General features: G+C 69.7%; 50 protein-coding genes (1 of these 50 running past the window's edge). 31 read left to right on the top strand and 19 right to left on the bottom strand.

Features of this window, described 5'->3' with window-relative positions:
* The 4 genes from ABZY89_RS16105 to ABZY89_RS16120 form a co-directional block, all read left to right on the top strand.
* Window positions 1-144, top strand: the 3' end of a protein-coding gene (locus tag ABZY89_RS16105; RefSeq protein ID WP_355228734.1) for a hypothetical protein. It extends 675 nt beyond the left edge of the window; the window shows 144 of its 819 coding nt (coding positions 676-819); the start codon falls outside the window, past its left edge; the stop codon is at window positions 142-144.
* 287 nt (window positions 145-431) lie between these two features.
* A complete protein-coding gene (locus ABZY89_RS16110; RefSeq protein WP_355228736.1) occupies window positions 432-866 on the top strand; it encodes a hypothetical protein in 435 nt (144 codons plus the stop codon).
* Entirely contained in the window at window positions 866-2,464 is a 1,599-nt protein-coding gene (locus tag ABZY89_RS16115; RefSeq protein ID WP_355228738.1) for a hypothetical protein, read from the top strand. The genes ABZY89_RS16110 and ABZY89_RS16115 overlap by 1 nt, the downstream gene beginning before the upstream one ends.
* Window positions 2,465-2,580: 116 nt before the next feature.
* Window positions 2,581-2,949 (top strand): hypothetical protein, encoded by a 369-nt coding sequence (locus ABZY89_RS16120; protein ID WP_355228740.1) that lies wholly within the window; start codon window positions 2,581-2,583, stop codon window positions 2,947-2,949.
* Window positions 2,950-3,158: 209 nt separating this feature from the next.
* Here the strand turns inward: ABZY89_RS16120 and ABZY89_RS16125 are convergent, their stop codons facing one another.
* From ABZY89_RS16125 to ABZY89_RS16145, 5 genes are all read right to left on the bottom strand, one after another.
* Window positions 3,159-3,503 carry a hypothetical protein gene (locus ABZY89_RS16125; RefSeq protein ID WP_355228742.1) on the bottom strand — a complete coding sequence of 115 codons (345 nt, stop codon included), beginning with the start codon at window positions 3,501-3,503 and terminating at the stop codon, window positions 3,159-3,161.
* 42 nt (window positions 3,504-3,545) lie between these two features.
* Window positions 3,546-4,112, bottom strand: coding sequence for a DUF4333 domain-containing protein (locus tag ABZY89_RS16130; protein ID WP_355228744.1), 567 nt, complete (start codon window positions 4,110-4,112; stop codon window positions 3,546-3,548).
* 58 nt (window positions 4,113-4,170) lie between these two features.
* Window positions 4,171-4,929, bottom strand: a complete 759-nt coding sequence (locus ABZY89_RS16135) for an endo alpha-1,4 polygalactosaminidase (protein ID WP_355228746.1) — start codon at window positions 4,927-4,929, stop codon at window positions 4,171-4,173.
* Between the two features lie 77 nt (window positions 4,930-5,006).
* Window positions 5,007-6,608 carry a DHA2 family efflux MFS transporter permease subunit gene (locus ABZY89_RS16140; protein ID WP_355228748.1) on the bottom strand — a complete coding sequence of 534 codons (1,602 nt, stop codon included), beginning with the start codon at window positions 6,606-6,608 and terminating at the stop codon, window positions 5,007-5,009.
* A gap of 55 nt (window positions 6,609-6,663) precedes the next feature.
* A complete protein-coding gene (locus tag ABZY89_RS16145; RefSeq protein WP_355228750.1) occupies window positions 6,664-7,374 on the bottom strand; it encodes a molybdopterin-dependent oxidoreductase in 711 nt (236 codons plus the stop codon).
* A 108-nt stretch (window positions 7,375-7,482) separates the two neighbouring features.
* Here ABZY89_RS16145 and ABZY89_RS16150 point away from each other — a divergent pair, with 108 nt between their 5' ends.
* From ABZY89_RS16150 to ABZY89_RS16160, 3 genes are read left to right on the top strand one after another with little or no spacing between them, the layout of a single operon-like run.
* Window positions 7,483-10,182 carry a DEAD/DEAH box helicase gene (locus ABZY89_RS16150; RefSeq protein WP_355228752.1) on the top strand — a complete coding sequence of 900 codons (2,700 nt, stop codon included), beginning with the start codon at window positions 7,483-7,485 and terminating at the stop codon, window positions 10,180-10,182.
* Window positions 10,179-10,865 carry a hypothetical protein gene (locus ABZY89_RS16155; protein WP_355228753.1) on the top strand — a complete coding sequence of 229 codons (687 nt, stop codon included), beginning with the start codon at window positions 10,179-10,181 and terminating at the stop codon, window positions 10,863-10,865. The genes ABZY89_RS16150 and ABZY89_RS16155 overlap by 4 nt, the downstream gene beginning before the upstream one ends.
* 34 nt (window positions 10,866-10,899) lie before the next feature.
* On the top strand, window positions 10,900-11,460 hold the full coding sequence (locus ABZY89_RS16160; protein ID WP_355228755.1) for a TetR/AcrR family transcriptional regulator: 561 nt from the start codon (window positions 10,900-10,902) through the stop codon (window positions 11,458-11,460).
* Between the two features lie 8 nt (window positions 11,461-11,468).
* Here the strand turns inward: ABZY89_RS16160 and ABZY89_RS16165 are convergent, their stop codons facing one another.
* Window positions 11,469-12,350: a LysR family transcriptional regulator gene (locus tag ABZY89_RS16165; protein ID WP_355228756.1), complete on the bottom strand. Its 882-nt coding sequence runs from the start codon at window positions 12,348-12,350 to the stop codon at window positions 11,469-11,471.
* 63 nt (window positions 12,351-12,413) lie between these two features.
* Here ABZY89_RS16165 and ABZY89_RS16170 point away from each other — a divergent pair, with 63 nt between their 5' ends.
* The 10 genes from ABZY89_RS16170 (at window position 12,414) to ABZY89_RS16215 (ending at window position 30,058) form a co-directional block, all read left to right on the top strand.
* On the top strand, window positions 12,414-13,115 hold the full coding sequence (locus ABZY89_RS16170) for a hemerythrin domain-containing protein (RefSeq protein WP_355228758.1): 702 nt from the start codon (window positions 12,414-12,416) through the stop codon (window positions 13,113-13,115).
* A 131-nt stretch (window positions 13,116-13,246) separates the two neighbouring features.
* Window positions 13,247-15,784 (top strand): S8 family serine peptidase, encoded by a 2,538-nt coding sequence (locus ABZY89_RS16175; protein ID WP_355228760.1) that lies wholly within the window; start codon window positions 13,247-13,249, stop codon window positions 15,782-15,784.
* Window positions 15,784-18,723, top strand: a complete 2,940-nt coding sequence (locus ABZY89_RS16180; protein WP_355228761.1) for a VCBS repeat-containing protein — start codon at window positions 15,784-15,786, stop codon at window positions 18,721-18,723. The genes ABZY89_RS16175 and ABZY89_RS16180 overlap by 1 nt, the downstream gene beginning before the upstream one ends.
* An 80-nt stretch (window positions 18,724-18,803) precedes the next feature.
* Entirely contained in the window at window positions 18,804-22,145 is a 3,342-nt protein-coding gene (locus ABZY89_RS16185) for an AAA family ATPase (protein ID WP_355228763.1), read from the top strand.
* A gap of 20 nt (window positions 22,146-22,165) precedes the next feature.
* Window positions 22,166-23,692 carry a carboxyl transferase domain-containing protein gene (locus tag ABZY89_RS16190; protein WP_355228765.1) on the top strand — a complete coding sequence of 509 codons (1,527 nt, stop codon included), beginning with the start codon at window positions 22,166-22,168 and terminating at the stop codon, window positions 23,690-23,692.
* 20 nt (window positions 23,693-23,712) lie between these two features.
* Window positions 23,713-25,587, top strand: a complete 1,875-nt coding sequence (locus ABZY89_RS16195; protein WP_355228767.1) for a biotin carboxylase N-terminal domain-containing protein — start codon at window positions 23,713-23,715, stop codon at window positions 25,585-25,587.
* Window positions 25,580-26,518, top strand: a complete 939-nt coding sequence (locus tag ABZY89_RS16200; protein WP_355228769.1) for a hydroxymethylglutaryl-CoA lyase — start codon at window positions 25,580-25,582, stop codon at window positions 26,516-26,518. Before ABZY89_RS16195 ends, ABZY89_RS16200 begins: the two co-directional genes overlap by 8 nt.
* Before the next feature lie 100 nt (window positions 26,519-26,618).
* Window positions 26,619-27,728, top strand: coding sequence for a hypothetical protein (locus ABZY89_RS16205; RefSeq protein ID WP_355228770.1), 1,110 nt, complete (start codon window positions 26,619-26,621; stop codon window positions 27,726-27,728).
* Window positions 27,728-28,849: a hypothetical protein gene (locus tag ABZY89_RS16210; protein ID WP_355228772.1), complete on the top strand. Its 1,122-nt coding sequence runs from the start codon at window positions 27,728-27,730 to the stop codon at window positions 28,847-28,849. Before ABZY89_RS16205 ends, ABZY89_RS16210 begins: the two co-directional genes overlap by 1 nt.
* Before the next feature lie 30 nt (window positions 28,850-28,879).
* Window positions 28,880-30,058 (top strand): hypothetical protein, encoded by a 1,179-nt coding sequence (locus ABZY89_RS16215; protein ID WP_355228774.1) that lies wholly within the window; start codon window positions 28,880-28,882, stop codon window positions 30,056-30,058.
* Here ABZY89_RS16215 and ABZY89_RS16220 read toward each other — a convergent pair.
* Both ABZY89_RS16220 and ABZY89_RS16225 read right to left on the bottom strand, forming a co-directional pair.
* A complete protein-coding gene (locus ABZY89_RS16220) occupies window positions 30,055-30,657 on the bottom strand; it encodes an AAA family ATPase (RefSeq protein WP_355228776.1) in 603 nt (200 codons plus the stop codon). The genes ABZY89_RS16215 and ABZY89_RS16220 overlap by 4 nt on opposite strands.
* 90 nt (window positions 30,658-30,747) lie before the next feature.
* Entirely contained in the window at window positions 30,748-31,434 is a 687-nt protein-coding gene (locus ABZY89_RS16225; protein WP_355228777.1) for an EcsC family protein, read from the bottom strand.
* Window positions 31,435-31,502: 68 nt separating this feature from the next.
* On the opposite strand from ABZY89_RS16225, the gene aat reads away from it, so the two are divergent.
* Entirely contained in the window at window positions 31,503-32,225 is a 723-nt protein-coding gene (gene aat / locus ABZY89_RS16230) for a leucyl/phenylalanyl-tRNA--protein transferase (RefSeq protein WP_355228778.1), read from the top strand.
* Window positions 32,226-32,233: 8 nt separating this feature from the next.
* Here the strand turns inward: aat and ABZY89_RS16235 are convergent, their stop codons facing one another.
* The gene (locus ABZY89_RS16235) at window positions 32,234-32,560 is read right to left on the bottom strand and encodes a rhodanese-like domain-containing protein (RefSeq protein ID WP_355228780.1); all 327 of its coding nucleotides are present in this window, start codon (window positions 32,558-32,560) and stop codon (window positions 32,234-32,236) included.
* A 9-nt stretch (window positions 32,561-32,569) separates the two neighbouring features.
* Entirely contained in the window at window positions 32,570-33,433 is an 864-nt protein-coding gene (locus ABZY89_RS16240; protein ID WP_355228781.1) for a DNA-formamidopyrimidine glycosylase family protein, read from the bottom strand.
* Window positions 33,434-33,637: 204 nt separating this feature from the next.
* Here ABZY89_RS16240 and ABZY89_RS16245 point away from each other — a divergent pair, with 204 nt between their 5' ends.
* The 6 genes from ABZY89_RS16245 (at window position 33,638) to poxB (ending at window position 41,777) form a co-directional block, all read left to right on the top strand.
* Window positions 33,638-34,834: an ATP-binding protein gene (locus tag ABZY89_RS16245; protein WP_355228782.1), complete on the top strand. Its 1,197-nt coding sequence runs from the start codon at window positions 33,638-33,640 to the stop codon at window positions 34,832-34,834.
* A 155-nt stretch (window positions 34,835-34,989) separates the two neighbouring features.
* Window positions 34,990-37,281, top strand: coding sequence for a choice-of-anchor J domain-containing protein (locus tag ABZY89_RS16250; protein ID WP_355228783.1), 2,292 nt, complete (start codon window positions 34,990-34,992; stop codon window positions 37,279-37,281).
* Between the two features lie 173 nt (window positions 37,282-37,454).
* Window positions 37,455-38,849, top strand: a complete 1,395-nt coding sequence (locus ABZY89_RS16255; protein WP_355228784.1) for an MBL fold metallo-hydrolase — start codon at window positions 37,455-37,457, stop codon at window positions 38,847-38,849.
* Between the two features lie 46 nt (window positions 38,850-38,895).
* Window positions 38,896-39,240, top strand: coding sequence for a VOC family protein (locus tag ABZY89_RS16260; protein WP_355228786.1), 345 nt, complete (start codon window positions 38,896-38,898; stop codon window positions 39,238-39,240).
* Window positions 39,233-39,982, top strand: a complete 750-nt coding sequence (locus tag ABZY89_RS16265; protein WP_355228788.1) for a hypothetical protein — start codon at window positions 39,233-39,235, stop codon at window positions 39,980-39,982. The genes ABZY89_RS16260 and ABZY89_RS16265 overlap by 8 nt, the downstream gene beginning before the upstream one ends.
* A 70-nt stretch (window positions 39,983-40,052) precedes the next feature.
* Window positions 40,053-41,777, top strand: a complete 1,725-nt coding sequence (gene poxB / locus ABZY89_RS16270; protein ID WP_355228790.1) for a ubiquinone-dependent pyruvate dehydrogenase — start codon at window positions 40,053-40,055, stop codon at window positions 41,775-41,777.
* On the opposite strand, the gene ABZY89_RS16275 is transcribed toward poxB, so the two are convergent.
* Window positions 41,774-43,228: an NAD(P)/FAD-dependent oxidoreductase gene (locus ABZY89_RS16275; RefSeq protein ID WP_355228791.1), complete on the bottom strand. Its 1,455-nt coding sequence runs from the start codon at window positions 43,226-43,228 to the stop codon at window positions 41,774-41,776. The genes poxB and ABZY89_RS16275 overlap by 4 nt on opposite strands.
* Window position 43,229: 1 nt before the next feature.
* A complete protein-coding gene (locus ABZY89_RS16280) occupies window positions 43,230-43,802 on the bottom strand; it encodes a hypothetical protein (protein ID WP_355228792.1) in 573 nt (190 codons plus the stop codon).
* 154 nt (window positions 43,803-43,956) lie between these two features.
* Here ABZY89_RS16280 and ABZY89_RS16285 point away from each other — a divergent pair, with 154 nt between their 5' ends.
* Entirely contained in the window at window positions 43,957-44,532 is a 576-nt protein-coding gene (locus tag ABZY89_RS16285) for a helix-turn-helix domain-containing protein (protein WP_355228794.1), read from the top strand.
* Here ABZY89_RS16285 and ABZY89_RS16290 read toward each other — a convergent pair.
* The 6 genes from ABZY89_RS16290 to ABZY89_RS16315 all read right to left on the bottom strand — a co-directional run bounded on the left by ABZY89_RS16290 (window position 44,525) and on the right by ABZY89_RS16315 (window position 49,516).
* Window positions 44,525-45,451 (bottom strand): ABC transporter substrate-binding protein, encoded by a 927-nt coding sequence (locus ABZY89_RS16290; RefSeq protein WP_355228796.1) that lies wholly within the window; start codon window positions 45,449-45,451, stop codon window positions 44,525-44,527. The genes ABZY89_RS16285 and ABZY89_RS16290 overlap by 8 nt on opposite strands.
* A 28-nt stretch (window positions 45,452-45,479) precedes the next feature.
* Entirely contained in the window at window positions 45,480-46,181 is a 702-nt protein-coding gene (locus tag ABZY89_RS16295; RefSeq protein ID WP_355228798.1) for an ABC transporter permease, read from the bottom strand.
* Entirely contained in the window at window positions 46,178-46,834 is a 657-nt protein-coding gene (locus tag ABZY89_RS16300) for an ABC transporter permease (protein ID WP_355228799.1), read from the bottom strand. Before ABZY89_RS16300 ends, ABZY89_RS16295 begins: the two co-directional genes overlap by 4 nt.
* Entirely contained in the window at window positions 46,831-47,892 is a 1,062-nt protein-coding gene (locus ABZY89_RS16305; RefSeq protein ID WP_355228801.1) for an ATP-binding cassette domain-containing protein, read from the bottom strand. Before ABZY89_RS16305 ends, ABZY89_RS16300 begins: the two co-directional genes overlap by 4 nt.
* A gap of 203 nt (window positions 47,893-48,095) precedes the next feature.
* Window positions 48,096-48,629 (bottom strand): cysteine dioxygenase family protein, encoded by a 534-nt coding sequence (locus tag ABZY89_RS16310; RefSeq protein WP_355228803.1) that lies wholly within the window; start codon window positions 48,627-48,629, stop codon window positions 48,096-48,098.
* A complete protein-coding gene (locus ABZY89_RS16315; RefSeq protein WP_355228805.1) occupies window positions 48,626-49,516 on the bottom strand; it encodes an amidohydrolase in 891 nt (296 codons plus the stop codon). The genes ABZY89_RS16310 and ABZY89_RS16315 overlap by 4 nt, the downstream gene beginning before the upstream one ends.
* 65 nt (window positions 49,517-49,581) lie before the next feature.
* Between ABZY89_RS16315 and ABZY89_RS16320 the strand changes: the two genes are divergently transcribed.
* Window positions 49,582-50,598, top strand: a complete 1,017-nt coding sequence (locus tag ABZY89_RS16320; protein WP_355228807.1) for an NADP-dependent oxidoreductase — start codon at window positions 49,582-49,584, stop codon at window positions 50,596-50,598.
* 6 nt (window positions 50,599-50,604) lie between these two features.
* Here ABZY89_RS16320 and ABZY89_RS16325 read toward each other — a convergent pair whose 3' ends face one another.
* Window positions 50,605-51,966 carry a lytic transglycosylase domain-containing protein gene (locus ABZY89_RS16325; protein ID WP_355228808.1) on the bottom strand — a complete coding sequence of 454 codons (1,362 nt, stop codon included), beginning with the start codon at window positions 51,964-51,966 and terminating at the stop codon, window positions 50,605-50,607.
* 193 nt (window positions 51,967-52,159) lie between these two features.
* On the opposite strand from ABZY89_RS16325, the gene ABZY89_RS16330 reads away from it, so the two are divergent.
* From ABZY89_RS16330 to ABZY89_RS16350, 5 genes are all read left to right on the top strand, one after another.
* Window positions 52,160-52,930 (top strand): hypothetical protein, encoded by a 771-nt coding sequence (locus tag ABZY89_RS16330; RefSeq protein ID WP_355228810.1) that lies wholly within the window; start codon window positions 52,160-52,162, stop codon window positions 52,928-52,930.
* On the top strand, window positions 52,927-53,643 hold the full coding sequence (locus tag ABZY89_RS16335) for an SDR family oxidoreductase (protein WP_355228812.1): 717 nt from the start codon (window positions 52,927-52,929) through the stop codon (window positions 53,641-53,643). Before ABZY89_RS16330 ends, ABZY89_RS16335 begins: the two co-directional genes overlap by 4 nt.
* Before the next feature lie 36 nt (window positions 53,644-53,679).
* On the top strand, window positions 53,680-54,060 hold the full coding sequence (locus ABZY89_RS16340; protein WP_355228814.1) for a DoxX family protein: 381 nt from the start codon (window positions 53,680-53,682) through the stop codon (window positions 54,058-54,060).
* 81 nt (window positions 54,061-54,141) lie between these two features.
* Window positions 54,142-54,912: a glycerophosphodiester phosphodiesterase family protein gene (locus ABZY89_RS16345; protein WP_355228816.1), complete on the top strand. Its 771-nt coding sequence runs from the start codon at window positions 54,142-54,144 to the stop codon at window positions 54,910-54,912.
* A 44-nt stretch (window positions 54,913-54,956) separates the two neighbouring features.
* Window positions 54,957-55,895 carry a DUF5926 family protein gene (locus ABZY89_RS16350; protein ID WP_355018709.1) on the top strand — a complete coding sequence of 313 codons (939 nt, stop codon included), beginning with the start codon at window positions 54,957-54,959 and terminating at the stop codon, window positions 55,893-55,895.
* Window positions 55,896-55,939 lie beyond the last annotated feature (44 nt).

Consider the following 55,939-nt stretch of genomic DNA (forward strand, 5'->3'; position numbering starts at 1 on the left):
AAGAGGGACGACAAGGCGAACGGCCAGGACCAAGACTGGCAGGCCGACTACACCGACGACTGGACCGACCCCAACTACAACGCCTCCCCGACCGTCATCGGTGACGAGTGGAAGCAACGCAAGTCGCAGCAAGACGCCGAGTAGCGCATCACAACCAACGGCTCTGATACGACGATCGAACTACGGACAGGGCCGTTGGCACGGCCTGCTGAGGCTGCCCCTCGCAGCGTCAGCAGCGGCTTATCGAGCGCCTTCGTGGAGCACGTGGTTCCCATAGCCTGGAGGCGGGCTGGCCAACCTCAATCCCCTTGCGGGCTCTGGACGCGCGCGACTGAGCAGGGCCTGCCTTGTGATGCGGCGCAGTACGACTTGGACTAACATCCAATGTTGGTAAAGAAGATATGCATCCACGTGGCACTCGGGGGTACGCCATGACGATCGATGTACGTCCAAGAGACCTGCGCAGGGCCGCTGCAGCCATGGAAGCGGCCAACGAGCAGGTCGAGAACGCCAATCCCAGTGATCGCATGGCCGAGATCTCTTCTGGCCTTCCAGGCGGAGCGAGCGCCAGTCAGGTGGCGCCTCTGATCAGTGCCCTCGATGCCCGGTTCGGGGATTGGTGCGACGGCGCAACCCAGCAGAGCGACGGTTATCGGGGCGCGGCTCGCGATTACGAGGCGACCGATCATGACGCCGGCAGCGAAGGCCGTCGGCAGCAGACAACGGTAAGCGTTGTCGGTGACCATTGGACGGGTGGTCCGACGCCGGGAAGTGGGTTCAATCGCGGGCCTGCGATCGTCCGTCCTGGCGATACCGTCAGAGGGAATCTGGCTCGAATCGCCGGGCGGATGGACGGCGACCACTGATGGTGACCATAGCCGAGTTGCTGGACTGGCAGCCGAAGGTGATCGACAGCCTTGCTGAGTATCTGATGGACAAGCGCACGATCCTGCTGCGACTTCAGGATGAGATCCATGATTCCCGCCCCCCGGAGTCTTGGAAGGCTCCTGCGGCCGCTAGCGCCTGGAAGTATTACGACCAGAAGCGGATCCGCCTCAACGACCTCGCTGCGCAGGTCGCAGACCTGGCGGTCACGGCCAAGGAAACCGGCACGGAGGTGAAGGGCGCCCAAGATGACCTTCATGGTGCCCTTGATCTGGCCGCAGGCGAGGGCTACACGGTGAACCACCACACCGGTGAGGTCACCCCTCCCACGGTGAAGCTGCCACCTGATCCGCGCATACTGGACCCAGTTTCACGGAAGGCAGATCTCGAAGCTCGAGTAGCCGAAGTGGAGCGGGAACAGGCGGTTCGCGCGGAGGACCTGGCCCAACTCATCGACCAGGCTCTCAAGCGCGCCGAGTGGGCAGATGTCGGCCTGGCCGACTCGATGACGAAGACGACCAGCGGGGAGACCCGTGGCGGAAGCGGGACTATCGGCGACGCGGTCGCTTCTCAGCTTCCGCCGTCCCTCGATGAACTCAGCCCGGAGGAGATCGTCGAGTTGTTGGGGAACGAGATTGCCGTCGAGACAGTCATGGCCTACCTCGAGGGACACATCCCGGTCTACCAGTCTTTCACTGCTGACTTCGGTGGAGCAGCCACCTACAAGGTCATGCAGAACGGACAGGTGAGGATGTCGCTGCATATCGACACCGGCGTCGGCCTCAGGGGCAAAGGCGAAGGGGTCGAGGGCGGCGTAGGCGTAGGCGGGTTCACCGACTTCGAGATCACGTTCGACTCCAAGGACGAGGCCGACCGGTTCCTCGCCGGGCTCGATGATGCCGCCAAGGACGTCAGCATGGTCGGTGGGCGACCGGTACCGATCGGTCTCGGCGCGTACATCCAGAAGGAGAACATCACGAGTAGCAGGGTCGGCCTCTACGGCGAGGGCGACTTTGGGTTCAAAACTCCGTATGCCAGTGGGGGCGTCGATGGTCGGACCGAGGGCTGGTATGACGAAAAGAACAACGAGTACGGGGTCAAGGTTGAGGCATCCGTCAGCGGCATGGCCGGTCACCCCGATACGGGCGTGAAGAGCGGTGGCTCCGCCGACTTCGCCGGTGAGGTCAAAGTCCGCGACAACGGTTCCCCCAGGGAAGTCACTCTTTCTGGGGCACTCACCGGTGCGGCTGCCAACGACAAGCTTGGCCTCAACATCCCGGGCATAGGCTCGGGAGGCGGCGCTGACGTCGAGCTCAAGATGGACGACTCCAACGCGATGTGGGGCGAGATGCGGGAAGCCCTCGACAGTGGGGATATGTCACGCGCAGCAGAGATCGCTATGGATCACGGGCAGGTCGTTGCGCGCGCCACCACGGTCACCACAAGCGATCAAGAGATCGGCGTGGTAGAGGCGGGGAGCAAGTCGACTTCGTCTCAGCAGACTTGGGTGCGGCCGGCGAACACCCAGGACTTCGTCGCCATCGATCCGCACACCAGACCGCAGCCAGGGGCCCGGTGATGCCCTGCGACGATGTACGCGGTGACCGGGCGGCGCAGGCAACCGACGTGGATTCTGACCGTGAACTAACATCTGCGATGACACCAAGCCTCCGGCTGATCGAATAGGAGAAGCGTGTGCTCAAATGGATCCTGGCCGGCGTCGGCTTTCTTGCCGCGATGGTCGCCATCTTCGTCGGAGTCGTGATGTTCGTCTTCAACCGCGAAGCCCCGGACACTAGCAATCTCACCGAGCTTCATAGCGCTCAGGTCCTTGACCTGACCGACATCGGGAGCAGCTACCGGGTCGTTTACGAGTATGAAATCGACGATCAGACCTTCTACGGGAAAGAGACGATCAGTTCCAAGAGTATGAGCGAAGGCAGCACCTTCTTCATCTGCCTGGACCCATCGGAACCCGCGCAGCACTCACTCACCTACTCCGACTGCGGTCCCGACGGCCCGGTTAGCCCCCGAGAGGGGCTCAAGGAGAAGCCGAGCCTTTGAGGGCGATAGAGACTCTTCCCGCATTGCAACGCACATGGCGCGTGGACCCGACGGCGTCTGGAGTTGCGAGGTCTTGATGGCAATTCCTCGGCCAGATGTCAGTGAGCGAAATCCTTCCTAGAAAACCCTTGTGGTTCCAGCCGTGAGACTGGAGCCAGCCGAAGAGCGGGTCCTTGATCCGACTGGTCTCGAAGGAGTAGGCCACTGGATCAATGCCCGTCTGGGATCGTCGCCGCCGATTGAGGAGCGGTTAAGGCCGCCGCACTGGAAGCTCCAGGACTTCTCGACGCGCTTGCCGGAGTGCCACTCCATCTCGCGCCGAGATTGAAGCCGTCGTCGGTGAAGCCCGTCTCCCACTCGGTGGACGTGCGGACCTCGTTGTAGTCGAAGGTCCCGTCCCGCTCGTTGAGAGTGACGGTCAAGCGGTAGGACTCGTCAGCGTGGGTCGCCTGTGTTGGATAGAGGCTGGTCACCTTGGCGATGTCCCACCAGCCAATGATCTGGTTCCCTTGGGCGAAGAAGCTGAAGGGCTGGTCCGGCACGTTGAGCGTCACGATCTGCGGAAGCAGTTCCGGGATTGGCGTGGGCAGACGTGCTCAGCTTTCGTCGACTTCGACGTCGAAGTTCATCGAGGTTCCCTCGACTTCGGTGACGGTGACCGTGAGGCCGATCTCGTCGGTCCCGGCGCTGAGCGTGCACCTCATCGTCTCGCCCACCTTTCCGGCCAGATCGCCGGGACAGTCGATCCTGTCGGGGCGTTGGCCGACCTCCTCCTCCAAGATGCTGGAGACCCGTTCCTCGAGCATGATCTCTTCGGCGGTGACCTCCGGCGTGCTTCCGTCCTTCGTGGTCGAGGCGACCTTGTAGTCGAAGCGAACGTCGAGGCCGTCGACCTTCGTGACGGTCAGCTTGACGGCGTACTCAGCGCTGTCGTCGATCAGCGTGCACTCCATGGTGGTGTCCAGCTCGCCCTCGAGGTCGCCCGGGCACTCGATCTTGTCTGGCTTCGTTCCGGTCTCCTTCTCGAGCGCCTGGGCGAGCGTCTGCTCGACGTCGGCTCTGTCCAAGGAGGGTCCAGCGTTGAAGGAGATGGAGCATGCAGCTGTCGCCGCCAAGAGCGCCGCGCCCGCGAATGCGCCCGAGACGGCGCGTTTTACTGTCATGCAGTCATGTAATCATGTTCGAATCTCTTTGAGATCGTTTGCTTGCAATTGTCTCTGATCAACACACCTCAAAGACGTACGTCGCGTCGTCCTGCTCCACGAGGTCGCGGTCGCGGAGGATGGTGAGCGGGGCGCGGGCGGGATCGGCGCAGACGTCGGCGAAGGAGAGGTCGGCTTCGGTTAGCGAGTCGGGGTACTCGATCTGGAGCACATGCGAGCCGTAGACGTCGGTGTAGGCGGCGCATTCGGAGTAGGCGCCGCACTCCTCGACGACGGCGAAGTCGAAGCCGAGGTCGTCGTGGGCGGGGCGGGCGGCTTCGGCGGCGTTCTTCTGGGCGATCGCCAGGCCGAGGTCGTGGGCGGCGGTGACATAGGCGGAGGCCAGGGCGAGCGCCCCCTCCTTCGAGATCGCGTCGAAGCGGGTCCAGGTGTCGAGGTTGTCGATCTCGACGGCGTCGAAGCCGTCGTCCGCGCAGCCTTCGATGACTGGGCCGACCACCTCGAGGATCGAGGCGCGAGCAGAGGCGGTGGAGGGGTCGAGGATGATCTCGTCGGGCCAGTCGGGGTCGCGTACGGGATCGCCGGAGGCGTCGCGCAGCAGGGCGGACGGGCGATCGGACCAGTCGGAGCCGGGCTGGGTCTGGAAGCCGTTGACGTAGCAGACGTTGTAGGCGTCCTCGAGCGGGGTGGCGGTGGCGTCGCGTACGACCACATCGAGAGGTGTGCCGTCGGTCAGCTGATCCGCCGCAGCGCCGAGCTGGTAGTCGAAGACGCCTTCGGTCGGTGGGAGTGCGACCGATGGGGAGCCGCAACTCACCAGGGTGAACAGGCCGACAAGTAGTAGAACGAGGGCCGGGCTGCCAGTGGCAGCCCGGCCCTGCGTACGTGAGCGGATCAGTGGAGGACCGTCGGAGCGGCGGCTCCGTGCTCGGCCTTGCTCTTGGGCAGGAACCACGCCGGGATGAGCGTGACCAGCACCAGGATCGCGGCGATCACGAAGGTGGTCGAGAACGCCTCGGCCATCTCGACCGGGATGGCCTTGAAGACCTCGGGCAGCTTGGCCGGGTCGAGACCCAGCGAAGCGGCAGCCTCACCGACCTTCTGCTGGTTGGCCGGGTCGGCCATGAACGACTCCAGACCGCCGGTCGAAACCCCGAGCTTGTCGGCGAGGTCATCCGCCGTGGAGATCGACTCCTTGCTGGTCAGCGCGTTGGTGAGAAGCACCGAGAAGAGCGCGGTGCCGGCGGAGGCAGCGACCTGCTGGACGATGTTCACCAGAGTCGTACCTCGGGCGATGGTGTGCTCGCGCAGCGTCGCCTGGGCGGCGGCGAAGGTCGGCATCATCGTCGCGCCCATGCCGAGGCCCATGACGAACAGCGACAGGAGGAGGTACCAGTAGGGCGTGGCCTCGTCGAGCCGCGAGAACATGAACATGCCCACCGCGATCGTGGTCAGACCGCTGAGGACGACCTTGCCCGGGCCCGTGCGGTCCGCGAGCATGCCGGCGATCGGCATCGTGACCATCGCGCCCAGACCCTGCGGAGCCAGCAGCAGACCGGCGTGGAGGGCGTCCTCGCCGCGTACCTGCTGGTAGTAGAGCGGGAAGAGCAGCGAGGCCCCGAAGAACGCCATCGCGAAGATCGACAGGGTGATCACCGCGACGGTGAGCTCCTTGTTGCCGAAGAGACGGATGTCGATCAGCGGGTGGTCGTTGCGGGACGACAGCGCCCACGGGATGAACGCGGCGATCAGCACCAGACCCGCGACCATGAAGGAGAGCACCTTGGTGTCCAGCAGAGTGCCCGCCTCGGGGATCGAGGAGACGCCGTAGAGGAACAGCGCCAGCCCCGGGGACAGCAGCACCATGCCGAGGAAGTCGAAGGACTGCGACGGCTCGACGTGGTCCTTGGGCAGCGCCCGCCAGGCGTACACCAGGGCGACGACACCGATCGGGATGTTGATCAGGAAGATCCAGTGCCACGACGCCGAGTCGATCAGCGCGCCACCGATGATGGGGCCGAGGATCGGGCCGAGGAGCATGGGTACGCCCAGGATCGCCATCACACGACCGACCCGCTCGGGGCCGGCGGCGCGGGTCAGGATCGTCATGCCGAGCGGCATCAGCATGCCGCCGCCGAGGCCCTGCAGGACGCGGAAGCCGACCAGCATCGGCAGCGTCGTGGCCAGCGCGCACAGCGCCGAGCCGAGCGCGAAGAGAACGATCGCGGTCATGTAGAGGCGTTTGGTGCCGAACCGGTCGGCGGCCCAACCAGTCAGCGGGATCACCGTCGCCAGGGCGAGGGTGTAGCCGGTCATCGTCCAGGCGACCTCGGCAGAGGTCGCGTCGAACTCGCGCTGGAAGGTCTCCAGGGCGACGGAGACAACGGTGATGTCGAGGATCGACATGATCGATCCGAGTACGACGACGCCCGCGACGATGAGCACGCTCTTGTCGAGGTGATCGTCCGGTGCCTTCTTGGCAGAGATGTCTGTCACGGGTTGACAGCCTACGTGTGGGTTGATAGGTCCCCTAGCCATTATTTACTTTTGACTAGTGACCTGGCTCACCCGAGGTCCTGCGGCGGCGAGCGGCGGCGAGCATGACGGTCTTGATCGCTCGGTAGACCGGGCGGATCAGCCAGCCGGGCACCGTCCCGTGGCGTTCCTCCTCCCAGACCCGCGCCCGCGGGTGGGACTGCAGCAGCCGGTCGACCAGAGCCGGTGAGCCTGCCGCCGGCGCTCCGGCGAGCACGTCGATGCGGCACACGTGCTTGATGTTGGCGTACCCGTACTGCGCCGGGTTGACCAGTCGCAGCGGGGCGCCGTGATCGCCGTCGAGCGGCCGGCCACCGAGCCGATCGGCGAGCAGTACGTCGTTGGCCAGGAGGTCGTCCAGCTCGGCCACGAAGAGCTCGCCGTCGAGGCCGCGCACGCGGACGTGAGTCACGATCGTGCCTGGTGCGAGGGCGGGTGCGACGTAGCGCTGATAGACCTCGGCGAAGGCGACGCCCTCCCACTGAAGGCCGGTCACCGACCATCCGGCGACGCAGTGGAAGTCGGCGTGGAGGTCGCGACGATCCTTGCCGACGAGCTCTTCCACGGCGATCTCGATCGGCGTCGTGAGCGCTCCGCCGAACACCACCGTCGGATGTTCGGGCACCGTCGGTGGGGGCTGGTCGACACGTCGGCCGAAGCGCGGGAAGTAGTCGATGCGCCGCTGTCCGGGCGGCAGGGCGGCGCTTGGGTGGGTCGTCTCGGTCATGTCAGCCACCGTGGCAGTGCCCCGGCACGACGCGCCTCGACCTTGGGGCGCGACCACCTCATCCTCGAGGATGAGAAACAGTCGGTGGTGGCGGCTACGGTCGTGTCCATGTCCTTCGTACCCGTCACCGGTCGCGCGGTCTTCCGCCCGGCGCGGCCGCCGCGGGACTCGGCCGTCGAGTTCGTGGACTCCCGGCGGTCGGTGTCGTTGCCGATGCGGGCTGCGCTGCCGGTCCTGAAGAAGGCGTACGCAGCCACCGATCTGCATCCGTCGGTCGCCCTGGTCGCTTCGGCAGCCCATCTCGGGCTCCGGTTCGTGGCGGCGGGGCAGCTGGAGCCAGCCGATGGTTCGTGGGCGGTCCGCTACACGCCGGAGGACGAGGAGCGGGTGCGACTGCTGGCCTCCTCGCGCGCCTATGAGGATCTGGACGACGAGGCGGCCGAGCTCCTGGTGCGAGAGATCGTGGCCGCGGTCGCTGACGCTGTGCCGACCTCCGCGCCAAAGGCATCCGGGTCGAATGCGTTCCGGGAGTCGTTGCAGACCCGGTTGTCGCGCTATCGGACCGATGAGGGGCCGGTGACGGCCTCGTTGCCGTCGTTGGTGCGGCTCTCGTTCCGGGTCGAGGCGCCGGAGGAGGACCTGCTCATCGGGTCGCTGACGTTGGTGCCGCAGGTGCACGACGAGGCCGACCCGCTGCACGTGGCCGATGCCGCTCGGCTGTGGGATGAGGCCGACGACCACGGGTTCGGCCCCCGGGCGCGTACGCATGCGCAGGTCGCTCTCCGCGGTGCCGCGGAGGCGTGGCCCGTGCTCGACCGGCTGCTCGATCTGCCGGTGCCCTCGTCCCTGACCCTGGCCAGCGATGAGGTCGTCGGCCTGCTCGAGGACGGGGTCGAGTGGCTCAAGGAGCGCGGTGTCGACGTGCTCTGGCCGCGTTCGCTGTCCCGGGACCTGACGACGTCGGTGGCGGTGGACAGGGTGGCGTCCTCGTCGACCGACGCGCGTGAGGATCTGATGCGCGAGTCGCCGCTCGGGGAGAAGGGCCTCTTCGCCTTCCAGTGGCAGCTGGCGCTCGGCGGCAAGCCGCTCGATGCTGCCGAGATGGACTCCCTGGCGGCGGCCGCGGGTCCGGTGCTTCGGCTGAGAGGGGCGTGGGCGGTCGTCCATCCTTCGGTTCTCCGACGTGCGCGCAAGCGGCTGCTCAAGCGGATCAGCGGCGGGGAGGCGCTGGCCGTCGCTCTGACCGGTCAGGTGCCGAAGGAGGTCGCCGAGGCGGCGCCGGGCGAGCAGGTGATCATCGGGGCCTCGATCGCGCGCCTTCGCGACGAGGTGATCGCGGCGACCTCGGGGCCTGCTGTCGAGGTGCCCACCGGGCTGCAGGCCACCATGCGTGGCTACCAGGTCGAGGGGCTGACCTGGTTGGCCGGGATCACCTCGCTCGGGCTAGGTGGCTGTCTGGCCGACGACATGGGGCTCGGGAAGACCCTGATGACGATCGCGCTCCACCTCCATCGCCAGAAGGAGCATTCGGGGCCGACCCTGGTGGTCTGCCCGGCGAGCCTGCTGGGCAACTGGGAGGCAGAGCTCGCCCGGTTCGCTCCCGAGGTGGAGGTGCGGCGCCACCATGGCGCCGAGCGCGACATCGAGGGAGCGACCGGGGTGGTGCTGACGACGTACGGGACGATGCGGCGCGACACCGAGCTGCTCTCGGCGGTGCCGTGGGGGCTCGTCGTCGCCGATGAGGCGCAGCACGTGAAGAACGCTGCCTCCGCGACCGCAAAAGCGCTCCGCGAGATCCCTTCACACGCCCGGGTCGCCCTGACCGGAACCCCGGTGGAGAACAACCTGACCGAGCTGTGGGCGCTGCTCGACTGGTGCGTGCCGGGTCTGCTCGGGAGCCGGCTCGCCTTCCGTCGCGCCTGGGCGAGCCAGATCGAGGCAGGTGCCGACGTCGGGAAGGCGAAGGAGTTCGCATCGCTGGTCGGGCCGTTCATGCTGCGCCGCCGCAAGTCGGACCCCGGGGTGGCTCCCGAGCTCCCGCCCAAGACCGAGACCGACCACCTGCTGGCGCTGACGCGGGAGCAGACGGTGCTCTACGAGGCCTACGTGCGCGACGCGATGGCTAGGATCGAGCGGCTCGACGCCGATGACCCGCAGCGTCGCGGGCTGGTGCTCAGCCTGCTCACCGGGCTCAAGCAGATCTGCAACCATCCGGCGCAGTTCTTGAAACAGGAGGGCGGGCGGATCGCGGGGCGGTCGCAGAAGATCGACCTCCTCGACGAGCTGGTCTCCACCGTGCTCGCCGAGTCGGGGGCCGTCCTGATCTTCACGCAGTACGTCGCGATGGCCCGCCTCCTCGAGGCCCACTGGGCATCCGCCGGTGTCGCCCACCAGTTCCTGCACGGCGGCACCCCGGTCGCGGAGCGTTCGCGGATGGTCGAGCGCTTCCAGGACGGCGAGGTCCCGGTCTTCCTGCTCTCGCTCAAGGCCGGAGGGGTCGGGCTCAACCTGACCCGCGCCGACCACGTGATCCACGTCGACCGCTGGTGGAACCCGGCGGTCGAGGACCAGGCCACCGACCGGGCCCACCGCATCGGCCAGACGCGTACGGTCCAAGTGCACCGGCTCATCACCCAAGGCACCGTCGAGGAGCGCGTCGCGGAGCTGCTGCAGCGCAAACGGGTGCTCGCCGACGCGGTCCTCGGAGGCGGCGAGGCCGCCTTCACCGAGCTGTCCAACGCCGAGCTCCGTGAGCTGGTCAAGCTCGGTCCCCAGAAGCGCCGAAAACGTCGCCGGATCGCCTCATGAGCCTGGCGCTGACCTTCGCGCGCGAGCCGCACCGGCGCGGGATGGTGCGGGTCGAGTCGTGGTGGGGCCGAGCGTTCCTGCGCGCGATCGAGGAGCTGGCGTACGACGACAACCAGCTCTCCGGCGCTCGGTCGCTCGCCCGCTCGGGGCGGATCGGCGGCTTGGTCGTCGAGCCCGGCCGGTTTGCGGCGGCGGTCGATGACGAGCTCGGGTTGTGGACGGTGACCGGCACGGTGCCGGTGCTGGGCGCAGAGTCCGTCGCCGCGCTCCTGGAGGTCCTCGGCGCCGCGTCCGAGCGGGCCGAGGCGCTGCTGGCCGGCGAGCTGCCGCTGGACGTGGCCGAGCACGCCGAGGAGGCCGGGGTCGAGCTGGTTCCCTATGGCGAGGAGCTCGCGGTGACCTGCACGTGCGGGCACTGGCACGCGGTGTGCGGCCACTCGCTCGCGGTGCTGCACCAGCTCTGCTGGATCGTCGATCGCGACGCGTCCGCGCTGCTTCATCTGCGTGGGGCGGAGCGCGACGAGCTGCTGGCGGGCCTGCGAAGGGGGCAGCGTCCGGATCGGTCGGCAGGGCAGGCGGCGGTCGACGTCGCTGCGCCCGGCGAGTCGACCCGCGACCAGGTCGACGACGTCGAGATCGCGCTCGACGCGGTGCTCCGAGCACGCCACCTGCTCGAGGAGTGAGATGCCTCCGGAGCTCACGCGATAACCTCGTGCAATGACCTCGGCCCCGACGAAGACCAGGCGCGAGCAGATCCTGGACACCGCGGCCGAGCTCTTCGCAGCCCGCGGCTTCCACGGAGTCTCCGTCTCCGAGCTCGGCGCCGCCTGCGGCATCTCCGGCCCGGCGCTCTACAAGCACTTCCCGAGCAAGGACGCGATGCTCGCCGAGATGCTCGTCTCGATCTCCCAGGAGCTGCTCCGCGAAGGACGCGTCCGCGTGAAGGGTGCGTCGAGCACCGCTGAGGCGATCGAGGCGCTGATCGACTGGCATGTCGACTTCGCGCTGCGCGACCGGGCCCTGATCGTCGTCCAGGAGCGCGACTGGCAGTCGCTCCCGCACGAGGCTCGGGAGCAGGTGCGCACCCTGCAGCGGAAGTACGTCGACCTCTGGGCCGACCAGCTCCGCGATCGCAACCCGGCGCTGACCCCCGACACCGCCCGGGCCATGGCCCACGGCGTCTTCGGGCTGATCAACTCCACCCCTCACAACCGGGTTCTCCCCGAGGAGGACACTCGGGCCGTACTCGTGAAGATGGCTCGCGCGGCTTTGGGCTGACCGCGCCATCAGCGCACAGGTCGTGCTACAGGTTCGCCAGGCACGAGGTCCTTCAGCGCGTCGAGCAGTAGCTCTGCGGCAGGTGACTGGTGCTGGACCGGGGCGGCTAGGCCCGCGCTGACCGTGATCGGCGCCCCCACGAGGTCGACGAGGATCGGGCTGCCGGGCGGTGACACCGCCCTGGGCATGATCGGGTAGCCGAGAGCGTGCGTGCTCAGGTCGAGGGCGAGCTTCGGGTCTGCGACCTGCGCGCCGATCGTCAGCCGGATGCCGGCGCTTCGGGCGACGCGTTCGAGCTTGCTGCGCGCGGAGGCGCCTGAGTCGAGGACGATGAGGCGCTTGCCGACGAGCGCGCTGATCGGGACCCGCCCGCGGCTGTTCGGCGGCAGCGCGACCGCGCAGAGGGGATCATGTGTCCAGTGCCTGAACAGCGGGGACGGCTCGGCGGTGACGAGATAGCCGATGTCGAGCTCGCCTTGCTCGAGGGCGCGCTCGAGGTCGGATGACGGCGCCGACGTGATGGTCAGCTCGATATCCGGGTAGCGCGTGCTGAACCGGGCGAGGAACTCGGGCAGATCCTCGTGCGCGGCACCCGCGATGATGCCGAGCCGCACCGTGCCGCGGTGCAGGCCGGTCACCTCATCAACAACCTCGGACATTGACCGCATGTACGTGAGCGCGGACCGGGCCATCGGCAGGGCGGCGCTGCCGGCTGTCGTGAGCGTCACTCGCCGGCTGGTCCGGACGAAGAGCGCCTGACCGAGCTCCCGCTCGAGCTCCCGCACGCGCGTGCTCACCGTCGACTGCGAGAGCTCGAGCTCCGCGGAGGCCGAGCTGAAGGAGCGTCGCTCCGCGACGGCCACGAAGGCTGAGAGCTTGGCTGTATCCATCGGATATCACGATACTACGGATCCTGGCTATCGATACACCGCATCGATTGGTACAACGGATGCATGACTACGACGACTGATCCGGCCGACCCGATCGCCATGGTGGCGTTCCACTCCGCGCTCCGTCGAGACCTGCGGCGTACGCGCCTGGTCCTCGGCACCGGCGCGTCCCGTGCCTGCGAATCAAGGCTGGGCCGGCACCTTCTCTGGATGATCGAGCAGCTTCGTTGGCACCACGAGGGTGAGGACATCGAACTGTGGCCATTCCTCGCCGAACGCGACGCTCGGCTCCATCAGGCGCTGGATGAGATGCAGTCCGAGCACGCGGCCATCGACCGGCCCCTCGCGGCGTTCGAGAGCGCAGCTCGTGGCCTCGTCACAGGCTGGGGCGACGGTGACGCCGTCATCGCGGCGCTGGACGATCTCGAGGTGCCCCTCCTCGAGCATCTTCGCCACGAGGAGGAGCAGCTCCTACCGGAGGTGACGCGCTTGATGACGCAGCAGGAGTGGGACGACTTCCAGCAGCGAGCCTGGATCCGCGGGAACACACTTCCCCAATCGGCACGCTTCCTCGCGTGGTTGATCGATCGAGCGGCCTGGACGCCGGACCAGGTACGCAGGCTCGGGGTGCCGTGGCCGGCGTACGCACTCCTCATCAAGCCACTCTGTGCGGCTGTCCGAGCGGTCTCCGCGAGCCCATGGCGACGGACCACTGCCGCAGTCGTGCACCCGCTCACCGCTGATGCGTACGTCTGCGCACGATGAGGCTCATCGTGTTCGGGGCGACCGCCATCACGAGATCGCGCGACCGTCCGCGGCCCGAAACGCAGTAATGCCTCGGTAACGGCCGGTTCGTAGCGTCCCGGGTGCCCACCCCACCCCGAGGAGCACCCCTGATGCGCTTGATCCCATCACCCCACCGACGGCGGTTCGCGCCCATAGCGCTGGCGACCACCGCCGCGGTCGCGTTGCTGGCAGGGCCGTCCCTCGCCACCACCGCAGTGGCCGCGCCGTACGCCGCCAATACGTCCGTGGTCAAGGTCGACTCGGCCCTGCAGAAGGCCGTGTCCGACGGCGGCGAGGCCACGTTCTTCGTCGTCCTGAAGGACCAGGCCAGCCTGGCGCAGGCCCGCAGCATGAAGGGCAAGAACGCCAAGGTGAAGGCCACCTACGGCGAGCTCCGCTCCGCGGCCAACCGCACCCAGAAGTCCCTGACCGCCTACCTCGACGCCAAGAAGGTCGGTCACGAGGACTTCTGGATCACGAACTCGGTGCTGGTCACCGGGGACGAGGCCCTCGTCGACGAGCTCGCGTTGCGCAACGATGTCGCCGAGCTGGTCCAGGAGAAGCGCTACGCCCTGGACGTACCGGAGAGCGAGAGCGCCCCCGAGGCCGCTACGACCGCGACGCCCGAGTGGGGCATCACCGAGGTCAAGGCCGACCAGGTGTGGGCGAAGTACGCCGACCGTGGCGAAGGCGTCGTCATCGCCAACATCGACTCGGGTGTGCAGTTCGACCACCCGGCGCTCGTGGACTCCTACCGAGGCAACGACGGCAGCGGCACGTTCACGCACGACTACAACTTCTTCGACCCCACGGGAACGTGCACCGACGGCGCCCCGTGCGACAACAACGGGCACGGCACCCACACGATGGGCACGATGGTCGGCGCCGACGGGATCGGCGTCGCGCCCGGCGCCACATGGATGGCGGCGAAGGGCTGCGAGGCTCGTTCGTGCTCCGACTCGTCGCTCCTCAAGGCTGGCCAGTGGGTGCTGGCACCCACGGACCACAACGGCGAGAACCCGCGCCCGGAGCTCGCGCCCGACGTCGTGAACAACTCGTGGGGCGGCGGCCACACGACCTTCTACCAGGACACCGTCGAGGCGTGGAACGCCGCCGGCATCTACCACACCTTCTCCGCCGGCAACTCCGGCAACGGGGTGACCTGCTCCACCGCTGAGGCGCCGGGCTCCCAGGCGCCGACCTACGCCGTGGGTGCGTACGACGTCAACGGGAACATCTCGGACTTCTCCGGCTTCGGCCCGTCGCGGGTCGACGGGTCGATGGTGCCGGACATCGCCGCGCCTGGTGTCGACGTCCGCTCGACCTGGCCGGGATCGTCGTACAACACGATCTCCGGTACGTCGATGGCGGCGCCGCACGTCGCAGGCGCCGCGGCTCTGGTCATGGCCGCCGCCCCGTCGCTCATCGGCGACATCCAGGGCGTCCAGGCGCTCCTCAACGACGGCGCGATCGACGTCGATGACACCCACTGCGGTGGCACCGCCGACGCCAACAACGTCTGGGGCGAGGGCAAGCTGAACGTGCTCGCCGCGGTCGACGCCGCCCCCAAGGAGGCCGCGACCGTCACCGGCACCGTTACCTCCGAGGCCACCGGTGCCACGCTGTCCGGGGTCACCATCGACATCACCGGCAGCGCCACCCGCACGGTGAAGACCGGCTCCGACGGCAACTACACGGTCCACCTGCTGCCCGGCACGTACGACTTCTCGCTCAGCGGCTATGGCTACGCGACGCGCACCATCGCCGACGTCCGCCTCACGGACGACCAGAACCTCACCCAGGACGTTTCCCTCACGGCCGTCCCGGTCCACGCAGTGACCGGTACGGTGCTCGACGTCGTGGGTGAGCCGCTCGCCGGCGTCAGGGTCGCGGTCACGGGCACGCCCGTGGACGCAGTGACCACTGACGCCGGCGGCGGGTTCACGCTGCCCGAGGTCGCCGAGGGCGACTACACGCTGACCGCAACGCCGTCCGAGCCGGTGCTGTGCAACGGCGAGTACGCCGCCACGCTGACCGTCGACGGTGACGAGACCACCACGGTCGAGCTGCCCGCCCGCACGGACCGCTCGGGCCACTCGTGCGCCCCGACCGCCTACGGCTGGGTCGCGGGCAAGTCCCGTGTCGCCCTCAGCGGCGACGAGGACGCAGCGACCATCGCGCTGCCCTTCGCCGTGGACTTATATGGCGTGACGTACAACCAGGTCGCGGTCACCACCAACGGCCTGCTGAACTTCCTCTCCCCGCGCGTCGGCGACTACGCCAACGACGCGCTGCCGTCCAACGAGGCGCCCAACGGGATCGTCGCGGCCTACTGGGACGACCTCGCGCTCGACAAGAAGTCCCAGGTCACCACCGGCACGGTCGGCAAGACCGGTGACCGCCGGTTCGCAGTGGTGTGGAGCAACGTGCTCGTCGCAGACGGCTCCGGTGACCGGGTCACCTTCGAGGCCGTCTTCGCCGAGGCGGACGACTCGGTCACGCTGCAGTACCAGTCGGTGCCCGCCAGCGGCACGGGCGCCACCGTCGGCATCGAGAACCAGTTCGGCTCCGACGCCCTCCAATACTCCTTCGACCAGCCGGTGCTGACCACCGGCTCGGCGATCCGCTTCGCACAGGGAGACCAGTGATGAACCACCGGACCACGAGACGGGGCATCCGCCTCGCCACCACGCTCGCGGCCGCGAGCCTCGCGGTGACGGCCGCCCCACAGGCGGTCGCCGCCGATGCCAACGGCGACGGCGCGATGAAGCTCACCAGCGACCAGGTCACCGAGTTCGCCGAGCGCGTCCAGGTCGACGTCCACGCCGAGGAGGTGGCGTCCCGACCCGCCGAGCGGGACGACGCCGCCGCCCTGGCGGAGGCCGAGGCCGACGGCACTGTCGACGGCACGACCGATGGCAGTGCAGAAGGCGGTACGGAAGGCGGCGCCTCCACGCAGGCCGAAGGTGACCCCGTCACCTTCACCGAGGAGTCCGCCCTCGAGGGCGTCCAGGGGATGGGCGTGACCGCAGACGCCGGCTCGGGCGGTGACTACTTCACCCTGCACAGCCTCGGCAACGTACAGCGGCACGCGGCCGACGGTGAGACCACCTGGACGCGCACCACCCGCTCGTTGTACGCCGAATGGGGCGTGCGCAGCTGGCGGGCGTGGGAGAAGGAGCTCTACGGCCCGCAGCTCGTACTCGGCTACAACGCGGTCAGCCCGTTCACGCCGGCCTCCGACCAGGGGTACGCCACCGGCGACCTGTCCGGCGACGGCGTGGACGATCTGGTCTTCTCGACCGCCATCGGGATGTCCCCCGTCGCCTGGTCGGCCAAGGTCGGCACGTACGTGACCATCCTGGACGGCCGCACCGGCGACACCTTGTGGTGGAAGCTCTATGACTACGCGGCACAGGTGAAGGTCACCGACGGCACGCTGTTGGTCGCCGACTCGCCCGCCCTCAACGGGCGCGGCTCCGGCGGCTCCGCCACCCTCACGGGCACGAAGTTCGAGCGCGCCGCGGACGGTGTGCTAACCGCGGCGGCGACCTGGACGTACGACGTCGGGACCGCGCAGCCGGCGACCTGGGCGGCCATCGAGGACCTCGGCGGCGGCGAGATCGCCGCGGTATGGGACCTGCGCAAGACCGACACCACGGCCGCCCGCGGCCGCACCCTGGTGGTCGATGTCGCCACCGGCTCGGTGCGTTGGCAGACCGACAGCGACCTCTACGGCCGTCAGCTGCACCTCGATGCGGATCGCGGCCGCCTGGTCGCCCTGGAGCAGGCCGACGCGACCGACGCGGTGCGCTACCAGATCGCGTCCTACGACCTGGAGACCGGCGCACGCACCGTGCACGACACGCGGGTCAACGCGCTGCCGACCGCGATGACGATCGGCGACGTGTCGAAGGGCGGCGGCGACGAGTACGTGGTGAGCGAGTCGACGCTCACGCCGTACCAGTACGTGAACGCGGCGACGGTCCGCGTCCTCGACGGCGATTCGCCGGACACGGCGTTGTGGTCCCACACCACCAAGCGCGCCGCGGACAACTCCCACGACGGACCCAGCAACTGGGCCCTGTCGGTCGTGGACGGGTCGCTCGTCGTGTCCTCGCAGGACGACCGCGACCTGAACACGGCCGCCAACTACGGCGGCCTCCAGTACGGCACGCTCACCGCCCTGTCCGGCAGTGGCAAGGTGCGCTGGCAGCACGACGGAGTGACGGCGTCACCGATGGCCCACGAAGTCGTCGGATCCGGCAAGCGCGTGCGGACGATCGACCTCCAGCAGAACGTCCGGACCTATGGCCTGGGCAACGGCAAGGAGACCGACCTGACCCCGCTGCAGGGCGACCTCGCGTACGCCCAGGCCGTCGAGGTGGACGGTGACGGCCTGCCCGACGTCGTCGCCGGCGGTGCGTCCCACGGTGTCTGGGCGTGGTCCGGGACGTCGCTCAAGGACGGCGAGCCACGGCAGCTCTGGCGGGCAACGGTGCCCGGCCAGGTGCACCGGATCGAGACCGGTGACGTCGACGGTGACGGTGACGCGGAGGTCGTGGTCGCAGCGGACACCGCGACCTCGGTGCTCGACGCCGCCACCGGCAAGATCGTCGCGACGATCGACGGCGGCGGGCAGTACGTCCGCTCGATCACCGTGGCCGACCTGGACGCCGACGGTGCCGACGAGATCCTGGTGCCGACCGACGCGCTGCGGGCCTACCGCGGAGACGGTCGCGCCCTGTGGACGTACGCGGCCCCGCAGGGTGCCGGCGACGTGGTCTTCTCCGACACGGTGGTCGCCGACGGCCGGGTGCACACCCAGTACAGCAGCTTGGGTTCGCTGGACCGGGACGACTCAGCGCAGGACGGTGTCGCGCTCGACGCCTCGGACGGTGCCGTGCTGTGGACCGCGGACCCGGTGGCCCCGGCCGCGGCGGTGGACGACCGGCTGCACGGTGCTCTGCTCGACCAAGCGGTGTTCTCCTCGCCGAGCATTCCGTACGCCGACGGGCACGCGGTCGTACACACCTGGATGATCCGGAGCACGATCCCCGGCGTCCCCAACTCGCCGGTCAGCCCGCGCGTTGTCATCGAGATCCGGGACGGGCGCACCGGGGAGCTGCTGCACCAGCGGGTCGGCGGTAGCCCGTGGTCCCACGACAACTTCTTCGCCGACGACGAAGCCGGTGTCCTCTACCAGCTCAGCTTCGCCAACTTCTTCGGTTACCTGGCGGGCGGCGAGGAGACGCTCGCGTCGGTGACGGCGAGCCTGCGGAGCGCGGGCGCGATCAACGGACCCGATGGACGTCGGCTGGTCGGCGGTGGCACCGAGGCCGGCCTCGCCGTGTACGACTGGTCGCTGCTGTCGAGCGGACGCATCTTCGCGTCCGGTGTCGGAGGTGCTCTGCTGTACGGCGGGCAGAACTTCCTCGCCGCCGACCTCGACGGCGACGGGGTCGACGAGATGCTGTCGTTGAACTACGACGACTTCGGTGTCTTCCGCACCTCGTCGCTGCTCGGGGGCGGCGCATTCGCCCTCGACGACGGCATCCACCAGATGTCGACGTACTCGCTGTCGTAGCCAGCACCATCGGCGTCCTGCCCCACCCCGGGTCAGGACGCCGATGGGCTCGCTGGCCCTGGGACTAAAGTGGCGCTCCGATGGACGAGCGGCACCACCCAACAGCACCCCTGCTGCGGCTCCACCTCCTCGACGGGTTCAGGGTCACGCGCGACGGCGGCCCTCCCCTCCCGGAGAAGTGGACGCGGCCGAGCGCGCGCGCCCTCGTCAAGCTCCTCGCCGTGACACCGGACCACCGGTTGCACCGGGAGCAGGTCATGGAGATCTGCTGGCCCGGAATCGACGCGCAGGCCGCTCTCGGCAGCCTGCGCGTCGCGCTGCACGCTGCCCGCCACGCGCTCGAGCCGGAGCTGGCGCCGCGGGCGGCATCGTCGTACCTGGTGGCCGACGGGCCGATGCTCGCGCTCGACCCGAAGACCGTGTGGATCGACGTCGACTGGGCCGAGGAGGCGGGGCTGGCCGCGCTCGCTGCGGCCGACAAGGCGGACGACGCCGATATCGCCCGCGCGCTGGCACTCTTCACCGGCGACCTGTTGCCCGAGGACCGCTACGAGCCGTGGGCCGAGGAGCGGCGTGACCAGGTCGCCGAGCTGCGCGATCGGCTCCGGCTGCGGCTCGCGACGGTCCGGCTGACCGCCGGCGAGCCACGGGACGCGGTGGCACTGGCCGAGCAGGTCCTGGCCGGCAGTCCGGCCGACGAGTCGGCCCACCGGATCGTCATCGAGGCAGCGCTGCGCCAGGGACTGCGGCGGCTGGCGGTCGCGCAATATCACCGGTGCCGCAGGGCCATGGACGTCGAGCTCGGCGTACGTCCTGGCCCCGCGATCGAACGGCTGCACCGCGAGGCCCTCACCGAAGCGCCCGCCCGGGTCCCGGCCGCGCCAGGCCTGCCCGCGCCGGTGCAGGCGGCTCTCGCCGCACCATTGCGTGGTCGCGAGACGGTGCTGGAGCGGCTCGCCGTGCCCGGCAGACCGCCCGTCGTGCTGCTCACAGGCGAGGCCGGAGTGGGCAAGACGCGGCTCGCAGCCGAGGCCGCGGCCCGTGCGGCTGCGTCGGGAGCCGCAGTGCTGTGGGGTGTAGGACGCGAGCCCGAAGGGGGAGCGCCCTACGGGATGTTCGCCGAGGCCCTGGACCGGTGGTTCGCCGGGTGCGACGGGGCCGAGCGAGCCGACGTCGGCGCGGAGTACCCGGAGCTGGCGGCGCTGCTGCCATCTCTGGGCCAGGTGCCGGCGGACGGCGAACGCACGCCTGAGGAAGAGCGGGACGGGCTGTTCCGGGCCGGCGCGCTCGTGCTCGGCGCGCTTGCCGCCGAGCGGCCAGTGCTGGTCGTCCTCGATGACCTGCAGGCCGGCGACACGGGTACGTTCCGGCTGCTCGGCCACCTGGCCCGCCACGCAGCAGATCGTGGGACCGATCTGGGGTTCCTGGCGACGTACCGCGCCGAGGAGCTCTCCGACGGCGACCCGCGCCGGAAGGTCATCGCGTCCTTGGTACGCCAGGGCCTGTGCGCCACCGAGTGGCTCGACGGGCTCGACGAGGAGGCGTGCGTGGCCATGGTGCGCGACGCGGTCCCGCCGGCCGACCGGAACGACGACACGCTCCGCCGGGCGTGGCGGCTCTCCCGGGGAAACCCGCTGTTCGCGCTCGAGCTGGCCCGCGGACCGGGTGCCGGTACGCCGGGGGTCCCGGACTCACGGGCGCCGGACGGGGTCGGGCAGGTGGTGGGCCTGCGGCTCGACCGGCTCGACCTGGACACCCGGCGGATCGTGGAGGCGATCGCCGTCGTCGGCGGGGAGGCGGCGCTCACCGAGCTGATCGACGTCGCGCGCCATGGTCTGGAGCCTCCGATCGCCGGCAGCTCCGTCGCAGACGCCGTGGAGCGCGCGATCGCCGCGTCGCTGATCGAGGAGCGACAGGTCGTGGTGTCGGGCCACGGGGAGGACGGGCTGGCGTTCCGGCATCCCGTGGTGCGGCTGACCTGCTACGAGCGGCTCAGCGGGGTCCGCCGGCGACAGCTGCACGCCGCTGTCGCCGAGGCCGTGCTGCGACGCCGCCCGGATGCCGTCGACACGCTCGCGGTCCACCTCGCCCGCGCCGACGACCCGCGGGCGGGCGAATACCTGCGCCGCGCCGCCGAGCGCGCTGCCGCGCTGTATGCCAACGACGCCGCCGACCGCTACTACCGCGACCTGGTGAACCGGCTCGACGTGGACGCAGCCCGGGCGCGGCTCGCGCACGGCCACGTGCTCTACCGGATGGGGCAGTTCGGTCGTGCCGCGGAGACGCTCCGGCTTGCGATCGACGAGCTCGGCCGGCGCGGCGAGGAGTCCGAGTGCGTGCTCGGGACCGCGCTCCTGGCGCAGACGCTCCTGCGGTTGGGCGAGGTCACAGAGGCCGCCGAGGTGCTGCAGGCCCACCCGCCGCGTGCCGGAGTCGCCGCTGAGGCGGCCGCGAACCACGCGCTCGCGTGGTCCATCCTGCTCCGGTTGCAGGGGCGCTACGCCGAGGGACACGACGCCGCCCGTCGCGCCCTGAGCGCGGCGGAAGAGGTTCCCGGCGCGGCGAAGTACGGCCTGGTCGCCCGCGCCCACGCCAACCAGGCGAGCAACCTCGGCCTGGCCGGCCGCTTCGCCGAGTCCCGTGCGGCCGCGGACCGAGCCCTGGCTCCGGCAGAGACCTACGGAGAGCCGACCCTGCTCGGCGCCGTCCTGTCCACGCTCCGCGAGAACGCCCGGCGCCACGGGCGGCTGCGACGCGCTGTCGAGTTCGGCGACCGCGCCCTCGAGCTCGCCCTGCGCTCCGGCGACCCGTCGTCGGCTGCGTTCGAGCGTGCCAACCTCTCCGAGATCCGGTTGCTGCTCGACGAGGACGACGCCGCGCGGGAACTGGCCGAGCAGGCGGTGGCCGCAGCGGAGTGGGAGGAGACCTGGTGCCTGCCGTACGCGCTGGCAGCGCTCGCGGCGGTTCGCTCCGAGGCGGGCCGGCACGATGATGCCGCAGGGCTGCTGGCCAGGGCCGAGGAAGCCGTCACCACGGCCGGTGACCTTCAGGCTCGCCTGGTGGTGCGAACGGCGCTCGCCGAGCATCACCTGGCCACGGGAGAACCGGAGGCTGCGCTGGCGATCATGGCTGAGACCACGGACGGTCCCGTGCTGGTGGCGCGGGCGCAGCTCGCCGCCGGGCGCATCGGCGAGGCGCGCCGCGTGGCCGCGGCCGAGGTGGACCGGGCCCGCCAAGCCGGGGAACACCTCGACGAGGTCGACGCCACGGTGGTGCTCGCCCTGGCGACGTCGCACGGCGGGCGCGACGCCGAGGCGGTGGATCTGCTGGCCGCAGCCGAGCGGCTGGCCGAAGACCTGCCCTACCCCGCCGGCCTTCGACGGGTCGTCGAGGCGAGGCAAGCTCTTGTCACCACAGGTTAATAACCGTTAACCTCGACCCCATGGCGGCAAACCTGCGGGAGCTCACCGACGAGCTGCGAGAGCGGCTCGAGCGCGTACGGCAAGGGGGGAGCGAACGCTCCCGGCAACGGCACACCGACCGCGGGAAGCTGCTCCCGCGCGATCGGGTGGACGGTCTCCTCGACCCCGGGTCACCGTTCCTGGAGGTGAGTCCGCTGGCGGCGTACGGGATGTACGACGACGGGGACGAGTGGGCGGTGCCGTCGGCCGGCGTGGTCGCCGGGATCGGGATGGTCGCCGGCCGCAAGTGCATGATCGTGGCCAATGACGCGACCGTGAAGGGTGGCACCTACTACCCGCTGACGGTCAAGAAGCACCTGCGGGCGCAGACCATCGCGGCCGAGAACAACCTCCCGTGCATCTACCTCGTCGACTCCGGCGGCGCGTTCCTGCCGAAGCAGGACGAGGTCTTCCCCGACCGCGAGCACTTCGGGCGGATCTTCTTCAACCAGGCCAACATGTCCGCCCGCGGGATCCCGCAGATCGCCTCCGTGATGGGGTCGTGCACCGCCGGTGGCGCCTACGTTCCGGCGATGAGCGACGAGACCGTGATCGTGCGCGACCAGGGCACGATCTTCCTCGGCGGGCCGCCGCTGGTGAAGGCGGCCACGGGCGAGGAGGTCACCGCCGAGGAGCTCGGCGGCGGGCTCGTCCACGCGACCAAGTCGGGCGTCGTCGACCACCTGGCCGACGACGACAAGCACGCGCTCGAGATCGTTCGCGGAATCGTCTCGACTCTGCCGGAGCAGGAGACGCGGACGACGACTTACGACGAGCCGGTCGAGTCCCCCGACACGCTCGCTGACGTGGTGCCCGCCGACACGAAGACCCCCTATGACGTACGCGAGGTGATCCGCCGCATCGTCGACGGGTCCAAGCTGCAGGAGTTCAAGGCGCTCTACGGCGAGACGCTGGTCTGCGGGTTCGCCCACATCGAGGGGCAGCAGGTCGGCATCGTCGCCAACAACGGCATCCTCTTCTCCGAGTCGGCGCTCAAGGGCGCCCACTTCGTCGAGCTGTGCAACCAGCGTGGCATCCCGCTGGTGTTCCTGCAGAACATCACCGGGTTCATGGTCGGCAAGGAGTACGAGAACAAGGGCATCGCCCGCGACGGCGCCAAGCTCGTCACCGCCGTCGCCTGCTCGGTGGTCCCGAAGTTCACCGTCGTCATCGGCGGCTCCTACGGCGCCGGCAACTACGGCATGTGCGGGCGTGCGTACGACCCGCGCTTCCTGTGGATGTGGCCCAACGCGCGGATCTCGGTCATGGGCGGCGAGCAGGCCGCATCGGTGCTCGCGACGGTCGCCGGCAAGCCGGACGACGAGGAGTTCAAGGCGCCGATCCGGGATCAGTACGAGACCCAGGGTTCTCCCTACTACGCCACCGCGCGGCTGTGGGATGACGGCATCATCGACCCCGCCGACACCCGACGGGTGCTGGCGATGGGGCTCGCGGTGGCGGCGAACGCGCCGACCCCCGAACCCCGCTACGGAATCTTCAGGATGTGACTGGAATGTTTGAGTCTGGGATGTTCGAGAGTGTTCTGGTCGCCAACCGCGGGGAGATCGCGCGACGCGTCTTCCGCACCTGTCGTGAGCTGGGGATCCGGACGGTCGCGATCTACACCGCGCTCGACGCGGACGCGCCCCACGTACGCGACGCCGACGAGGCCGTCGAGGTCGCGTCCTACCTCGACGCCGATGCGGTGGTCGCGGCCGCCGCGGAGGCAGGTGCCGAGGCCATCCACCCGGGTTACGGGTTCCTCTCCGAGCGGGCCGAGTTCGCACGCGCGGTGGCGAAGGCGGGGCTGACCTGGGTCGGTCCGACGCCCGAGGTGATCGAGCAGATGGGTCGCAAGGATGCGGCCCGGGAGATCGCTGTCGCTGCCGGCGTACCTGTGGTTCCGCGCGGCGAGGACAGCCCCTACCCGCTGCTGGTCAAGGCCGCGGCGGGTGGCGGCGGCAAGGGCATGCGGATCGTCCGCTCGCCGGAGGAGCTGGACGAGGCCCGCGCGGCGGCCGCCCGCGAGGCGCTGAGCGCGTTCGGCGACGAGACCCTACTGATCGAGAAGTACGTCGAGCGTGGCCGTCACATCGAGGTGCAGGTCTTCGGCGACACCCACGGCAACGTCATCCACCTCTTCGAGCGGGACTGCTCGGTCCAGCGTCGCCACCAGAAGGTGATCGAGGAGGCGCCCGCTCCGACGCTCACCGACGAGCAGCGGAACCTGGTCCTGACCAGCGCCGTCGCGCTCGCTCGCCAGGTCGACTACACCGGCGCCGGGACGGTTGAGTTCCTCCTCGACGAGGCGTCCGGCGAGGCGTACTTCCTGGAGATGAACACCCGCCTCCAGGTCGAGCACCCGGTCACCGAGGAGGCGGTACGCATCGACGGCGCCGCCGCCGATCTCGTCGCGCTCCAGCTCCGGGTCGCTGCCGGTGAGCCGCTGGGCATCGCCCAGGACGACGTACGCATCGACGGCCACGCCATCGAGGTCCGGGTCTACGCGGAGGACGCCTTCGAGGGCTTCCTGCCGCAGGCCGGCCGCACCTCGATCGTGCGCTGGCCCGGGAGCGCTCGTGTGGAGCACGCTCTGGAGGGCGAGCAGGTGGTCAGCACCGCCTACGACCCGATGCTCGCCAAGGTCATCGTCCACGGCGCCGACCGCGAGGAGGCCCGTACGGCGATGGTCAAGGCGCTCGACGCGACCGCCGTCCTCGGACTGACCACCAACACCGGATTCCTGCGCGTGCTGGCCGCCTCCGACGCCTTCCGCGACGCGGAGATCGACACCGCCTGGCTCGACCGCAACGAGGTTCCCGCACCCGACCCCGAGGTCCCGCGCGCTCTCGTCGCCTGGGTCAGCGCGATGCTGTCGGCGGCGTCGGACACCACGACGCCGTTCCGTGCCGACGGCTGGCGCCTCGCCGGCTCTCCCGCGCCGACCGTCGTCGACCTCGACCGCAGCGTCACCGTCGACCGCCCCTCCGGCCGCGTGGACGACCATGTGGTTCGGCAGCTCAGCGCGGCCGACCACGTCCTCGTGGCCATCGTCGACGGCGTACGCCACTGGGCGGTCATCAACGTCCAGCCCGGCCTCGCCGAGATCGTCCACCAAGGCCACCGCTTCGACTTCTCCCCGCCCGACCGCGTCGCCGGCGCCGCCGCCCACCACAGCGACGGCGCAGTCGAGGCCAAGATGCCCGGCACCGTCATCGACGTACGCGTCCAGGTCGGCGACACCGTCGACGAAGGCCAGGTCCTCGGTGTCATGGAGGCGATGAAGATGGAGGTCTCCCTCAAGGCCCCGTTCGCCGGCACAGTGACCGTGGTCGGTGCGTCAGCGGGATCCCAGGTCCCCCTCGGGTCCGAGCTGTTCGTCGTGGAGCCGACCGATGACTGATCTCCCCGCAGTCGTACGCCACGACGACCTGCCCAGCAGGATCACGATCTACGAGGTCGGTGCGCGTGACGGCCTCCAGAACGAGAAGACGGCGATGGACACCGGCGTCAAGGCAGACCTGATCACCCGCTTGCTCGACGCCGGGCTGAGCCCGGTGGAGGCGACGAGCTTCGTGCACCCGAAGTGGGTGCCGCAGCTGGCAGATGCCAAGGAGCTGATGACGGAGCTCGTCGACAGGCTCGGCGACGGGGCGAGAGAGCTCCCCGTCCTCGTCCCCAATGAGAAGGGTCTCGACCGGGCGCTCGAGCTGGGGCTGCGGCACATCGCGATCTTCGGCAGCGCGACGGAGACGTTCGCCAACAAGAACCTCAACCAGACCTTCGACGGCCAGTGGGCGATGTTCGAGCCGACGATGAGCCGGGCGAAGGACGCGGGGATGACCGTCCGCGGCTACCTGTCGATGTGCTTCGGTGACCCCTGGGAGGGTCAGGTCGAGATCGCGAAGGTGGTCGAGGCGGGCAAGCGGCTCCTGGACCTCGGCGCCGACGAGCTCAGCCTGGGGGACACGATCGGCGTCGCGACCGCCGGCCACGTGAAGGCTCTGATCCAGGCGTTCGGCGACGCGGGCGTCACGACCGACCGGCTCGCGCTGCACTTCCACGACACGTACGGCCAGGCCCTGGCCAACACCCTCGCCGGCCTCCAGTCCGGCGTGACGACCTACGACGCCAGCGCAGGTGGCCTGGGCGGCTGCCCCTATGCCAAGTCAGCCACCGGCAACCTGGCCACCGAGGACCTGCTCTGGATGCTCGACGGCCTGGGGATCGAGCACGGGGTCGATCTCGACAAGGTCGCCGACACGAGCAGCTGGCTCGCCAGCCACCTCGGCAGGCCGAGCCCCTCGGCCGTCGTACGTGCCTTGCGGTCCTAGCTGGCGACACGCCCTAGACTGCACCTAAGAGTGACGGCCGGGTGACAAAAGACGGTCCGCCGCGACAATCTCTACTAACTTGGTGCAGAATAGCGGGATCATGGCGCGCAAAGTCTTCCTCCACGTCGGCGCTCCGAAGACGGGCACGACGTACCTCCAGGACAGGTTGTTCCACAACCGGGTGTCCCTGGAGAAGCATGGCGTCTTCTATCCGGTCGGCGGCCAGCCCGACTTCTTCCGGCCGGCGCTCGACCTGATCGACCGTCCGTGGGGCGGGATGAGGAAGACCGTCCACGGCGAGTGGGACACGTTGATCAAACGGGTGCGCCGCGACGAGTCCGAGACGATCCTGATCAGCCACCACCTCTTCGCCGGGGCCCGGCCCGACCGGGTCGAGAAGGCGATGACCGACCTCGGCGAGGGCGGCCGCACCGAGGTGCACATCGTCTACACCGCCCGCGACATCGCGCGCGTGCTGGCGGCGGAGTGGCAGGACCAGGTGCAGCGCGAGCGCAAGGTCACCTTCGCGCGCTACCTCGAGCGGATGCAGATGGCGAAGCAGTCGCGCTCGGCCGCCTGGTTCTGGCGTACCCACGGCCTGCCCGACGTGCTCAGCCGGTGGGGTCGCAACCTGCCGCCGGAGCGCGTGCACCTGGTCACCGTGCCGCACGACGGAGCGCCGAGCGAGCTGCTCTGGCGCCGGTTCTGCGAGGTCGTCGGGATCGAGGAGTCCTGGACCCCGATCGACAGCGACCGCCACAACCAGTCGCTCGGCCGCGCCGAGGCGACGCTGCTGCGCCGGCTCAACGCGCGGCTCGAGTCGCAGGAGCTCCCCCGCGAGGACTACCGCCACATGGTCACCGAGGTGATCGCCAAGCGCACCCTCGCCCACCGCGAGGGTCGCGAGCGGGTCACCATGCCGCCGACCGCCTTCGACTGGGCCGACCAGGTCGCCGACTCGTGGATCGAGTGGGCCGAGCTGGCCAAGGTCGACATCGCCGGCGACCTCGACGACCTCCGCCCGCAGCGGCCCGACGCCGACGTCGAGTGGATCGACCCGGACGCGCCGCGCACCAAGGACGTCGCCGACGCGGCGATCGACGCCCTGGTCGCGGTCGTCGTCGAGGCCGCGCGCACCGACCCGCCCCAGCGTCCGGTCGCCTCCCGCGCCGCGAACCTGATGCGGCGGGTCAAGGGGCGACGCTCCTGATGCCGGCTGCACCCACCAGGGGTTGGGGTTGGGCTGCGCACCTGCGCGAGGGCGGTACGACTCCTTGGGCATCCTGGTCCCAGCCCGCCACGCCCTTCACGACCGACCACCTGCCGGGTGCCGAGATGCTCGAGCTGCTGCGACGGCTCAACGAGGTAGGTCCGTCCGAGCCTGATCGGGTGGACGCCCTGCTGCGCACGAGCCCGCCCGGCCGAGGCCGCCGCGACCTGCCGCTGCTCGGGGACACCGAGACGAGGACGTACGGCCCGCTGCCGGTCGATCCGGCGGCGCTGTCGGAGCGAGAGCTGCTGAGAGCGGCGAGCGTGCTGCTCGCCGAGGACCTGCTCGCCACCGCGGAGACGGCGCCTGCGCGGCGCCCGCGAAGATGGTCTCGCCGGCCCAAGAAGTCGGAGCCAGAGCAGCAGAAGTTCCCCTACCGCCTGGTCGGTTCGCCGTGGCTCACGCTGCCCATCCGCGAGGAGCTGGAGCGGCAGGGAAGGCTGCCCGGCGCCGATGGCTACACCGTCTACGTCCTCGGTGGCCCGCTGGACGAGATCGCCGCCGGCGCGTGGAGGTTCCGCACCTTCACCAACCGGGTCAACCCCTGGCACATCTGGATCCGTGACGCACAGTGGCGAGGCTGGCTCGGCCCCCGCGCCGACCTGCCCAGGATCGCCCGTTGGTGGGCCCGACGGGTCGGGAAGGACCGCGTCGAGATCGTCACCGATCCAGCCCTGCTGCCCGGCCTGCTCGGCGTGGACAGCCTGCCCGGCCCCTGGTCGATCTCGGCCGAGGGCAACGAGGTCGCTCGCGTGATCGGGCAGGTGCTCAGCGTACGAACCGATCTCGAGACCCAGCGGAAGCTGCTGTTCGACCAGCTGCGACCGCGGTTGGAGAAGCTCGAACCGCTCGTTCCGGACGCCCGGGAGGTCGGCGTCCCTCCGGAAAGTTTGCCTTGGCTCGAAACACAGGCGCGGGCCCAACGTGATGCATTGGTAGAAGCCGGATACGCTCTCCACGGAGACCCTGACCGGCTGCTCCCCTCGGGGGCGGCGACGCAGGGTCCCGACGAGTGCCGGGCGTTGGCGCTCGCGTTGTCATTGCTGGCGGGGCGTTCCTAGAGGAGTAGAACGTTGGAGACTGGGCGGCGCGTGCTGCTTCATGTCGGCACCCCGAAGACGGGCACGTCCTATCTTCAAGACGTCCTCTTCCACAACCGGGAGTCCCTCGCCGAGCAGGGAGTCCACTACTTCGCCGACCGCTTCGACGCCCACTTCCTGGCGGCCCTCGACCTGATGGACCTGCCCTGGGGCGGCATCGAGGAGGAGGCGACCGGCGCCTGGGACGCACTCGCCGAGAAGGTGCGAGCCGTCCAGAACGGCACCGTGATCATCTCCCACGAGATCCTGGCGAGCGCGTCCTGGCAGCAGGCCAAGCACGCTTTGGACTCGCTGGGCGACTCCGAGATCCACATCATGCTCTCCGCGCGCGACCTGGCCCGGCAGATCCCGGCCGAGTGGCAGGAGAACGTCAAGCACCGCTCGGTCGTGACCTACGCCGAGTTCCTCGAGGAGATCCGCGACCCCGCCCGCGAGGGACGGATCGGATCGTGGTTCTGGGGCGTCCAGGAGCTGCCCGACATCCTCGACCGGTGGACCCAGGGCATCGCGCCCGAGCGCGTCCACCTGATCACCGTCCCGCCGCCGGGGTCGTCCTCGTCGCTGCTGTGGGAGCGGTTCTCCACCGCCTTCGGTCTCGACGACCTGACCATCGACTTCGAGGGGATCGACCGCGGCAACCCGTCCCTCGGTGTGCCCGAGGCGGCGCTGCTCCGCGAGATCAACCTGGCTGTCGTGCCGGTGCTCGAGCCGGCCGACTACCGTCCTTTCGTACGCGAGTTCCTGGCCCACCGCACGCTGGCCAAGCGCCGCGACTCCGCGCGCCTGGCGCTCTCCCCCTCGATCCTGCCGTGGGTCGAGTCGCTCTCCGAGAGCTGGGTCAAGGCGTTGTCAGGACGTGGCTACGACGTGGTCGGTGGGCTGGACGAGCTGCTGGTCCCCGCTGACCTGGCCGACAAGCCGTTCGTCGACCCGGACACGATCTCCCCGCGCGAGGTCCTCGACGCCGGCGTCGCCACCATCGACGCGCTGCTCCAGGAGGCCATCCGGCTGCGCAAGTCCGAGGCCCGGCTGGAGGACGAGGTCGGTGAGCTGCGCGCCGAGCTGGAGCACACCCGGTCGCTGGTGCCGAAGCAGCGCGCCCGCGAGGGTCTCGAGCGGCGCTGGTGGGGCCGCGCGGTCCTGAAGGTCTACCGCCTCGTCCGCCGCTAGAGGAGCGCCTCGAGCCGTCCCGCGGCGCGGGCACGGTCGAAGACGTGCACCGTGTCCCAGGAGCCGTCGGCGTCACCGAAGGTCGCCGCCGTCAGCAGCCGCGGCTGGTCATCGGTCCAGCGGTGCCAGTGGCGCTCGAAGGCCTCCGTACGGACCAGCCGTCCGCGCTCGTGCTGCCCGTCGATCGCTGCGACGCGCGGCACGTCGATCATGACCAGCGACGTACGCCAGCCGCGGGCGTGGGCGATCCACCCGAGCAGCTCGCGCCGGCCGGGCCGGGTGGCCGGGTCATGGACGAGGAGGGTGTGGCCACCGGGGGTCGGGCCGAGCAGGACCAGGACCAGGGTCGCGATCGCGTGCCACAGATGCACCAGCGGCCGGTAGAGGCGGTAGGGAACCTCCGGCAGCCGCGCCGCGAGCCAGCGCCCCGGGGTCTCCGGGTCGAGGGTGCGTACGTCGGGACGCCGGTCGGCCACGTCGCGGATCAGCGTGCTCTTGCCGGCGCCGGGTACGCCTCCCAGGAGGAGCAGGTGAGGTCTCACCTCGACCCCGGCAGCGCGGGCGGGGCTGATCGGGGCGTACGTCGTGTCGAGGGTCATCTGCTGTTCCTCCCAAGCGGACACCAACAGTGTGGCGTTCCGTGCTCTGAGGAACGTTGGACGGACCTGTGAAGTTCCTGTGAGCCGGGCTCAGCCGTTGTCGGGGTGACGCGGCAGCAGCTCGCGCGAGGCGTAGCGACCGATCTGGTAGGTCATCCACCCATCTGCCCCTCCGCCGACGACACCGCCGACCAGCGGAATCCGCTTGGCGGCCATGGAGATCATGCCCCTGCCGGTGACCCGGCTGAGCAGCTCCTGGGCCACCTCCGAGGCGACGATGGCATCGATCGCGCGGTCGTAGGTCGGAGCGGTCGCGATGGCCATCGGCGGAGCCGGGATCTTCTTCTCCTGGATCTGCTTGCCGACCTTCTCCTCGCTCAGGAGGGTGAGCAGGATGGCGTTACGCACCCGAGGATCGGTCAGGTCGTAGCCACGGAGATGCGCGATCGCGGCCACCATGCGGCACTGGATGATGGCCATCCCGGTGATGTTGGCCGGGAGCGTGATCGCCTGGGTGACCAGACCGCCGATGTTGGTCGCGAAGCCGCCGACACCGGCCAGCCGCACGTGGTTGTCGATGACCTGCTTCACCGCGAGCTCGACGTCGTTGTCGTGGTCCTTGAGGTGCTTCTCGGCGGCTGCGGCCGCTCCCGGGAGCGGGCCCACCCCGACGATCGCGTGGTGCAGCGCCTGCCGGACCACGGTGGTTGTCACGCCGGGCGCGGACTGGATGACCTTGGGTGCGAGCCGGCCAGCCGCACTGGTGAGCACTGCCATGGGACCGATCATGAGCCAAATCTTAAGTGTGTGGTGGTTGGCGCCGCACGGGGCGATAACGTTTCGTCGTGGCGAAACTTCGGGGACCGATCGAACCCGAGCCCTCGCCGTGGGCCTTCGCCGACCTCCGGGACCCGGGCGCGGGCCATGGCGGGGCCGAGCTGGACGATCTGGTGGGGATGGGCGCGGACGTCGCGCCCGGGACGCTCCTGGCTGCGTATCGGCACGGGATCTTCCCGATGCCCGGGGAGTCCCCGCGTGATCCGATGATGTGGTTCTCGCCGGTCAGGCGCGGCGTACTCCCGTTGGACGGGCTCGTCGTCTCGCGGTCCTTGCGCAGGTCGGCGCGGGACTTCGAGATCAGGATCGACACCAGCTTCGACGAGGTGGTGGCCTCGTGCGCCGACCCGCGCCGGCCCCATGGCTGGATCGACAAGCGGATCCGCCGGGCGTACGGCAACCTGCACGAGCTGGGCTGGGCGCACTCGGTCGAGGCGTGGCAGGACGATCGCCTGGTCGGCGGGCTCTACGGGGTCGCGATCGGCGGCCTCTTCGCCGGGGAGTCGATGTTCCACCGGGTCCGCGACGCGTCCAAGGTCGCCCTGGTCGGGCTGGTCTCGGCGATGAGCGAGGCGGGCTCTATCGACCAGCGGATCCTGGACGTGCAGTGGCGCACCGACCATCTGGCCTCGCTCGGCGTCGTCGAGGTGGGTCGCAACGACTACCTCGACCGCCTGGAGAAGGCGCTCAGGCTGCCGCTCCCGGAGGCGTTCGGCGGACCTCCCGTCTAGCGGTGGTCCTAGAGGACGTACGCCTCGGCACCGGTCTCGCTGACCATCGGTCGTCCGGCGGCGGCCCAGTCGAGCATTCCGCCGGCGAGGTTGACGACCTCGAAGCCCTGCTGGGCGAGGTAGTTGACCGCCTGGGCGCTGCGTCCGCCGACCTTGCAGACCACCAGGGTCTGGCCCTCGGGAAGCTCACCGAGGCGCGCCGGGAGCTCCTGGAGCGGGATGTGGGTCGCGCCCTCGATGTGGCCGGCGGCCCACTCGTCGTCCTCGCGGACGTCCAGGACGGCCACGGGCAGGGGATCGGGCACTCCGGCGATCTCGACGGTGGGGATGGTCACCGGTCAAGCCTACTTGAGAAGCCGGGACATCCGCCGATCGGCGAGCGGCTTTCCGCCGGTCTGGCAGGTGGGACAGTACTGCAGGCTCGAGTCGGCGAAACTGACCTCGAGGACCGTGTCTCCGCAGACCGGGCACTTCTTGCCGGCCTTGCCGTGCACGGCGAGGTTGGACTTCTTCTCGCCCTTCAGCTCGCTCATCGCCAGGCCGGAGTCGCGCTCGACGGCCTCCTTCAGGGTCGTCCGCAGCGCGTTGTAGAGGCTCTCCGACTCCTCCTCGGTCATCTCGGCGGGCTTGAACGGCGACATCTTCGCCGCCCACAGGATCTCGTCGGAGTAGGCGTTGCCGATGCCCGCGATGATCGACTGCATCCGCAGCACGCCCTTGATCTGCTTGCGGCCCTGACCTGCGAGGATCTCGCGGAAGCGGGCCAGCGTGAAGTCGTCGGCCAGCGGGTCGGGGCCCAGTGAGGCGACGCCCGGGACGTCCTGCGGATCGTGGACGACGTAGAGCGCCAAGCGCTTCTTGGTGCCGCCCTCGGTGATGTCCAGCCCGGTGTCGTCGTCGAGCACGACCCGGATCGCCAGCCCCGACTTCGACCCCGGGCGAGGCGGTGCCGCCGGGATCTCGTCACGCCACCTGATCCAGCCGCCGCGGGCGAGGTGCAGCACGAGATGGACGCCGCTCGCCTCGATGTCGATGAACTTGCCGTGGCGGGTCACGTTGTCGACGAGCGTGCCCTCGACCGCGGTCAGCGGCGGATCGTACGTCTTCAGGGCGCTGAACTGCGCGACGTGCACCTTCGTGATCGCACGGCCGTCGAGGCGCCCGCGCAGGTCCTCGGCGAGCGCTTCCACCTCGGGGAGTTCCGGCATGTCCGCGAGTCTAGATCGTCAGGCTTGCGCGAGGGAGGAAATCCCGCTAAGATCGAACACACGTTCGACGATAGCGATCGATGTGAGAGTCTGCGCCTTTCTAAGATCCATCCTAGAAAGGTGAATAGAGACCTACGCTCATGAAAGTTGTGGCTCGCTAGCCAAATCTAAGACGCGTCCTATAGATGTGGATATCGTCTGATCATGGACCCCATCCGCAATCCGTACGCTCCTGGAGCCGGTCAGCGGCCCCCTGAGCTCGCTGGTCGTAACGAGCAACTCGGGCAGTTCGACGTGGTGCTGGAGCGGGTGGCGCGCGGTCGCCCGGAGCGGTCGCTGGTGCTCACCGGGCTCCGCGGCGTCGGCAAGACGGTCCTGCTCAACACGCTGCGGTCTGCGGCGGTCCGTAAGGGCTGGGGCACCGGGAAGATGGAGGCGCGCCCTGACCAGTCGCTGCGCCGGCCGCTGTCGAGCGCCCTGCACCAGGCGGTGCGCGAGCTGGGTCATCCGAGCGCCGACGACGTCGACCACGTGCTCGGCGTGATCCGCTCCTTCGCCCAGCGCGAGGCCGGTCCCAACGCCAAGCTGCGCGAGCAGTGGTCCCCCGGCATCGAGGCGCCGGCGGTGCGGGGCCGGGCCGACTCCGGTGACATAGAGATCGACCTGGTCGAGCTGCTCACTGACGTCGGCGGGCTCGCTGCCGACGTCGGCAAGGGTGTCGGCGTCTTCATCGACGAGATGCAGGACCTCGGCCCCGACGACGTCTCGGCGATGTGCGCGGCCTGTCACGAGATCAGCCAGTCGGGGCTGCCGGTGATCGTCGTCGGCGCCGGCCTGCCGCACCTGCCGGCCGTGCTCTCGGCGAGCAAGTCCTACTCCGAGCGGCTCTTCTCCTACCAGCGCATCGACCGTCTGCAGCGGGACGCCGCCGACCGTGCCCTTGCCGCCCCTGCTGGTGAGGAGGAGGCCGAGTTCGAGACCGCCGCCCTGGCGGAGATGTACGCCGCGACGGGCGGTTACCCCTACTTCATCCAGGCCTACGGCAAGACCGTGTGGGACCAGGCGCCCCGCTCCCCGATCACCGTCGAGGACGTGAAGGTCGCCGCCCCTGAGGCCGAGCGCGAGCTGGCTGTCGGCTTCTTCGGGTCACGCTACGAGCGTGCCACCCCTGCCGAGCGGGACTACCTGCGGGCGATGGCCGACGCCGCCGTCGAGCTCGGCGCCGACGACATCGGCACCGTCGCCACCGCGGACGTCGCCGCCTTCTTGAACAAGAAGCCGCAGTCGCTCTCCCCAGCGCGTGACGCGCTGATGAAGAAGGGCCTGATCTACTCGGGCGAGCGCGGCCGGATCGCCTTCACCGTCCCTCATTTCGGCCGCTACTTACGCCAACAGGGGTAATTCGGCACCAGCTCCGCAAACAGGGCTTAATTCCCTCTTCCCTCCGCGTAGGCACGGTGCTTGACTTTGGCGGTGGCCAGTGACGTACATCACATCGGCCGCATTCCCCGCAGCGAGCTCGGGCGCAGCACGAACGAGTGGAGGGAGAACCACGCATGCGTGGTTGGAAGAAAGCGCGACTCCTCACCATCGGAGCCGCAGGAGCGCTCGTCCTCGGCCTGACGCTGCCCGGCGCACCCGCCGGTAGTGCACCTCCGGCGGACGATGATCGAGGTCGGGCCGCCAAGGAGCTCAAGCAGACCGGGTCCGACTACAACAACGGCAAGAAGGTCGGCATCGAGCGGAAGCGCGGTGACCTGGCCGGCAAACAGCCGCCGAAGGGACCCGCGAAGGTCGGTCAGAGCCGCACCTGGCTGGGCCTCGACGACGCCCAGGGAAGCATCTACCTGAAGGACTACACGCTGCGTGGCGTCGGCGACAACATCGAGGTGTGGGTCGCCGACGACAGGGCCTTCCCGGCCGGTGACTGCCGCAACGCCCTCGGCCTGACCGAGGTCACCGACGCCCAGGTCTCGAACTTCATCTCGGAGTTCGACAACACCATCTACCCGATCGAGTCGGAGGAGTTCTCGGTCCCGCCCGACCGGGACGGCAAGCAGGCCACCCTGCCGGGGCTGATCCCCAACCTGCCCTCCTCGGAGTACAAGGGCGACGGCGACAACATCGTGGTCCTGGTCGACAACGTCCGGGACGCCAACTTCTACGAGCCCGCCACTCCGGATGGGCAGACCTACATCGCGGGCTTCTTCTACTCGGTCTTCAACGAGTACTTCGACCGCAACGTGATGAGCATCGATGTCTTCGACTGGCTGCATCGCACGGGCACCAACCCGCCCGACGACAGCACCGATCCGGCGTACGTCGCCTGCAACGAGGAGCTGAACAGCGCTCCGGGTCGGCTGGTCGGAGCATCTCGGCCGCTGCTGTACGAGGGCACCTTCGCGCACGAGTACCAGCACCTGTTGGAGTACTACGAGGACGCCGACGAGGTCTCCTGGGTCAACGAGGGCCTGTCCGACTACGCCCAGACTCTGGTCGGCTACGTCGACCCGAGCACCCCACCTGACGATCCTGGTGCGGACTCGCACCTGGCGTGCTTCATGGGCTATCTCGATCCGGCGTTCGGTGGCTCGGAGAACTCGCTGACCGGCTGGGGCGACCAGGGCGGGCCGGAGACGCTGTGCGACTACGGCGCGGTCTACTCCTTCATGGAGTATCTGGCCAGCCACTACGGCCCCGACTTCCTCAGTGCGCTGCACCGTGAGGATGCCGGCGGACTCGAGGGGCTCCAGGTCGTGCTGGACCAGTTCGGTGCCGAGGTCTCCGCCCAGCAGACGATCCACGACTGGGCCGCCATGGTGGCTCTCGACGGAGCACTGGACGCCAATGGCGGAAACCTGAACGGCGGTGACGCGGCGACGTTCCAGGCCGACTCGCTCTCCGCGAAGGTCAACTGGGACAACCCCGAGGCGTGGAACGAGAACGGCGCTCCGCCGAACGGCTCGGACTACGTACGCCTGCGCGACGGTTCCGGGGCCTACCTCTCCGCGGGCGAGATCGAGTCGCTCAGCTTCGACGGCGCGACGTCGTTGGCGCCCAAGCCGGTCGAATGGACGGTCGATGCCACTCCGCCGGACGCCACGACGGCCGACAGCAGCTGTGGTTCGCCGCCCGCCGACGGCACCGGAGCAGCGGCGCTCTACGCCGGTTGTGGGCCGAACCTCGACCGGTCGGTCGTGCGAGCGGTCGACGTGCCGGCTGGCGGGGCGTCGCTGACCTTCGACGCCCTGTGGGACGCCGAGGCCGGCTGGGACTTCGGCTACGTCCAGGTCTCCACCGACGGAGGTGAGACCTGGCAGAGCCTGGCCACCGCCGACACGACCAGCGAGCACGACCCGGGTGCCATCCCGACCGTGGTCGACAACCTGCCCGGCTTCTCCGGTGACTCCGGAGGCTGGCGTCCGCAGAGTGCCGACCTGTCGGCGTACGGCGGGCAGAACGTGCTGGTGGCGTTCCGCTACATCACCGACTCCGGGGTCGACGAGTCCGGTTTCTGGGTGCGTGACATCGCCGTCGGCGGCACCGCGCTGCCCAGCGACACCCTGGACGGCTGGCAGTCGATGTCGCAGGTCAACCCGACTCCGGTCGAGGGCTGGACGGTCCAGCTGGTGGCGTACGGCCCGGCGGGCTCGCCCGCGTGGGTGCACACCCTCGCGCTGGACGAGTCGTTCGACGGCACCCTCAGCGGTGCCGCGCTCGACGCCGCGATCGGTGACAGCGCCGAGACCGTGGCGGCAGTCGTGATGTTCGACGATCCGACGGAGAGCGTGTCCGACCCGGCGCGCTACACCCTGACGGTCGACGGGGTCACCCAGCCCGGCGGCTGATCCCACCACCCAACGAGCGGGCTGCGGCTGTCGATGGATGGCCGCAGCCCGCCGCTGTGCCAGCAGGGGTGAGAGATCGGGCCGTCGGTCACTCGGTAAAGGCCGTAGGACCCTCCCTGCACCCGGACGGATGCAGCAGCGTGGTGATACCACCACCTGCGAAGGGAAGCCCGATGGCATCGCGCTCGAAGCATCCCGCGCTGGAGTTCCTCGGGGCATCCGGCACCGTGACCGGGAGCCGGTTCCTGGTGACGTACGGCAGCGATCGTCTGCTGGTCGACGCCGGTCTCTACCAGGGGCTGCGCGAGCTGCGACGGCTCAACTGGGCACCGTTCCCGGTGACGCCCGCGGACCTGGACGCCGTCGTCCTCACCCATGCTCACCTCGACCACACCGGATACCTGCCGCGGCTGGTGAGCGACGGCTTCGCCGGCGAGACGGTGTGTACGCCGGGCACCGCTGCGCTCGCCGCCATCGTTCTCCGGGACAGCGCGCACCTGCAGGAGGAGGACGCTCGGGTAGCCAACGAGGGCGGTTGGTCGAAGCACGACCCGGCTCTGCCGCTCTACACGGCGTCAGATGTCGAGCGGACGCTCGAGCGCCTGCACCCGGTGGCCTTCGACGAACCGTGGCCGCTCGGCGGGATGGTCGTGACGCTGCAGCGCGCCGGCCACATCCTGGGCTCCGCGGTGGCCGTTGTCGACGTCGGAGGTGAGCGGGTGGTGTTCAGTGGCGACCTGGGTCGACCCGGCCATCCCCTCCTGCGGCCACCCGACAAGCCGCCGGCTGCCTCGGCGATGGTGCTCGAGTCCACGTACGGCGATCGACGGCATCCACCCGCGGATCCCGAGGCCCTCGCCGACACGGTGCGCCGTACGGTCGCCCGCGGCGGCGTCGTACTGATCCCTGCGTTCGCGGTGGACCGGACCGAGTTGGTGCTGCTCGAGCTGCTCAGGCTCCGCCGCACGGGCCGGATTCCGGAGGTCCCGATCTTCGTCGACAGCCCGATGGCCCTGGCCGCGCTCGACGTCTACCGGGCAGCCCTGGGTGCGCACAGCGACGAGCTCGATCTCAAGCGAGCGGCGCCGCTGCGCGCCCTCGAGGGCCTGGACGTCCATCGGGTCCGGGACGCCGCCGGCTCCGAGCGGCTCAATCGCCCCAAGGAACCGTGCATCATCATCTCCGCCTCAGGGATGGCCACCGGCGGTCGTGTCGTCCACCATCTGCTCCGCCAGCTTCCCGACCCTCGCAACAGCATCGTGCTCACCGGCTATCAGGCTCAGGGCACCCGTGGCCGTCAGTTGGCGGAAGGCGCCGGGGCGGTGAAGATGCACGGCCGGTACGTCCCGGTCCGTGCGGAGGTGGTGGCGATCTCGGACTTCAGCGTCCACGCCGATTCCGACGAGCTGGTCGCATGGGTGGCCTCGGCGCCCGAGCTGCCGGAGACCGTCTACCTCGTGCACGGCGAGCCAACCTCCTCCCGCGCCCTGGCAGAGCGGATCCAGGACGAGCTCGGTGTCGTCGCCGTGGTCCCCCGGCTCGGCGAACGCGTACTCCTGGGCTCATGACGCCCGGTCTCGGAACCCTCAACGCCTCATGATGAAGGAGACTGACATGACACACCCCGTGGTGCACTTCGAGATCGCCGGATCTGACGGCGAGCGGCTCACCGGGTTCTACCGAGACCTGTTCGGCTGGGACATCGAGGGGGCCGGCCCCGACTACTGGCTCGTTAAAGCCACAGAGGACGGGATCGGTGGCGGTGTCATGCAGACCCGCGACGAGATGCCCGCCTACGTCACGGTGTACGTCTCTACCGACGACCTCGAGGGCAGCCTCCGGCGCGCCGGAGAGCTGGGTGGTGAGACCGTCGTGCCGCCGATGGAGGTCCCCGGCACCGGGTCGTTCGCCATGTTCCGCGACCCCGGCGGCAACATCATCGGACTGTTCCGTGAGTGACCCGACAGAGCCGCAGGGCAAGGTTCGGGCAACGACGACCGAACGACCCCGCTGGACGACCGGGCGAGTCATCGCCGTCGTGGCAGGCAGCGTTCTCCTGCTGGTCTCGCTCGGTCTGATCGCCGGTGGCGGTGCTCTCGCGGTGGCCGCGGCCCAGCGCGACGACGACGGTTACCTGGTGACCGACGGGGTGACGATCTCCGCCTCTGGGCATGCGATCACCTCCGAGTCGTTCACCATCGAGACCGACGCTGGCGCGGACGTACCCGGCATGCTGATCGGGGACGCCAAGCTGGTCGTCACCTCGGTCGAGGAGGGCCCCGTCTTCGTGGGCGTCGCGCCGTCCGCGGACGTCACCGCCTACCTCGCCGACGTCCGCCACTCGACGATCGACGGCTTCGACGGCGACACCCCGACGTACGACGCGGTCGACGGCGGACCCCCGGCGTCCCTCCCCGCGGAGACCGGGTTCTGGACCGCCTCGACGAGCGGGACCGGGCCGCAGACGCTCACCTGGGAGGTCGAGTCGGGCGACTGGACCCTTGTGGTGATGAACGCCGACGGACATGCTCCGGTGACCGCCGTGGCGGCCATCGGCGCCACCCTCCCGATGCTCGGCATCGCGATCGGTGTGTTGCTCGGTGTCGGCGGCGTACTCCTGCTGGTGTCGCTCGCCCTCCTGATCGGCGGGCTGCTGTCGGCGAGCCGGGTGGAACGGAGGGAACCCGCGCCGGCCAGGTGAGGGCTCGTACGTCAGAACCGCATCGACGCTGTTCTACGGTGGAAGACGTACGCGCCGAGAAGGAGACCGCATGTCGACCATCGCCGAACAGATCGTGTCCACCTTGTCCGCCAGCGGTGTCCGCCGCGTCTACGGGATCCCGGGTGATTCCCTCAACGGGTTCACCGACGCGCTCCGCAAGAACGGAGACATCAGCTGGATCCACGTACGTCACGAGGAGGCTGCGGCGTTCGCGGCGGCCGCCGATGCGGCCACCACGGGTGAGCTCGCGGTGGTCGCCGGGAGCTGCGGGCCGGGCAACCTGCACCTGATCAACGGGCTCTTCGACGCCAACCGTTCACGGGTGCCGGTGCTCGCGATCGCCGCCCACATCCCGACCGCGGAGATCGGCACCGGTTACTTCCAGGAGACGCACCCGCAGGAGCTGTTCCGGGAGTGCTCGGTCTACACCGAGTACGTCGCCCAGCCGAGCCAGATGCCGCACGTGCTCGAGATCGCGATGCGTACGGCGGTCGAGAAGCAGGGCGTGGCCGTGCTGGTGATTCCCGGCGACGTCGCGCTGGCCGAGTCCGTGGTCGAGCGGACCGTCGAGATCCGGCCGACGCGCTCGCGGGTCATCCCCGACGAGGACGCGATCAGGCAGGCGGCCGACCTGCTCAACGCCGGCGAGCGGGTCACCATCCTCGCCGGAGCCGGCTGTGCCGGCGCACACGACGAGGTGGTGGCCCTGGCCGAGACGCTCGGCGCCCCGGTCGTGCACGCGCTCCGCGGGAAGGAGTTCCTGGAGTACGACAATCCCTACGACGTGGGAATGACCGGCCTGCTGGGCTTCGCCTCGGGCTATCGCGCGATGGAGCGTGCCGACACGCTGCTGATGCTCGGCACCGACTTCCCCTACCGGCAGTTCTTCCCGAAGCACGCCACAACCATCCAGGTCGACGTACGCGGCGAGCAGCTCGGCCGTCGCCACCCGATCGGGCTCGGGCTGGTCGGCACGGTCAAGGACACCGCCTCGGCGCTGCTGCCGCTGCTCGACCGGAGCGATGATCGCCGTCATCTGGACGACTCCCTGGACCACTACCGCCGCACCCGGACCAAGCTCGACGAGCTGGCCACCCCGTCCCGGTCGAAGGCGCCGATCCACCCGCAGTACCTCGCTCGGCTGGTCGACCAGACCGCCTCCGACGACGCCGTCTTCATCCCCGACGTCGGGTCGCCGGTCGTGTGGGCGGCGCGCTATCTGACCATGAACGGTCGCCGCCGGCTGATCGGCTCCTTCGCCCACGGTTCGATGGCCAACGCGCTGTCGCAGGCGGTCGGCGCCCAGGTCGCCCACCCGGGCCGGCAGATCGTCGCGCTCGCCGGTGACGGCGGCCTCACCATGCTGCTCGGCGAGCTGGTCACCCTCATCCAGAACCGGCTGCCGGTCAAGCTCGTGGTCTTCAACAACTCCTCGCTCAACTTCGTCGAGCTCGAGATGAAGGCCGCCGGCTTCGTCACGTACGGCACCGATCTGGTGAACCCGAACTTCGCCGACGTCGCCAACGCGATGGGCATCTACGCGCGTCGCGTCGAACACTCCGCGGATCTCCCGGACGCCGTCGCCGACGTCCTCGGCCACGACGGCCCCGCCCTCCTCGACGTCGTCACCGAGCGCCAGGAGCTCTCCATCCCGCCCAACATCACCGCCGAGCAGCTCAAGGGCTTCACCCTCTACGCCCTCCGGTCCGTCATGTCGGGTCGGGGTGACGAGCTGATCGATCTCAGCAGGGCCAACCTCCGCCAGCTGTTCTAGCGGTCGCGTCCCGCGGTCTCGAGCAGGCGGAGCCAGATCTCGCTGATGGTCGGGTAGGCGGGGACGGCGTGCCAGAGGCGGTCCAGGGGGACCTCGCCGACGATCGCGATCGTGGCCGCGTGCAGGAGCTCGGAGATGTCCGGGCCGACGGCGGTGAAGCCGACCAGGGTCTTGCGCTGCTCGTCGATGACCATCCGTGCCTGGCCGCGGTAGCCGTCCGCGTGGAGCGAGGCTCCGGCGATCGAGCCGAGGTCGTAGTCGACGACGCCGACCTCGATGCCGGCCACCTCGGCCGATTCGGCGGAGTGTCCGACCGCGACGACCTCGGGGTCGGTGAAGATCACCTGGGTGGTGGCGCGCTCGTCGGCGGTGGCGGCGTGACGCCCCCATGCGCTCAGGTCGGGCTGCTCGCCGCGAGCGCGTGCCGCGATCAGATCGCCGAGCGAGCGGGCCTGGTACTTCCCGTGGTGGGTCAGCAGCGCTCGATGGTTGACGTCGCCTGCGGCATAGAGCCAGCCGTCCTCGAGCTGCCCGCTGTCGTCGACCACGGCCAGGGCGTCGTCGACCTTCAGCCAGCTGCCGGGCTCGAGACCGACGTGCTCCAGGCCGAGGTCCTTCGTGTTGGGCACCCGACCGGTCGCCACCAGGACCTCGTCCGCGATCACCTCGGTGCCGTCGGAGAGAGTCACCCGCACCTCGCCGCCATCATCACGCCGGGCCTCGGTCGCGCCGGCGTCCAGGTGGAGCGTGACCCCGTACGTCCGGAGCGCCTCGGCAACCTGCTCACCGGCGAACTTCTCGACCCCCGGCAGGAGCCGGGTGCGGGAGATCAGGGTCACCTGCGACCCGAGGGCGCTGTAGGCGGTCGCCATCTCGGCGCCGACCACACCGCCGCCGATGATCGCCAGGCGATCCGGAACGGACTGGGCGCCGGCGGCCTCGCGGTTCGTCCAGGGCCTGGCCTCCTCCAGTCCGGGAATCGGCGGGATGAGGGAGGAGCTGCCGGTGGAGACGACCACGGCGTGGCGTGCCTGGAGGTTCGTGGTCGTGCCGTCGTCGGAGGTGACGGTGACCGACCGGGTGCCGGTGATGCGCCCGTGCCCGCGGACCAGGGTGATCCCGGCTCCGGTCAGCCACTCGACCTGACCGGTGTCCTTCCAGTTGGATGTGAACTCGTCACGCCGGGCGAACACGGCGGCGGGGTCGAGTGTGCCCGTGACCGCTTGGCCGGCGGCCGGGAGCGCACGCGCGGCGCGCAATGCTGCCGCGTCGCGAAGCAGTGCCTTCGTCGGCATGCACGCCCAGTAGGAGCACTCGCCGCCGACGAGCTCGCGCTCGACGATCGCGGCGGTCAGCCCGCCCTGCACGACGCGGTCTGCGACGTTCTCGCCGGTCGGGCCGGCGCCGATGATGATGACGTCGACGGTCAGGTCTTGGCTGGTGCTCGTCATGTCAGTTGACCTTACCTGCGCGCTGGCGCAGTCGGAGGGCAGAGATCAGGAAGAAGATGCCACCCAGCGTCGCGTAGCCCGCGAGGCCGGTGAGTGACGCCTTCGGGCCGGCGGCCATCAGGATGAATCCGGTTCCGGCGAAGGTCGAGATCCCGCCGCTGAGGATCATCGCCCACTGGCCACCGAGTCGGTAGCGGCGTACCGCGACGAACAGCTGGACCAGGCCGGCGGTGATCGCCCAGGCGCCCCACACCCGCAGGATGTCCGGGATCCCGGAGGTGGCCGCGACGGCGACGCCGACAGCGGCGAGCAGGCTGAGCGCCATGTTGACGTACAGCAGGACGCGCGGGCCCTTGGCGCCCGAGGTGCGGTGGTCGACCACGGCGGCCACCACGTCGAACAGCGGGTAGATCACCAGCAGCGCGATGCTCGCGGCGTTGAGCGTCGTGGCGGTGAGGGCGACGAGTACGGCCCAGATGATCGCGAATCCGAAGCGGGCGAAGTAGAGCTTCGGCAGCGCGCTGGTCGGCGCGCTCAGTGTGCCGGGCTGACCGGTCTCGACGGAGGTGGACATCAGATCCCTTTCGTGGATCAAGCTGGGAGACAGAACGATCGTTCTACCCGGATCGAGAGTCTGCACCAACCTTCAGGCAAATGCAAGACCGATCGTTCTGTCTGCTACCGTCGGGTCCGCGAGACCTAGACCCTGCGAACGAGAGGGATGACGGATGTCTGAGGCCCGGGACCGACTGCTCAGCACGGCGAGTCGGCTCTTCTACACCGAGGGTCTGCACTCGGTCGGAGTGGATCGCGTGATCGCCGAGGCGCAGGTCACGCGGGCAACGCTCTATCGGCACTTCCGGAGCAAGGACGAGCTCGTCGTGGCGTACCTGACGCAGGCCGACGAGGCGATCCGGGCGCGCGTGGACGCCGCCCGGGCGGAGGTCGAGGACCCCGACGACCTCATCCGGGCCGTCGGCCGGTCGATCGCCGCGGACATCCAGAGCGAGGGGTTCCGAGGTTGCGCGTTTCTCAACGCCGCGGCCGAATACCCGGACCCGGCGCACATGGTCCATCAGGCCGTGCTGAAGCACCGGCAATGGTTCCTGGCCACGATGACCGAGCTCTTCGCGGCGACGGGGAAGCCTGATTCGGAGTTTGCCGGCCGCCACTTCGTCATGTTGCGAGACGGTGCGATGGCGGCCGGCTGTCTGACCGATCCGGCCCCGGTCGGGGAGACGTTCCTACGAGGGCTCGAGGGACTTCTCACCTACCGGAGCGGCCTGGGATCAACGCTCAGCTGACGCCGTTGTCGGCGAGGAACTCCTTGGCGACCGTGCCCGGGTCGGCCTTGTCGACCTGCACCTTGGCGAGCGCCTCGGTGAGGTTGGCGGTGGTCAGCGCCTCGGAGACGGCGTTGAGCGCGGTCTCGGCATCGCTGCTGAGCGCCTCGGAGCGGATCAGCGGGACGACGTTCTGGGAGAGGAAGAGGTTCTCCGGGTCCTCCAGGACCACCCAGCCGTTGGTGGGGATCGCCGAGTCGGTGGAGAAGACGTTGGCGACGTCGATGTCGCCCTTCGCCAGCGCACCGGTGGTCAGCGGGCCGCCGGCGTCGAGCGGCTTGAACTCCTTGAACGTGACCCCGTAGACCTCCTCGAGACCGACGAGCCCCTGGTGGCGCTCCTTGAACTCCGGGGCGCCGCCGAGCGAGAGGTCCTTCGCGACCGGAGCCAGGTCCTCGATGCTCTTCAGGGAGTACTTGTCGGCCGTCTCCTTGGAGACGGTGAGGGTGTCCTTGTCCTCGGCCTCCGACTGCGGCAGGGTCTCGCTGCCCTCCGGCAGGACCTCCTGGAGCGCCTCGTAGACGTCCTCGGGGGCGGAGACGTTCTCCGGGACGCCGTCCGGCTTCAGGTAGGCCAGCAGGGCGCCGTTGTACTCCGGCAGCAGGTCGATGTCGCCGCTCTTGAAGGCCTCCATGTAGACCTCACGGGAGCCGATGTTGGGCTTGGTCTCGACCTTGACGCCCTCGGCCTCGAGAGCCTGGGCGTACATCTCCATGAGCAGCTCGCTCTCGGGGAAGTTGGCCGAGCCGACGACGATCGTGCCGCCGCCGGAGTCGGAGTCCGATCCCGAGTCGAGCGGGTCACCGCCACAGGCGGTCAGGGTGCCTGCCACGGCGAGCGTCGCGAACAGGTACGCGGTGGTGCGGATTCGGCGGGACATTGAGATACCTCTCGGGTTGCTGGATTGATCAGCCGACGGGTTCGGGGCGGAGGGTGGTCGGACGGGTGCCGGCCTCGCGGCCGTCGACACCGGGCGATACGAGGAGTCGCTGCACACCCGCGAGCGCCAGGTCGATCGCGACCGCGAGCACGGCGAGCACGATCGCGCCGGCGACCACCTGGTCGTACTGGAGCGTCGCCAGCCCGTCGAAGAGATAGCGGCCGAGGCCGCCGAGACCGGCGTACGCAGCGATGGTCGCGGTCGAGACGACTTGGAGCGACGCGTTGCGTAGGCCGCCGATGATGATCGGCAGCGCGATCGGGACCTCGACCCGCCAGGCGATCTGGGCCTCGGTCATACCGACCCCTCGCGCCGCGTCGACGGTCTCGTCGGCGACCGACTGGATGCCGGCGTACGTCGTGGCGAGGATGGGCGGGACGGCGAGCACGACCAGGGCGATCGTGACCGGGACCAGACCTATCCCGACCAGGCCGAGCGCGAGCATGAGTACGCCGAGGGTCGGCAGTGCGCGGCCGGCGTTGCCTAGGTTGATGGCGATCAGCGCGCCGCGGCCGGTGTGGCCGATCAGCAGACCGATCGGGAACGCGATCACGGCCGCGATCGCCAGGGCGAGGACGGTGTAGCCGAGGTGCTCGAGGATGCGCTGGGGAAAGCCGTCTGGGCTGGTCAGCGACCAGTTGGCGGCGTCGAGCAGGTAGTCGAGGCTCATCGCGCACCCGCTCGGGCCCACGGGGTGAGCCCGCGCTGGAGGGCGACGATGAGGACGTCGGCGATGACCGCGAGGGTGACCGAGAGGACCAGCCCGATGATGATCGGCGGCAGGTAGAAGCCGAGCTGGAACCCGCGCGTGAAGAGCTGCCCGAGGCCGCCGATGCCGATCAGGGCCGCGATGCTGACCATGCTCACGTTGGCCACGGTCGCCACCCGCAGGCCGGTCAGGATCACCGGCATCGCCAGCGGCAGCTGGACCGTGAACCAGCGGCGTACGGGCCGATAGCCCATCGCGGTGGCGGCCTGCAGGACGGTGGTGTCGACCGCGTCGAGACCGTCGGCGGTCGTGCGGACGAGCAGGGCGAGCGAGTAGAGAGTGAGCGCGATGATCACGTTGATCGGGTCGAGGACGCTGGTGCCGAGGATGCCCGGGAGCAGCAGGAGCAGGGCCAGCGACGGGACGGTGTAGATCACGCTGCCAGCCGTGAGCGCGATGTGGCGTGCCGGTCCGAAGCGATGGACCAGGGCGCCCAGCGGCAGGGCCAGAACGAAGGCGATCGCCACCGGAATGAGAGCGAGCCAGATGTGCTGGACGAGCGCGGTGAGGACGTCGTCCGCGTTGGTCTCGAGATAGCGCCAGATCTCGCTCACCCGGCCTCCTCCGCGGACGCCAGGGCCGCCAGTCGCTCCCGCTGCTGCGAACGTACGCTGCCGGCCAGGTCCTCGAGCAGGACCAGCCCGTCGGCTCTACCCTCGGCGTCGACCCGGATCGCGGCGCCGGCGGGCGAGAGGATGACCAGGTCGGTGACCGTACGCAGGTTGGCGCCGTCGCTGAAGGTGCCCTCGGTCGGGAGGAGCCCGTCGGGACCGCGCCAGCCCAGCGGGCGGCCGTCGTGGTCGACCTCGAGGGTGAGCCCGTCGACGCCGTGGTCGATGGGCTTGAGCGCGACCGAGCTCCCGTCGGCGAAGCCGAGACCCCGGAAACCGCGGTCGCGACCGACGAGCGAGGCGACGAAGTCGTCGGCCGGAGCGGCGAGAAGGTCGGCGGGCGGGGCGAACTGGGCCAGGCGGGCGCCCTGGGCGAAGACGGCGACCTTGTCGCCGAGCCGGATCGCCTCGTCGATGTCGTGGGTGACCAGGACGATCGTCTTGCCGAGCTCGCCCTGGAGCCGGAGGAGCTCCTGCTGGAGGTCGTCGCGTACGACCGGGTCGACGGCCGAGAACGGCTCGTCCATGAGCAGCACCGGCGGGTCGGCCGCGAGCGCCCGGGCGACCCCGACGCGCTGCTGCTGGCCGCCCGAGAGCTGGGCCGGGTAGCGCTCGCCGAGGTTGGCGGCGAGCCCGACGCGCTCGAGCAGCTCGAGGGCGCTCGTGCGGGCCTCCCGGCGGGAGATTCCCTGCAGGATCGGGACGGTCGCGACGTTGTCGAGCACCGTGCGGTGCGGGAAGAGCCCGGCGCCCTGGATCACGTAGCCGATCTCGCGCCGCAGCTGTGCCTCCGGGCGGCTGGTGACGTCGTCTCCGTCGATCAGGATCCGGCCGGAGCTCGGCTCGATCATCCGGTTGATCATCCGCAGCGCGGTCGTCTTGCCACATCCGGACGGCCCGACGAACACGGTGATCTTCCCGGTGTCGACCGTCAAGGAGAGGTCTTCCACGGCAACTGTGCCGTCCGGATAGCGCTTGGTCACGCCCTCGAACTCGATCACAGCCACCGCTCCTGTCTGTTGTTCTTCATCTGCGGACGCCGTTGCACAAGATCCTCAGCCTGCCAGATCTGGGGAAGGAACCGAAGATGTTAAACGGACAGGGACGTCGGGTTCGCCGTCCGAGCCACGTTCCTCGATGCTTGAAATCTGCCACATCCCGGGACTCGACGCCCGAGATGTCGACTCGGCGCGGCGCAGGTCGTTCAGTCCTCCAGCGGGCGCAGCTCGTCGGCGTAGGAGACCGAGACGCGGCGCATCACGCCGTCGTCGCTGATCGCGTACTGCCCCATCCGCCACAGTGGCGGCGAGTAGGCGTGGATCGAGACTGCGCCGTCGACCGCACCGCTCATCCGGTGGATGTGGTCGGGCCCGAAGCCGAAGCTGCGACCCGCGCCGACCTCCCGTTGCACGGGATCGCCGCCGAACCGCGGCTGCTGCTCGAAGACCGATCCGCGGGTCACCGCGACCGCGCCCGAGGAGATGTCGTGGTCGTGCCAGCCGGTGTCGTCGACGGTGTTCCAGCACAGCAGCCAGACGTCGATGTCCTTGTCCCGGTAGAGCGAGGCGTAGTGGCGACCGCCGGTGTCGTGGCGCACCAGGTGCTCCCACCGCTCGGGGTGCGCGGCGAGCTCGTCGACCCAGGCGCGCAGCTCGCCGGGAGTGAGCGTACGTCCGGGCAGGTCGGGCAGGTCCGCGGCGCCCAGAACGGTGTCGACGGTCGGTTCGGTGATGGTCATCGGTCTCCTCCGGTGAGCAGGTGGTGCGGGTTGGCGACGAAGATCGCCCGGCCGAGGGCCTCGCCCAAGCCGGGATCGGTCGGCTCGGCGTAAGGCCGGTCCGAGCCGTTCACCAGTGGGTCCACGCCGACCACGCGCGACATCGCGTCGATCGCCTGGGTGCCGTAGGACGAGGTCTCGTAGTAGACGTGCCGGTCGACCGCACCGAGGCTCCCGCCGCGTTGCGCGAGGCGCTCGTGGTGGAGCGGCGCGAGTCCGGCCAACGCCACAAAGGCGATCCGCAGAGTCGGCAGCAGCGACCGCCCCGCGACGTGCCAGGAGTGCCACGCGGCGCTCTGCTGGGCGACGTACGAGGTCAGGGCCGGCCACCACACCGGCAGGTCGCTCGCCTGGCCGGCAGCAGGACCGGGATGCACGAGGACGGGCAGGTCGGCCTGTTGGGCGATGTCGAGCACCGGAGCCAGTGCCTCGAGCGCGGACGGGGTCGTCAGCGCCGTCGCCGGCACCTGGAGGCCGTGGATGCGGTCGTGCGCCAGGGTCTTCGCGAGGCCGTCGAGGTCCGGTTCGACGAGCGCCGGCGCGGCCCACAGCCCGTAGTCGGCGGGCAGGTGTTCGGCGAAGCCGTGCCAGGCGTCGAGCAGCCCGTGTGCCTCGGCCGGAGCGAGTGACTCGATCCCCAACGGGCTGGAGAGCGACAGCAGGACGAGCCCGTCCTCCTGTGCCGCGCGGCGGGTGAGGTCATGATCTGCCGGATCGACGGAGTAGGGCGGCTCTCCGTCGAGGTGGAGCACCCAGCCGTCGAGGTACGGAGGCTGCCGCCGGCGGCGCAGCTCCTCGACCAGTGCGGGCGGCCACAGGTGCTGGTGGACGTCGACCTGGCGCTTCATGCGCTAAGTCAATAGGTTTAGTTGAGATTAAGCAAGCCTACCCGCCGGTGAGGCACCATGGCGGGATGACCGAAACGAACACCCAGATCCTGCTCCGCGCTCGCCCGGTCGGTGAGCCGACCGCCGACGACTTCTCGATCGTCACCTCCGAGGTGCCGGCGCCCGCGGAGGGCGAGGTGCTGCTGCGTACGAAATTCCTCTCGCTCGACCCTTACATGCGAGGGCGGATGAGCGATGCGCCGTCGTACGCCGCTCCGACCGCCCTGGGCGACGTGCTGCCCGGCGCCACGGTCGCCGAGGTGGTGGAGTCGCGGGATCCGTCGCGGCAGGTGGGCGATGTGGTGCTGGCGTACGGAGGCTGGCAGGCGTTCTCCGTCGCGCCGGCCAAGCACACGCGCCGCCTCGATCCGTCCGTCGCGCCGGTCTCCACCGCGCTGGGCGTGCTGGGGATGCCGGGGTTCACGGCGTACGCGGGGCTGACCCAGATCGGGCAGCCGAAGCCCGGCGAGACCGTCGTCGTGGCGGCCGCGACCGGTCCCGTCGGCGCCACGGTCGGACAGATCGCGAAGATCCTCGGCTGCCGCGCGGTGGGGATCGCCGGTGGACCGGAGAAGGTCGCGCATCTGACCGAGCTCGGCTTCGACGCCGCCCTCGACCACCGCGCGCCCGACTTCAAGGAGCAGTTGAAGGCGGCGGTCCCCGACGGGATCGACGTCTACTTCGAGAACGTCGGCGGTCACGTGTGGAACGCGGTGCTGCCGCGGCTCAACAAGTTCGCTCGGGTGCCGGTCTGCGGGATCGTCGCCCACTACAACGACACCGCCGCGCCCGAGGGGCCCGATCGGGCGCCCGGTCTGATGCGGCACGTGCTCAACAAGTCCCTGCTGATCAGGGGTTTCATCCAGGACGAGTTCGTCCGTGATCACCAGCAGACCTTCCTCACCGAGGCGGCCGGCTGGCTGGCCGAGGGCAAGCTGCGCTACCGCGAGGACATCACCGAAGGGCTCGAGAACGCGCCTGCCGCGTTCAACCGGATGCTCCGGGGTCAGAACTTCGGCAAGACGGTGATCAAGGTCAGCTGACCCAGATCACTCCGCAGGACCCTCCTCGGGGGCGGTGGCCTCCGGGGCGGGGTCCTTGAGGGTCGGGAACTCTTCCGTGCCGGCAAGGTTGCGGAGGTGCTCTCTGATGGTGAGCCCGTCGGGCATGGTCGTCTCGGGCTCGAACGTGGCGATGCAGTTGGCGATCACGGCGTCGTAGGTGACCTTGTCGGCCGCCTCGAAGGTCTCTCCGTAGACCGCGATCGTCGCCAGCTTGCAGGGCTCCGCGAGCGTCGTCGCTGTCGCGTCATCGGTGGGCGTCGGGGTCGGGGTGGGCGTCGGGGTGGGAGTCGGCGTGGGGGTCGGCGTCGCCGTCCCGTCGCCGTCGCCCGACGTGTTGTCGTCCGGGTCGGTGCCCGTCTGGGTGTCGTCGGGCTCCGCAGGCTTGGTCGGCGTAGGGGACGGTGTCGGTGCAGGCGCCGGGGGCTTCGAGGCGGCCTTGGGAGCGGACTTGGTCTCCGATTTCGGTGCCGGCGCGACGGTGTTCGACGTGCGCGGGAGGGCGGAGGCGGTGGGCCTCATCGTGGAGGTGGACCCACCGTCCACGCTCGGCGAGCCGGGGAACTCCCCGTCGCGGTACTGGTCGGCGATCTTCAGCACTGCCTCGACGTACGTGTCGCTCTGGTTGTAGCGGTAGACCGCGGACTGGGCGCCGGAGTCGGTGCTGACGTCCTCGGCGCCGGCGCACAGGTAGGCTGCGGTGGCGATGGCAGCATCGTCGACGTCCTGCGGGTCGCGGCGGTTGTCGCCGTCACCGTCGGTGCCCACGACCGTCCACGTGGACGGGATGAACTGCATCGGGCCGACAGCGTGGTCGTAGACCGTGTCGTGATCGTAGAGGCCGTTGTCGGTGTCGCGGATCGCCGCGAAGTTGCCGGCGCCGTTGAGCTGCGGGCCGATGATCGCGGGGAGGGCGAGGCCGTTGGAGTTGAGCTCGCTGCCGCCGAAGCGGCCGTGGTTGCTCTCGACCATGCCGATCGCGGCGACCAGCGCCCAGTCGATGCGGCAGGAGGCGTCGGCGTCGTTGAGCACGGTGGCCGAGCGCTGGTAGGCGGCCAGGGCGACCGGCGGGATCGCCAGCTCCTCGGCGTTGGAGGCCAGCCTCACGGCGTCGGTCGGGGTCAGGTTCTTCACGCCACCCAGGCCATTGGAGATGCCGAGGGGGTCCTGAAGAGCGCCCGGATCGGGAAGCTCAGGCTGCTGATGACCGGTGTCGAGGCGTGCCTCGTTCGGAGCCAGGACGGCGAAGGCAGCGGTCAGCGCGACGGCGGCAACGGCCCGAGGCCCGATGCTGGTCAGCGCCGCTGTACTGATGCTTCTGGCCCAGAATTTTCGGGGTGCTTTGGTCATGCCGATCTCACCTCTTCCACGCGTGGGGTACGTGTCCGTCCCTTGAGCCTACCCAGGTATTCCCGATCGGCGCCCTGCAATTAGAAATCCACCCACCTTGGGGATGAACGGCAACGGTCGGGCCACCTGACGTTGGGCTGGTGTTCCCCGGCTCGCCGCCCGGTCTCACCTTGCGCCTGTCACCGTGGACGACATGACTGAACGGACTCGTCTGTGGATGGTTCCGCTGGTCGCGGCCGCGGGTTGGGGCGTCGGTTTCCTGCCCCAGCTCGTCCAGCCGCAGCCGCTCCTGCTCGCCCCGATGGTCGCCGAGCTGGTCTCGTTCACGCTGCTTGCCGCCGCGCTCGGTGGGCTCGCTGCCGGGCTGCGCCCGGACCGCGGGCTGCTCAGTGCAGTGCTCGCCGGCGCCGGTGTCGTCGCCGCGGCCCTCCTCGGGCTGATGTTCGCCGCTGGGCCGGCGGCGACCAACCCGTCGATGCTGACCCATCTGATCGTCATCGCCGCGATCACGACGGTCGCCGGTCTCGCCGCCGGGATCGCGGCGAGTCTCGGGCCGTGCGTACTGCGGGCGCCGATGCTGGCCGCGCCAGCCGTCTGCGTACCTCTCTGGCTCGACGGGATGCTTCCCGGCGAGCTGCCGTCGTCGGTCATCGACGCGCTGTTGGCGGCTGCCCTGGTGACCGTGCTCGTGACGTCCGTACGCCGCGCCGTCGATGTCGTCGCGTGGGTGCCCGCCTGGATCCTGGGCTGGGCGATGCAGACGCTGCTGACGGTGCTGGTGGCCATCGGCGTACTCATCCAGGAGGGCCGTCCGGTCGACGCCGGGCTGCTCTCCTCACACCTGGTCTACTTCCACGAGCGCTGGAACGAACCCGCGGTGCACTACCCCGCCGGATGGGCGCTCGCCGGCGTCCTGGCACTGGCGTTGGTGGCGTGGAGGCTGCGTGACACCCTTCGGGTGTGAAACGCTCTCTCATCACCGGAGGCACCCGCGGGATCGGTGCCGCTGTCGCTCGTCGACTGGCCGCTGACGGCCACTCTCTCGTGCTCGGATATCTGTCCGACGAAGCTGCTGCTGTCGCGACTCGCGACGAGATCCGGGCCCTCGGGGTCTCCTGCGAGATCGTGGCCGCCGACATCACCACCGACGCCGGGATCGCCTCGCTCTTCGAGGCTGCCGGCCCCGTCACCGGCGTGGTCAACAACGCCGGCGCGACCTACCGCTACGCGCCCCTCGTCGACACTCCGACCGACGAGATCCGGAGGACGTACGCCGTCAACCTGGTCGGCCCCACGCTGGTCGCCCGCGCGGCGGTGTCGGCGCTCGCCGAGGGTGGCGTGATCGTCAACATCTCCTCGGGTGCCGCCACGCTGGGATCACCGGGGGAGTACGTCCACTACGCCGCCGCGAAGGCCGGGATCGACGCGCTCACCAAGGGCCTCGGGCTCGAGGTCGCCCCGCTCGGCATCCGGGTCGTCGCGGTCGCCCCCGGGCTCACCGAGACCGACATGCACGCCAACACCGGCGACCCCGGCCGGATCGCGCGGATGGCGCCCCAGATCCCGATCGGACGCGCGTCCTCACCCGATGAGGTCGCCGAGGCCGTCGCCTGGCTGATGAGCGAGAAGGCCGGGTACGTCACCGCCACGACGCTGCGGGTGACCGGCGGGCGGTGATGTCACAGGCCGGCGGCGTACCTCGTCCTCGTTGGCATGAACATCACTTTGTGGATCGTGACCGTCTTTCTCGCTCTCGGCTTCCTGGCCGGTGGACTGGCGATGCTGCTGCTGTCGAAGGAGAGTTTCCGCAACGCCTTCGAGGGGTGGCACTACGCCGACGACTTCCCCGGCGGCTTCCTCAAGGTCATCGGCGTGATGAAGGTGCTGGCCGCGGCCGGGCTGATCCTTCCGGTCGTGACCGGGACTGCCACCTGGCTGGTGCCGTACGCCGCTCTCGGGCTGGTGCTGCTCATGACCGGCGCGACGACCACCCGCATCATCCGCAAGGAGTGGGGCTCGGCCGCCGGTGACCTGGTCTTCTGGTCGCTGGCGGCCTTCGTCGCGTTCGGTCGGTTCGTGGTCGTGCCGTTCTAGGACCGCTTACGCCGGCGCGGTAACGGTTTTCGGTGTCGTGTCGTGCGCCCTCGCGGTTGTCCGATGGACAACAATCTCCCCATGAGGCCCCAGGTCGTCGCGCATCGCGGCGCCAGTCATGAGATCGCGGAGCACACCCTCGCTGCGTACGTCGCAGCCCTGGATGCGGGCGCGGACGCCTTGGAGTGCGACGTACGTCTGACCATGGACGGGCATCTCGTCTGCGTCCACGACCGCCACCTGCGCCGCATCGGTGCGCGGGGGCTGGTCTCGGAGATGACCCTCGCCGAGCTGCAGGCGATCGACTTCGCGGCCTGGAAGAACGGGTTCTGGGACGGGGAGGACGAGTTGCCGGACCGGGACATGCGGGGTGTGCTCACGCTGCACCGGCTGCTGCGGGTCGTGCGGGACTACGGCCGGCACGTCGAGATGGCGATCGAGACCAAGCACCCGACGCGCTACGGCGGACTGACCGAGGGGCGTCTGGTCGACGTGCTCAACGACTTCGGCTGGGCCGGCCCGGGCAGCCCGGTGCGGGTCATGAGCTTCTCGTTCACCGCGCTGCAGCGAGTGGAGCGGCTGGCGCCGGGCGTACCTCTGGTCCAGCTCGTCGACCGCGCCGCCAACTGGTCTCTCCTGCGGCACGCGATCGGCCCGGACTGGTGGCTCGGGGCCAGCATCGAGATGCTCACCGCCCACCCGAAGCTCGGGCGGCGGCTGGCGTCGAAGGGCCGCAACCTCCACGTCTACACCGTCAACACCGAGGAGCAGCTCAAGCTCTGCCTCGACATCGGCGTCAACGCGGTCATCACCGACCGGCCGGGGTTCATGCTGGAGCTGCTCGGCCGCTGAGGCGCGTTGCCTGGCGCGCGGGCCAGGCAGGTTAGGGTTTGGCCGTGGCCAAGAAGTCCCGAGTCAAGAACCGTCAGGCGGCTGCTGCCCCGACGGACGGTCCCAACCCGCGCGCGGCGTGCCCGTGCGGGTCCGGCAAGCGCTACAAGGCGTGCCACGGTGCCGCCGGCGGCGCGTTCGTGGGGCGCCCGTTCGAGGGCCTGCCCGGCGAGTGCGACCTGGTCGCGCTGCGCGAGCTGGTGCCCTCGGCGACGGTGTCGCTGACGGTGAAGGGCTTCGAGTCGACCCCCGTCACGCTGGGCACCCTTCTGCCCGGCGCCGCGCCGGCGATGTCCCGCGACTCGGGCGAGGTCTGGGCCGGGCTGCAGGTTCAGCACAACTACGGCGACGTGTCGCGCGACGTGGCCGCGGCGCTGCTCCAGGCGCTGGAGAGCCGCGCCGCCGGTGAGTCCGGCATCTTCGGTCTGACCACCGCGCCCGGTCCCGGGCCGCGGCTGCAGGACCTGGTGACCGACTCGACCCTGGACGTCACCGTCCACGAGGGCTTCGACTGGTGGCTCGCCGACGTCGAGGACAAGGGCGACTTCGAGCACGCCCTCGAGCACGCCAACGAGTCGGTGCTGCCGACGCTGCGACTGGCGTCGGTCGAGGCTGCGTACTGGACCTCGGTCGGCTCCAAGGAGCACCTGCGCTGGGTGATGCCCGAGCCCGAGGACGCCCTGCTGACCGCGCTCGCGCGCCTGCACGTGACCGGCGAGGACGTGATCGTCCCCGACGCTCGTTTCGTCGGCATGTTCCGTGCCCACGGTCTGCTCGCTCCCGTCTGGGACCTGCCGGTCGGCACCGGCGCCGAGGCGCTCGAGGAGCCGGCGGTGGCGTTCAAGAAGCTCCTCGACGAGGCCCTCGCCGACGACTCCGAGATCACCCCCGAGGTGCGCTCGGCTCGCGCCGGGCTCGCCAACCGCCAGGTCACCATCCGCTGACCCCGCTGGTCGAGCCGGATTCGTTCGTAACTGACGAATCCGGC

Source organism: Nocardioides sp. NPDC006303, assembly GCF_040613175.1.
Taxonomy (GTDB): Bacteria; Actinomycetota; Actinomycetes; order Propionibacteriales; family Nocardioidaceae; genus Nocardioides.

What these genes read in the sequence shown, in the direction of transcription:
- ABZY89_RS16110 (WP_355228736.1), top strand. Translation starts at nt 432, where the DNA reads ATGACGATCGATGTACGTCCAAGAGACCTGCGCAGGGCCGCTGCAGCC.
- ABZY89_RS16115 (WP_355228738.1), top strand. Translation starts at nt 866, where the DNA reads ATGGTGACCATAGCCGAGTTGCTGGACTGGCAGCCGAAGGTGATCGAC.
- ABZY89_RS16130 (WP_355228744.1), bottom strand. Translation starts at nt 4,112, where the DNA reads ATGACAGTAAAACGCGCCGTCTCGGGCGCATTCGCGGGCGCGGCGCTC.
- ABZY89_RS16145 (WP_355228750.1), bottom strand. Translation starts at nt 7,374, where the DNA reads ATGACCGAGACGACCCACCCAAGCGCCGCCCTGCCGCCCGGACAGCGG.
- ABZY89_RS16150 (WP_355228752.1), top strand. Translation starts at nt 7,483, where the DNA reads ATGTCCTTCGTACCCGTCACCGGTCGCGCGGTCTTCCGCCCGGCGCGG.
- ABZY89_RS16155 (WP_355228753.1), top strand. Translation starts at nt 10,179, where the DNA reads ATGAGCCTGGCGCTGACCTTCGCGCGCGAGCCGCACCGGCGCGGGATG.
- ABZY89_RS16160 (WP_355228755.1), top strand. Translation starts at nt 10,900, where the DNA reads ATGACCTCGGCCCCGACGAAGACCAGGCGCGAGCAGATCCTGGACACC.
- ABZY89_RS16165 (WP_355228756.1), bottom strand. Translation starts at nt 12,350, where the DNA reads ATGGATACAGCCAAGCTCTCAGCCTTCGTGGCCGTCGCGGAGCGACGC.
- ABZY89_RS16170 (WP_355228758.1), top strand. Translation starts at nt 12,414, where the DNA reads ATGACTACGACGACTGATCCGGCCGACCCGATCGCCATGGTGGCGTTC.
- ABZY89_RS16175 (WP_355228760.1), top strand. Translation starts at nt 13,247, where the DNA reads ATGCGCTTGATCCCATCACCCCACCGACGGCGGTTCGCGCCCATAGCG.
- ABZY89_RS16180 (WP_355228761.1), top strand. Translation starts at nt 15,784, where the DNA reads ATGAACCACCGGACCACGAGACGGGGCATCCGCCTCGCCACCACGCTC.
- ABZY89_RS16185 (WP_355228763.1), top strand. Translation starts at nt 18,804, where the DNA reads ATGGACGAGCGGCACCACCCAACAGCACCCCTGCTGCGGCTCCACCTC.
- ABZY89_RS16190 (WP_355228765.1), top strand. Translation starts at nt 22,166, where the DNA reads ATGGCGGCAAACCTGCGGGAGCTCACCGACGAGCTGCGAGAGCGGCTC.
- ABZY89_RS16195 (WP_355228767.1), top strand. Translation starts at nt 23,713, where the DNA reads ATGTTCGAGAGTGTTCTGGTCGCCAACCGCGGGGAGATCGCGCGACGC.
- ABZY89_RS16200 (WP_355228769.1), top strand. Translation starts at nt 25,580, where the DNA reads ATGACTGATCTCCCCGCAGTCGTACGCCACGACGACCTGCCCAGCAGG.
- ABZY89_RS16205 (WP_355228770.1), top strand. Translation starts at nt 26,619, where the DNA reads ATGGCGCGCAAAGTCTTCCTCCACGTCGGCGCTCCGAAGACGGGCACG.
- ABZY89_RS16210 (WP_355228772.1), top strand. Translation starts at nt 27,728, where the DNA reads ATGCCGGCTGCACCCACCAGGGGTTGGGGTTGGGCTGCGCACCTGCGC.
- ABZY89_RS16220 (WP_355228776.1), bottom strand. Translation starts at nt 30,657, where the DNA reads ATGACCCTCGACACGACGTACGCCCCGATCAGCCCCGCCCGCGCTGCC.
- ABZY89_RS16225 (WP_355228777.1), bottom strand. Translation starts at nt 31,434, where the DNA reads ATGGCAGTGCTCACCAGTGCGGCTGGCCGGCTCGCACCCAAGGTCATC.
- ABZY89_RS16240 (WP_355228781.1), bottom strand. Translation starts at nt 33,433, where the DNA reads ATGCCGGAACTCCCCGAGGTGGAAGCGCTCGCCGAGGACCTGCGCGGG.
- ABZY89_RS16245 (WP_355228782.1), top strand. Translation starts at nt 33,638, where the DNA reads ATGGACCCCATCCGCAATCCGTACGCTCCTGGAGCCGGTCAGCGGCCC.
- ABZY89_RS16250 (WP_355228783.1), top strand. Translation starts at nt 34,990, where the DNA reads ATGCGTGGTTGGAAGAAAGCGCGACTCCTCACCATCGGAGCCGCAGGA.
- ABZY89_RS16255 (WP_355228784.1), top strand. Translation starts at nt 37,455, where the DNA reads ATGGCATCGCGCTCGAAGCATCCCGCGCTGGAGTTCCTCGGGGCATCC.
- ABZY89_RS16260 (WP_355228786.1), top strand. Translation starts at nt 38,896, where the DNA reads ATGACACACCCCGTGGTGCACTTCGAGATCGCCGGATCTGACGGCGAG.
- poxB (WP_355228790.1), top strand. Translation starts at nt 40,053, where the DNA reads ATGTCGACCATCGCCGAACAGATCGTGTCCACCTTGTCCGCCAGCGGT.
- ABZY89_RS16275 (WP_355228791.1), bottom strand. Translation starts at nt 43,228, where the DNA reads ATGACGAGCACCAGCCAAGACCTGACCGTCGACGTCATCATCATCGGC.
- ABZY89_RS16280 (WP_355228792.1), bottom strand. Translation starts at nt 43,802, where the DNA reads ATGTCCACCTCCGTCGAGACCGGTCAGCCCGGCACACTGAGCGCGCCG.
- ABZY89_RS16285 (WP_355228794.1), top strand. Translation starts at nt 43,957, where the DNA reads ATGTCTGAGGCCCGGGACCGACTGCTCAGCACGGCGAGTCGGCTCTTC.
- ABZY89_RS16290 (WP_355228796.1), bottom strand. Translation starts at nt 45,451, where the DNA reads ATGTCCCGCCGAATCCGCACCACCGCGTACCTGTTCGCGACGCTCGCC.
- ABZY89_RS16295 (WP_355228798.1), bottom strand. Translation starts at nt 46,181, where the DNA reads ATGAGCCTCGACTACCTGCTCGACGCCGCCAACTGGTCGCTGACCAGC.
- ABZY89_RS16310 (WP_355228803.1), bottom strand. Translation starts at nt 48,629, where the DNA reads ATGACCATCACCGAACCGACCGTCGACACCGTTCTGGGCGCCGCGGAC.
- ABZY89_RS16315 (WP_355228805.1), bottom strand. Translation starts at nt 49,516, where the DNA reads ATGAAGCGCCAGGTCGACGTCCACCAGCACCTGTGGCCGCCCGCACTG.
- ABZY89_RS16320 (WP_355228807.1), top strand. Translation starts at nt 49,582, where the DNA reads ATGACCGAAACGAACACCCAGATCCTGCTCCGCGCTCGCCCGGTCGGT.
- ABZY89_RS16325 (WP_355228808.1), bottom strand. Translation starts at nt 51,966, where the DNA reads ATGACCAAAGCACCCCGAAAATTCTGGGCCAGAAGCATCAGTACAGCG.
- ABZY89_RS16330 (WP_355228810.1), top strand. Translation starts at nt 52,160, where the DNA reads ATGACTGAACGGACTCGTCTGTGGATGGTTCCGCTGGTCGCGGCCGCG.
- ABZY89_RS16340 (WP_355228814.1), top strand. Translation starts at nt 53,680, where the DNA reads ATGAACATCACTTTGTGGATCGTGACCGTCTTTCTCGCTCTCGGCTTC.
- ABZY89_RS16345 (WP_355228816.1), top strand. Translation starts at nt 54,142, where the DNA reads ATGAGGCCCCAGGTCGTCGCGCATCGCGGCGCCAGTCATGAGATCGCG.